We start from the raw sequence: 57,671 nt of genomic DNA on the forward strand, positions 1-57,671 counted from the left end.
ATGGACTCATGTCCATTTACATATCGTTCAACCGCTTGAATTCTTTGTTTAACTGTTAATTTTGCCATAAAAAAACCCCCGTAAAAATTAGATTAGTGTCTAACTTTTACGGGGCAGTTCACATCCCCCTTATTAATCTATAGATTATAGCAAGCGAATGATGATTCATTCATTTAAAGAGCGAATTAGAAAATCTTTTCATATTAATAAAATACGCTAAAAGAATCCGCTATCCTTCTTGTATGTGTATAGCATAGCGGAAGTAATGCGGATTCTTTATATGTTAGTAAAGAGAGTATTTTATTTTGAAGAGTCTTTATAGACGTTAGATAAAGAATAAGCTTCTTATATGTTTTCTCCAGTTTCTATATCATAATGTGCTATCCAGTCGCTGTAGCTGCCAACATATAAGCGAATCTTTTCGTAGCCAGCCTCCTCAAGAACTGCATATAACGGAGAAGCAGTTACACCTGAGCCGCAGTATACTACTATTTCTTCGTCCTTGCTTACTTTCTTTAACAATTGTTCATTTGGGTGCAATGAAGTTCCCTTAACTAATTGCTCCCAATCAAAGTTTTTTGCTGTTGGAATATGCCCTGCAATATGATCAATCGTCTCATTTTCCCCTCGATATCTTTCGGCAGCGCGTGCATCTAATAATGTTGCTTTTTCTTTGTTATCAACAATATTTTTCACATCTGAACGTGAAGCATAAATAGATTCATTCCAAGTAATTGTAATTTTTGACGGAGCAAAAGTCGGCATTTTATTTGTAACAGCAAATCCAGCTTGTTTTAGTGCATCATATCCGCCATTGACAATAAATACGTTTGGAAAGCTCGCATATTTTAGCATCCACCACGCACGAGCAGCAAAAGGCGCAGCACCTTGGTCGTAAATATATATTGTATCTTCCAATTTCAAGCCAGATTGTTCAAACAAAAGTTGTAATTGCTCTTTTAAAGGTATTGGATGACGTCCCTCGATTCTTGATAAATCCGATAAATCACGCTCCAAATCCCAATAAATTGCCCCTTGAATATGCTCTTTATCATATTCAAGCTGTCCCCATTTTTTATCTTTTAGATTGAACCGCGCATCAATAAATCTTCCATCTTTTACTTCCTTTGCATCAACAAAAACTTTAGCCATTTTTTATACCTCCGTTTTTTGCAAATCTGAATAGATTGATTTCCAAGTTGCCAATCGATCCTCTTCTTGAAGTAAAAGTCTTTCTGTTTCAATCTGATTCATTGCTTGCTTGAATAAATGTTCATTAAGATTATTCGCTTCATTTTGAATAAAGTTAATCGACCATTTTACCAGTTCTTCTTTTTGTGCATCAACATAGCTTTGTGCATCAGGCTTTGTTAGTTCTTCAAGTGCACTTTTTAGTTGTTCCTTTTCATTTTTTTCGAAAAATGCTTTCGCGTTTTTAAAATAGGACTTCACTGAAGCATATTTAGTAAATTCTTCAAACGGACCTGAGAAGTCTAGTAAATTTGGCTCATCAGGCTCGTAAGCAAGGAATGAAAAGCTCGCGTTTAATTCTTTTAATGAGCGCACCTCATCTTTAAAACGTTCAACCATTTTCTTTTGTACAAATTGTGTTAATCGGAAGTTAGTTACACGAAGCTCTTGTGCAAAATCAAACTTCAGTGCATCTAATGTCTCCTTTAATGCTTGCTCAAGTGCTGTTTGAGCCGGCATTGACGCAAAAGTTGAAGGATTGTAGCCTTCTCTAAAGAAATCAGGATAGCGGTAATATACACGCTGCATCACATAGTAAAGTAATTCATCTAATTCTTGTTTAACGTCACTTTCAAGAATACTTGTTGAAGCAGTCGTATATTTGCTTTGTATATGCTCCTCTAATTTTTTAAGTTCTGCTAGACGTTCATCTTTACGCTTTAAGTTATCTTCTGTTTGGGTAATTAAATCAGAGAAGCGTTGATGTGTTTTCTCTACTTCCTCATGAAGAGCTTGGATTGCTATTGACGTTAGTTCTTCATTTAAGAAGCAATGGAACGCCTCTTCAAAATCATGCATTCCTGATTGATAATCTTTAATTTCCTCTTTTTCACGCAAAGCAAGTAGACTTGAAACACCATATAATTTTGGGAAGCGAATGCCGAAACGTTGTAATTCATTCCGAACATAGTTTTTCACTTCTTCTTCTTCATCTGATGTTGCAGCAAGGTCAATTGCATTTACAATAAAGAACATTTTATCCAGCTCAAATGCGTCCTTCACACGACCAAGTTGAATTAAAAATTCACGATCTGCTTTTGCGAAGGCATGATTATAGTACGTAATAAATAAAATTGCATCAGCATTGCGAATATAGTCAAATGCAACACCCGTATGGCGGGCATTGATTGAATCTGCTCCCGGTGTATCAACTAGTGTGACACCCATCCTTGTTAAAGAGCAGTCATAGTAAAAGTCAATATTATCTACAAAGCACGAACGACTTTCTTCTGCAACAAAACGCTCAAATTCAGTACGACTAACGCGTATTGTTTGACCAAGTTGAGATTCATAAGTTTTAAATCCCTGTGAAAATGCACGAATAAATGACTTATGAACATTTAATCTCTCATCCATTAATTTAACCTGTAATCCTTCTTCCGCTCTTTCATATGCCTCAGATAGAGAATTAACTGTAATGCCAATAGCACTATATGAACCTTGGATATCCTCCAATAGCTGTTGTGCTGTTTTTAATTGAACATCTGCTGTTTCATGAGGATGTTCCTCACTCACTGGTCGAATTTTATTAATCGCTGCAGTTGTCGGATTTGGTGAAACCGGTAAAACTTTCGATCCCATTAATGCATTAGAAAAACTTGATTTCCCTGCACTAAATGCTCCAAATAAAGCAATAGTAAAATCTTTTTGTTTGAGTCGTTCTACTTTTTTAATTAAAAAGCTTGCAACTTCTTCAAATCCATCAATTTTCTTAACGGCATTTGCAGTTCTTATTGCCGAATGAATAACATCTTCGCCCTTTACGTTGATGCTCAATGATTCTTTCTCAGTCTCAATGAAGTCTTCGTATTTCGTTTCTTGTTTAACAATCATAGATGGATTAAAAGGACGAATTTCCTTTAGAGATTGTTCAAAGTTATCTACCCATAGATTTTGCTGAGTTTTTGCTTCATTACGAGTTTCCTTCGATGTAAACGCCATTTCCCTTTCAGAAAAATGTTTGCTTTCATCCAATTTAATAATTGATTGGATTGCTCTTACCTTTGTTGAAATGCGGTTTAATTTTTCTGTTACTGGTGCTGATAACTGGCTAGCAGCACTATTTAACACTTCAATTTGCTGATCTTTCCACTCATCTGTAGCTTCAATAAAGAAGCGTTTTGTCGCTTCAGCAACTCGATTTGCAAAGTTGAGAACAGCATCACCTGTTATAACAGCATCGGCTTTTACTTGATCTTCAATTAATGAGAATGGAGCATCGAATGGCATCTCGTCAATTTGTGCAGCACGCTCATCTGTTAATGCACCAACATCTCTTAAAGATTGCTTCATTAAGTTTTTCATATGACCAATAATTTGAGATTGTAAAATCGTTTTATATTGCTCATTTACTTCTTCTTTGCGCAGATTTTTTTCTTCTTCTGTTTTCTTTTTAGCAGTGAAAAGTCCACCTACTTTAAAGCCTTGCTGTTTACTTTCAAGATAGGAACGCAATTTTTCACGGAAATCAGCTGGAATAAGTGCAGCATTGTCCAATAAATTTTTACGTTTGTCTTTATAAGTTTCAATCCAATTTTCAACTGAAAATAAATCTGTTTGAAGCTTAAGCTTTTCATATTGCTCAAGAATATCCTCATGATTTTCCCATTCTTCAGCAGTTAAAACATCTTCAAATTCGACAAATGCATCTTGCTTCTCTTGCTCTAAATAATCTAAATGCTCACTTTGAAGTTTTTTCAATGTACTTTCAGCAGTAGCAATCAGTTGCTCTTCCCAATCGTTCATGGAATCCATAACGATTTTTTTAACCGTTGAAAAATCATTATTCGGATGATCAAAGGCTCTTAAGGAAGTAAAGAAAATTCCTTTTGGTTCAACTCCCCATGCTGCAAATGATTGATGAACCGATTGTTTAAACTCCTCAAAGGATAGCTCTTGATCGTTATGCTTATCGATTTGGTTGACAATTAAGTAAACATTCGGGTTATATTTCATTAATTGTTTTGTAAATTGAAAGTTTAATTCAGATTGGACATGATTGTAATCCATCGTATAAAAAACAATGTCTGCCAAATGTAGAGCAGATTCTGTTGACATTGCATGTGCGTCATCCGTTGAATCTACCCCTGGAGTATCCATTACAGTAACCCCTTTAGGAAGTGATGAAGCTTTGTGGCCTATCTCAATTTGAGAAACGAGCTGTCCATTTTTGCTAAGTTCCTTTACCGTTTTAAAATCATATCCTGCTTCAAATTTGACAGGTTTATCATCGTGCATATAAACGATGGCATAATCCTCTTCAGATTTATGAACCTTTACAATGTTTGCACTTGTTGGAATTGGGCTGGCTGCAAGAATGTCCTCTCCCGACAAAGCATTAATCATACTCGATTTCCCTGCTGAAAAATGTCCGGCAAAACCGATCACATATTCCTTTTGCAGCAGTTTACGAGCAAATAAATTAAGCTTTTCCATTCTTTCTGTATCATCATTTTTTTTATAAATTATGTATTGAACAGCAGATTGCTGTAATAGTTGCTGTAGTTTTTCATCAAAAGAATTCATTTAAATAAATACTCCTCTGCCTCATTTTTGTCACAATTATATATTCTATACTACCATGAATTATCAACAAAATCGGCTAAAAAATGTGAAATTTAGAGGATTTTTTTCATTTATTAATATTTGGAAAAAGTTTTATGAAAAAGAAGTTCCTAAAAGGGTGGTCAAATAAATTGAGGAATGGCTTATGAAAGAGGTTATGATTTTATTGTTTTCTTAAAAACATAAGTGCCTATACCAACATAAATAAGTAAAGCTGCAACAACAAATAAGTAAACCATTTAGTTCACTCTCCTTTTTTTTTAATGAGAATCGTTTTCATTTTACTTTATTATATTAAAAAATTCAGAATGTAGTCAATTCAAATTAAATTTTTTTAATGTCTATTATGCTAATTTAATGGTAAGATGGAAAAAAGTCGAAAAAGGGTGTATGCTATTGAATAATTCCAAACATATACAAACTATTTTAAATAGTTCCATTCATTCTTTAAAAACTATACTTCCTATGGAGTTGAATATACAATCACCTTCTATGCTTTCTGAACCATACATACAAAAAGAGATAGGCGTTTTAATCGGCTTGTTCGGAGATATTAAAGGAAGGGTTATTATTGATAGTACATCTTCAACATTTAGTTCCATTGGAGAAAAAATGTTTGGCATGCCACTTGAAGGTGAAATGTTGGAATCATTTACAGGTGAGTTGGGAAATATGTTTGCAGGTAATTTATGTACACATGTTGGCGAACAATCTTTTAATGTCGATATTACTCCACCGACAGTTCTAGTTGGGAATACGAAGCTGCTTGGATTTGAAAAAGCTTTTAAACTACCGACATTAATTGATGGCATTGGCCTGCTTACAATATTATTTACTATAGATGAAGACGAATAAATTAATAATATGTTCATTTCTACATAGGGCTTATCAGAAATTTCACATCTGATTAGCCCTCTTTCATTTATCAAATATATGTTTTAATTACATTCCTCCTGCGGTACTTCATATCCTTTACGCAAGGTTTCGACTCAAAAATACCTTTGAGTCGAAACCTTTTTGTTGTTTGAATAGGGATGAATACCTTTCACATTAATTTCACATTTGAATTGTCGAACTGTGATTTTTATCACATCTTGTAGTCACTATTTCTTATATGATGGGTTCGTAAATTAATATTTGTATCTCTAGGAGGGAGAGACATGTCAAACCAAAAAAAATCTGACGACAATTTAAAAGGTACTCTTTACGCAACCTTTGGAATTGGCATCGTCATTATCGTCGTTTGGGCACTATGCTTCAATTTATTTATTGATCGTTTTTAAAAAGTATTTCAAGGAGGGGATCTCTATATGCACATACACAAGTATGAGAAATGGTGGCTTGTATTTGGAACTGGCACACTGATCGTATTTCTTCTTATTATTGGTGTCAGCGCCTTTCATGCAGGTACGCATCCAAATAATTCAAAATGGACAATTAACTATGAAAAAGTTAATGAAATTGCTCCATTTGATAACCCAGGTGTTCACAAAGTTGAGGGTAAAGACTGGGATTACGAAGTAGTATTAGTTGCTTCTGCATTCAGCTATAATCCTATGGAAATTGAAATACCCGTTGGATCAACAGTAAGATTCATTGCTACAACTACGGACGTTGTGCACGGTTTTGAGGTTGCAGGAACTAATATAAATATGATGTTGGAACCTGGCTATGTTTCAGAAAAAATTACAACCGTCGATAAAGTTGGCGAATATACAGTCGTTTGTAATGAATATTGCGGTACTGGTCATGCAATGATGTATTCTACATTAAAGGTGGTGGACTCTGATGACAACAGCAGTCACTAGTAAAGAAACAGTAAACAAAATAAATAGCTCGAATATATCTTTTACTAAAAATAATCTTTCAAAAGTTGATAAAAAAGATGCGAAACTTTCATTAGCACATATTTATGTAGCATTTACAGCCTTATTACTTGGAGGCTTAGCAGGTTTACTTCAAGTATTTGTTCGCTCAGGACAATTTAAACTTCCTTTCGGCATCGGTTATTATCAAGTTTTAACAGTCCATGGCGTGTTATTAGGTCTTATACTAACTACTTTCTTTATTATGGGTTTCCAATTTGCAGCAATTAGCCGTACAGCTGGTGCATTTTCCAACACTCAACGTAAATTAGGCTGGATTGGTTTCTGGTTGATGACCATTGGTACAATATCTGCTGCTGTAATGGTTCTGTTGAATGAAGCATCTGTACTTTATACTTTCTATGCCCCACTCCAAGCACACTGGATTTTCTATTTAGGTTTAACTTTAGTTGTTGTTGGTTCTTGGCTAGAATGTTTAGCACAAGCAATGCGCTATGCACAATGGCGTAGAGAAAATAAAGGTCAAACTTCACCATTATTAACATTTATGGTTGTTGTAAACAATTTAATGTGGTTTGTAGCAACTTTAGGTGTTGCAGCAGAGGTTTTATTCCAACTACTGCCGTGGTCTCTAGGATTCGTAGAACGTATTGATGTATTATTATCACGCACTTTATTCTGGTATTTTGGTCACGCACTTGTATACTTCTGGCTATTGCCTGCATATATGATTTGGTACGTTGTAATCCCTAAAGTTATTGGCGGTAAAATCTTTTCTGATGCACTGTCACGTCTATCATTTATGTTATTCTTAATTTTATCAGTTCCAGTCGGTATTCACCATCAGTTTACTGAACCTGGTATTGATGGCTTCTGGAAATTCTTGCAAACTGTTTTAACATTCTTTGTTGTTGTTCCATCATTAATGACTGCATTTTCAATGTTTGCCACATTTGAGTTGCGCGGTCGTGAACTTGGCGGAAAAGGTGTGCTCGGCTGGTTTAAAAATTTACCTTGGAAAGATAGCCGCTTCCTAGTTCCTTTCATCGGTATGGTTGCATTCATCCCAGGTGGCGCTGGCGGTATCGTCAACGCATCTTATCAAATGAATGAATTAATTCATAATACAATTTGGGTTACTGGTCATTTCCACTTAACCGTTGCGACAGCTGTCGTATTAACTTACTTTGGAGCAGCATACTGGTTAATTCCACATTTAACTGGACGCAAGCTAACAAACAAATTGAACAACTATGCAAATGTTACAGGAATAATGTGGGCTATAGGCATGTTTATTATGTCTGGCGCAATGCACATCGCTGGTTTACTAGGTGCACCTCGTCGTTCTGAATTTTCAACTTATGGAGGATCTGAACAAGCAACTGAATGGATCTCCTACCAAATTGCTCAAGCAGTTGGCGGTACCATTCTTTTCATTGCAATTCTGCTAATTATCGGCGTTGTTGTAAATTTACTTTGGTTTGCACCAAAAGGCGAAGAAGAATTCCCTGTTGGTGAAGTAGCAGAAGGTGCTGGAAAAACTCCAGCTATTCTTGAAAACTTCAAGGTTTGGGGTGTAATTTTAGTAGCATTGATTTTAATTGCTTACACTATTCCAATTATAGATATCATTCGCAATTCCCCACTTGGCTCAGTAGGCTATAAATTCTGGTGACAAGAAAAGCACAGCACGTTTGCTAAACGGAGAAAAATTAATTTAGAACCCTTCCTTCTTGGAGGGGTTTTTACAATTACCACATATAAACAATTTTAAAATATTCAAATTTATGATTCAATCAGTTTAATCTCCTTAAAACATTCTTTTTAAATACCTCTTTGGATTGATAGTTAATCCTATCATAATAGAAGTATAGGATTTGTTTATAAGATAAAAAAGCAAAAGGTCGTCTGTATTTGACCTTTTGCTCTTAAGTTATTTAGGTTGTACTGGTAGAATATCGATAAACTCTGGAATGAGTTTACTTTCTTCTTCGTTTAAAAGTATATGAATATCACCATAGTCATTTGATGTACGAATTAGACGTCCTATTCCTTGCTGTAATCGAAGTTGCATAAATGGTAGTTCTACTTCTTCGAATGGATTTTCAGCAAAAGCTCGTTTTGCATCAAATAAAGGATCGTGTGGTGGGAATGGCAAGTCAAAAATAATTACACGGGTTAATGCTTCTTCCGGTAAATCTAACCCCTCCCACAAGTGATATGAACAAAGAGTTTTTATTGTACCATCCTGGAAGTCACGAATAATTGCTGATAACTCGCGATCCCCTTCAAAAGCGACTGTTAAACGAGCCACCATGGATAAGCTCGATTTAAACGAAAGCATCGCCTGTTTAGATTTAAATAAAATTAAAGTCTTCTGATCGTCTTTTAGCAGCTGCTCTACTTTCGCCACTTTTTGTTTTTGTTCTGATTCATGCAAGTAAATTTTCATTACCTCTTCATAATCAAATGGTGAAGGAACGCTAAAAGACTGATATTTTTTTATACCTAGACTATAAGCAATATAAGAAAAGTCTTTGTTAACAGATAATGTTGCTGATGAGAACACAATTGGAATTTTCTTTGAGAATAATTTTTCCTCAAGCACATCTGTAATTAACCTTGGCATAATTACTAAAGTTTCTTCCCCATCTGTTTCTTCCAGCCAATCTACTGCATCACCTTGAGCAATAAAAATTCGAATAGCAGCTTCATATTGTTCTAAAAATTCTTCAGCCATGTTTAATTCATATTCAGGAATCATATACAACTCAGACTCAAATACAAATTCCTCTAATAATTGCTCCACATCGGCAATTAACTGCTTGCCTAATGATAATAATCGTTGTGATTTTTGAATGGTTTTGCGATCCTCTTCAGAAGGAACAACATCATCACGAAGCTGGTCAAAAAATAATTCATGATCATCTTGTAACTTTTCCATCGCGTATAATGTTCTCTCACGAACACCATCAACCATAAGACGTTCTAATAGATTAACAATCGTATAACTTTGTACCTTTACAGTCATCGCTTTTTGTGCTGCATATTCTAAAAGATGTCCCTCATCTAAAACAATCATTGATACTTCGGGTAATAACGGCAATTGACCTTCTCGTTCACGAGACTCCTTCGTTGACAAATGTTCCATTAAAAAGTCTTGAGAACAAATAATTAAATCCGAAGATTGTCTATAATGTGCACGGTGCAACGTTAATCCACAACGATTACGCATTTCACAAACAGAACATTGCATAATGGCATTATAATTAACTTTTTGCCAATCTTCATCACTTACAGTTGGGTAATCGCTTCTTACCCCAAAGGGTTCTACTGTAATCATTGAGCCTTGACTATAAACGCCGTCTGGAATAGACATTGCTATATCATCAATCCATTCCTCCGTTACTACCTTTTCAGTCTCTTCAAATCGCTTTAAGCATAAATACTGATTACGCGATTTTGCTAAACGAACATCAATCGTTAAACCAAGGTGCTCAGTTAGTTTGTAAATATCCCCGCCTTCTTTTACAAGCTGGTCGATAAGCGTCTCATCAGCACATGCAATTAACGCTGGTCTTCCAGTATAGCGGGCATATGATATTGCAGGTAATAAATAGGCAATAGTTTTACCTGTTCCAACACCTGCTTCAGCAAATAAAACATTTTTCTCTTTTAATGCCTGCTCGATTTGATACGCCATGAAAATTTGTTCGTCGCGGCATTCGAATCCTTTTTCAGGCAATTCATCATATAAAACATCGCCCAACCAATCTCCTAGTGATTCAAAAAAAGAGCGATCTTTAGATAATTCAAATGGTAAAGACTGTCTCATTATTTTTAACTCCTTCAACTCACATGTCTATTTTATAGACATTCGAAACGGAAGGATCATCTCATCCTTCCGTTAAAAGTATTGTATTCAGTTTGTATCCGTTTCTTTCTTGTTACGATTTTTGACCCCAAAATTGATAAAGGTCAGTACGAATAAATCCATTAAACAATTTCCGTTTTTTCGTTGCTTTCTTTCCGTAAAGTGCTTCTAGGTTTTCCATCGAAGAAAGCAAATATACAGACCAAGTCGGATATTGATTCATGACTGTACCTAATTCACGAATTACTTGTTCAATTATTTCTTTTTCACCGATACGTTCTCCATATGGTGGATTTGAAATAATGACACCATCTGTTAGCTTCGTCGTAAAGTCAGTAGCTTGCATTTGTTTAAATGTAATTAAATCTGCAAATCCTGCTTCCAACGCATTGTCTTGGGCAATGGTTATCATACGATGATCGATATCTGAACCGATTATTTCAAGAGGTTGATCGTAATTAGCTAGATCATCAGCTTCATTCCGAGCTTCATCCCATATAGTTGAAGACATCCAATTCCATTGTTCCGAAATGAAATCCCTATTATATCCCGGTGCTATATTTTGTCCAATCATAGCAGCTTCCAATGGTATTGTACCAGACCCGCAGAATAAGTCGATGAACGGTCTACCTGGACTCCATTTGGAAATTTTGACCAAGGCCGCTGCAAGTGTTTCCTTCAAAGGAGCTTCTCCTTGTAATTGTCTATAGCCGCGTTTATGTAGGCCCGCTCCAGATGTATCTATAGTTAATGTAGCAACATCCTTCAAAATCGAAATTTCGATTTTAAATGTTGCACCAGATTCATCTAAAAAACCTAGACGTTTATAATGTAATTTCATACGCTCTACTATCGCCTTTTTCACGATTGCCTGACAATCCGGAACACTAAATAATTTTGATTTCACAGATTTTCCCGATACAGGAAATGCAGCATCTACAGGTAAATATTTCTCCCACTCAATTGCTTTCGTACTCTCAAATAGTTGATCAAATGTATGTGCAGGAAATTCTGCTACGACAATTTTTACTCGATCTGCAACACGCAACCATAGATTACATCTTGCAATCGCAATCTCATCCCCTTCAAAATATACTTTTCCATTTTCTACTCGAGTTTCATACCCTAAATCTTGTACTTCCTGTGCAACAATTGATTCAAGACCCATTGCAGCAGTTGCTACTAGTTGGAATTTTGTCATTACTCAATTTCTCCTTGATGTTCATATTCCCATAGTTGTAAAAATTCAATTAAGCCATCCATAGATACCGGCTTACTATAATAATACCCTTGAATATAATCACAACCCATTTCCCGTAAAATATTTAGCTGTTGTACACTTTCAACACCTTCAGCTATTACTTGCATGTTTAAACGATGTGCCATTTGAATAATCGCATCAACAACAGCTTGTTTATCATCTAAAGAAACGATATGTTGTATAAAGCTGCGATCTATTTTTAAATAATCAAGTGGAAAACGCACTAAATAACTTAAAGAAGAGTAGCCAGTTCCGAAATCATCAATGGATAGTTTAAATCCTAATTGCTTCAGTCGAACAAGCTTTCGAATCGTATCTGAATCATTATTCATTACTGTTCTTTCAGTAACTTCGATTTCAAAATTTTGTGCTGAAGTATTATTTTTCTCTAATATTTTTTGAATCGATTCTAAAAAATTTTGTTGTTGAAAGTGTATACTTGATACATTAAAAGCAATCGATATTTTTGAATATCCTGCTAATCTTAGTTTTGCCAGATCTTCACAAGCTTTCTCCAAAACAATCTCACTAATCGGTATAATAAGCCCAGTTTCCTCTGCATACGGGATAAATTCAGCTGGGGAAACGGACCCTAATTTTTCACTTTCCCAACGAACTAGAGCTTCTAATCCAACAATTTTATTTAACTGCGTACTTACTTTCGGCTGAAAATTTAATGTGAAATCACGGTTTTCAATTGCTTTTCTTAGTTCTGAATCTAGTACGATGACACGCTTTGAATCTATATTCAAATCTTCAAAATAAAATGAGAAGCCATTGCGTCCATTTTGTTTTGAGAAGTACATCGCTTTATCGGCTCGATTAACAAGATCTTCTGTTGTATCCCCATCATGAGGATAAATGCTTATTCCTATACTTGTTGAAACAAAGATTTCTTGATTATTGATGAAAACAGGCTTTTCAATTTCACGAATGACTTGTTCTGCGAATTTTGCAGCTTCTCTTGGATGGCGAATATTTGTTAACGTAATAACAAACTCATCACCACCATATCTAGCAAGTAAATCTTTTGAATTTAATAATCTTTTTATACGTTGTGCAATTTCAACTAACAGCAAATCTCCTGTTGTATGACCTAATGTATCGTTTACTTGTTTAAATCGATCCAAGTCTAAAAAAAATACTGCATGTTGAACCTTATTTGATATAATCTCGGAAGACTCGAGAAGAGAATTCATTTTCTTCAGGTATGCAAATCGATTATTTACTTCTGTTAACGAATCAGTTAATGCACGTTTTTCTAATTCACTTTCTACAATCTTTCTTTCAGATAAGTCAGTAAAAATACCACAATAGTTGGTAACGATGCCATGTTCATCTTTTATACTCATAATCGTTAGCCACTCAGGATAAATATCACCGTTTTTCCGACGGTTCCATATTTCACCTTGCCAGACACCATGATTTTGGATGCTTTTCCACATTTCATTATAAAAAGCTCGTTCATGAACGCCTGATTGCAAAATTGTAGGGTTTTTGCCAACTACCTCTTTACTTTTGTAGCCAGTAACTTTTTCAAATGCGGGATTTACGACTAAAATTTTCTTATTTACATCTGTTACCATAATTCCTTCAGATACATTTTCAAAAATTTTCATCACAACATGATTCGGATAATAACTATTCTCACTAGTTATATCTTGGTATACTTCCCTCATTTTTACTCTCCCTATCGCTAAAAGAAAGGCTCTCCAAATTGATGGAGAGCCTATCAAGATAAGCATAACGCTCTTATTGTTTATACTTACTTAAATGCCCATTCATTTCCATGGACATTATTATAGAACATTTTTTTACTTATTTTTTAAATAGAAGTTTAAGTTATTATATATCATAGAAATTCATAAGCCATGTTTTGTTCCCGAGTACTCAAACGGTTAAAAACCTCGTACAAAGCGGGTAGTAATCATCTATCTACGAAAGAAATCTTTCGTCCCTCCATCCGTTCATTTCCTTCAGGAGAGTGCCCCTACCATAATTTGGGTTTCTCACTCGTGGGGTTTACCTCGTTCCACCTTCACTGTTTCCAATGAAGCTACGTCACTGTGGCACTTTCAGGAAGTGTCAACCATATCAAAAGACTTAGGTTTTCCTTCCGCCGTCAAGGCGAGCCTTGCCTTACCTTATTTTTTCAGTAAGCACGAACACTACGGTCATCTCAGAGCCGTGTGAGCATGGACTTTCCTCTACAACTTCGTAATGAGTTGCAGCGATTACTCGAATTTGACTATGATAAAAGTATTATACTAAAAAACATTGATAAATTCAATAACCTTTAGAATTTTATTCGTATAGTTTACTTCCAAATACATGTTTTTCTAAGTTTGAAAGTCGTTTTAATATATCAAAATTAGTGTTTCCTGCTGACTGTTGTACTTGTGGTCGTCTAACAGTTGTATTTTCTAATTCTTCTTTTAAACGTTTATTTTCAGCACGCAATTCTTCAATAGTTTTTTCAAATGCGTCATAATCTTCCATAATTTGATCTAAAAACTGATCTACTTGGTCAATACTATAACCTTTTACTGATTTCTTAAATTCTTTCTCCAAAATAATTTTTGAATTTAATTTAATTTCCATTCACATCGCCCTTCCATCCGATACGTACATATTTCGATTATACCATATGAATGATTCAAAAGGGATTGAAAGCAACTTATTTTATAGATAATAGCGACATAATTTTGCAAAATATGATTTTTTTAATCATGATTCTAATACAATGTCAAAAATTGCGCTTCCCCGGGAAATTATTTTTATAATTTTCAATTAATTACTATTTATTTCCCTAGTTTTTTTTCAATCCTTGTATATCTTTTTTTCCACTCTTCTAGCTTTTTAACTTGCTGATCCTTTTTGAACAACGTACTTGAACTAGTAATTCGCAAACCTTCTTCGGCGTAAAATAACGCCTGTTTAAACTCTTTAAAGTGATGTTCATGTAAAATTGCTAACTGTTCAAGTACTTTTAGCTTTTCTCGAGACTTTAAAACCTTTAATGCCTTTTCAAAAGAATGCCTAGCCTCTTCATATCGTCTATTTCTTTTATGCTGAAAAGCTAGAAAATAATATGCAAGTCCTGCTTCTTCATCATCGAATTCATTCGTAACATTAACTAAAATTTGTTTACTTTGCTGCTGTTGTTTCAAGTCTCCATACCATTTCCCTATGTTTGTATAGGTTGTAGCAGCTTCTTTCAAATCATTTTCAAGTAGTAGATTTGTAGAATGAATATAGAGAGTTACTAGTGACAATAAGTCCCATTCATTATGATAAAGTACTTTCATTAGATTAGTCGCATCTCCACTTTTAACCGCATCTGCATAAATGATTGGTGCTAAAAAACCTGGAATATCTCCCTTTCGTTTAAATCCAAGTTTCTCTTCTTCTACTTGTGTTAATTTCATTCTTTCCAAATTATTTTTCCATATTCGTTTTGAACTGTGTAATAAATCAATTTGTTTTTGAACACGGAGTTTCGGTAAGAATTGTTGATTTAATGTCCATCTAGTTTCTAATTGAGGCCAATCGAAACTTTTGCCATTATATGAGACAACGGTTTTTGAGTGCTGCCAAAATTTTGATTCAAACAAGAGGGCAGCCTCATTAGATGGGTCTGCTAATACATATTGATTTAAAATAAAACTTTTATCCGTAGGTTCTAATAGTCCTAATAAAAATATGTTAGTCCCGACACCTTTTAATCCTGTCGTTTCTGTATCAAAGAACAGTACTTCTTCATCTATATCAATTAAATACGGATGCTCTGCACCTGTTGATTGCCATTTTTCAAGCGCCTTATAAAATAAGCCCAATTCATAATGGCCGTGCTTATATTGCAGAGGGTATTCAACCTGGCGTTTAAATAAAACACCAAAGTCATTTTCAACAACTGCTAAACCAGCCTCTTGCCATTTTGCAATATAGACTGGCTTATCTGGCTTTTGAAAGACAGGCTTTTCCTTAACATCTGTTTTCTTTTTCCCAAGCATTTGTTTCAGCTGCATTACTTTATTTTCATACGACATGACATCACTCTATTTCACTAAGTAAAATTGATAATACTTTTAATACTTTATTTTTACTTTCATTGAGACTATCCTGCGCGCCAATACAAGATGGACATCCTGTTTGGCAAGGGCAATTTCGTACATGCTTTATCGTCTGTTCAAGAATTGGAACCAGAATGTCATACACTCTTTCACTTAAGCCAATTCCACCTGGATAGCTGTCATAAACAAATAATGTTGGTTTCTCATTATGAACAGATTTTACTTGTGGTACTACTGTTAAATCATTGCGGTCACATTGTAAATATAGTGGAATAAATGAACTAATTGCATAGGCAGCCCCTGTTAACGCATCTGTTAACATTTCCTCTGACCAGTTTTCAGGCAAATCAAACGACATCCATGTGGCATTCGTATGCATTTCTAATGGTGGAATATGAATCTTGCCTGAGCCGATATTTTCATGTGTTTGGAATCTTATTTTTTTAAATATTGTTGGTATTGCAAGTAAGCTTATATCTCCATAGCTAACAGTTGCCGTTTTGTATTTTGCACTTTTATCTTCATTTAGTACTTTTAATTCAACCGCTAAGTTTGCATCTGTAAAATAATCTACATCTACTTCTCTTACATATGCCTTTTTTTCTTCCCAATCAAGCTTTTCTACTTGGAATTGGGTTCCTTGATGAAGGTAAATTGCTTCTTCATGGAGCAGCGTCATGGCACTATAAGTATCCATTTCCCCAATCACTTTCGTTCCTGCTGGAATTGATTGGTCAATAATGACGACATTTTCTTGCGAAGCAGAGCGCAAACTAATTTCATGTGCTGGGAAACGCTCGCTCATCCAATACCATTGTGAGCTCGTCTTAACTAAGACTCCCTCATCTTGTAAGAACTCCAGTAATTGCTGTACTTCAAATTCCCCATAGCCATCAGTCATCGAAAATGGCAATTCAAATGCAGCACATTTTAAATGGTCCATTAAAATAAGTATGTTTTCAGGATTAATTAACGCCTCTTCCGGTGAACTTCCCAATAAATAATTTGGATTTTGTACAACGTATTGATCCAACGCTGTTGAATTTGCGACATAAATGATTAACGCAGAATCTTGTCTTCTACCCGCTCGTCCTGCTTGCTGCCAAGCGCTTGCAATATTCCCTGGATATCCTGTCATAATACATGCCTGTAATTGGCCAATATCAACGCCTAACTCTAAAGCATTTGTACTGACAACTACTTGTATTGTGCCATTTCTTAATCCCTTTTCAATTGCCCGTCGTTCTGTTGGCAAATAGCCCCCCCGGTATCCGCGAATGGATTCATCCTTAATTTTATTCTTTGTAAGACTTTTTAAATATGTGACAAGCATTTCTACTCGTACACGTGATTTCGCAAAAACAATGGATTGAATACCAGCTTCATATAATCTGGTTGCTAAATCACGAACTTCTAAAATACTGCTCCGTCTTACTCCAAATGTTGGATGGATAATTGGTGGGTTATAGAATAGAAACGTTTTCTTGCCTACTGGGGCTCCTGAGTTAGCTATTAACTCATGCTTCGAATTCGTTAATTTTTCTGCTAGCTCTTTAGGGTTTTTAATTGTTGCAGATGTGCAAATAAAAATAGGGTCACTCCCATAAAAAGCGCAAATACGTTTCAGTCTTCGAATAACATGTGCTACGTGACTTCCAAATACACCTTTATATGTATGCAATTCATCAATCACAATATATTTTAGATTTTCAAAAAGAGATACCCATTTTGTGTGATGCGGTAATATACCAGAATGAAGCATATCAGGATTTGTCATTACAATATGCCCTGCTTTTCGAATTTTTTGCCGAATAGCAGGTGCAGTATCTCCATCATATGTGTAGCTTAAAATTTCTTCGCCCATCAGCTCGATTAATTCATTTAAGTCGGCTTTTTGATCCTGTGCCAAAGCTTTTGTTGGGAATAAATAAATAGCTCTGCTTGATGGGTCTTCTAAAATTTTTTGCAATACAGGTAAATGATAGCAAAGTGATTTCCCTGACGCCGTTGGGGTTACAGCAGTGAATGATTTCCCTTCCTGTGCAAAATCAAAAGCTTCGCGCTGATGAGTATACAGCTGCCCTATTCCTCGAGCTTCCAATGCCTTCTGAATGGAAGGATGAAGACTTTGTGGAAAAGGTGAATAATGAGCAGGCTTCGCTTCTAGTGTTTGCCAATGGATAATGTTTTGTTTTAGTTCTTCATCATATTGCCATTCTTGCAACAATTCATCAATCGTACGTTTTTTACTTAACACCATTATCACTCTCCTCCAAGTATCGCAAAAAAGTAGATAAGGTATAATGTACAGATTGTACAGACTGTATGAACCTTTTTTTGCTAGTTTCCTTATAAAAGGATTGTACAACAAATTGGTTCATCGCATCGACAGCATTATTAATTTGGATTTCATGCATATATTTTGGTCTATTTTGTTGTATCCAAGAAAGAGCATTTTGCTGCCATTCTATTAATAAAGATTGTATATAATCAGCATGAGGCTTTACTTCGTCAAAAAAGTGAGGTGTTGCGTCAAGTTCACGCTGTCTGTAAAAGCGACTAATTGACGCATCACACTCTTCTATTAAATGTTTAGTTTGTTCGATTAGTTGCATTTTTTGTTCCTCTTAATATTTTTAATCTACTTTTAGTGTACCAAAAACTAATCTAATTCACTAGTAATAGGCGAACAAGCATTCTTTACATGAACTTGCTTTTCTGCTAAGCTTACTTTTTGATAAGTTGTTCCTAATTGAGAGAAAAATAGGTCATTCATCATGGCGCGTTCATTCTCGATTTTAGCTGTTATCATACTATCAACACAGTCAATTTGCGAAATGAGCATTTGAATTTTGTTCATTGTCATTCCTCCTTTTGACTGTATAATTCATTTGAAAATGTCAAATCCCTTTTCGCATGTCAAAACTAGACAATGGTTGATAAAACAAGAAAATTTTCGCTATATTTTTATGTTAAACTTAACTTTGGAATTGGGTATTATTTTAAGAAAAGCGCAAGCGCCCGCTTAACCCGCGTCGACATGACTCACATCCTGTGAACCCCAAGTGTTGGGCCGACCAAAAACGCCACATTGTGTGGCTTTGTCGGCACTTGCACATCCATATGCGGCGGAAGGCCAGAATCGTTAAGCTTTTTCAGCTTTCAACCGAGAGGCTAGCTGGCTTGCGCTAGGTATTGATTAAAAAAGTTTTAATACTTTCTGATTAAGAAAGAAAGGGTGTTTCTGTTGATTCATTATCCTAATGGTAAACCGTATAGGCCAAAGTCAAACGAAATACCAAAAATAAAACATACAGGCATTAAAAGAGAAAAGGATGTTTCGTTTAGTAACCGGGGAAAAACACTTGAAGATGAAATAAATGAAACGAATAGTTACTATTTAAATCATCAAATTGCTATAATTCATAAGAAACCTGTTCCGGTACAAATCGTCAAAGTTGAATATCCATCCCGCAGCGCCGCGGTTATACGAGAAGCATACTTCCGCACTCCATCAACTACTGACTATAACGGTGTATGGAATGGATATTATATAGATTTTGAAGCAAAAGAAACCGAAAGCAAAACTTCTTTTCCTTTAAAAAATGTGCACCAACATCAGGTAACCCATATGGAAATGGTTACGAATCAAAAAGGAATAGCATTTACTATTGTACGATTCTCTTCATTAGATCGATATTTTGTCGTCCCTTTTTCAGTACTGCAAGAAGCGTGGACAGTTATGGAGAATGGAGGAAGAAAATCCATTCCACTAACAATTTTTGAAAGCAAAGCATATGAAATTCAGCCAGGATATAATCCACGAATTGATTATTTATCAGCAATAGAAAAAATTATCGTAAATGAGGAAGAAAGATAGTTTGTTAAAGTGAGGAGATTAATTTGACAGAGAAAAGACGTACACGTGAAGAATTAAAACGTCAACGTGAACAACAGAAGAAGTCCCAAAAAAAGCCTATCATGGCATGGATAAAAAGAATTGTAATTGCAGTTTTAATAATAGGAGTAGTTGGTTTAGTTGGAGGGGCTGGACTTTTTGCATATTATGCTAGTTCGGCACCCGAGCTTGATGAGGAATCATTAAAGGATCCAATTTCTTCAGAGTTTTATGATATGAATGGCGAACTTTTCGCTACAGTCGGTGCAGAAGACCGAACGTATGTTGAATTTGATGATATACCAGACGAAATGGTAGACGCAATTCTTGCAACTGAGGATGTTCGATTTTTCGATCACTTCGGAATCGATATTTGGCGACTAGGTAGTGCGGTAATTGCCAATGTCCGACATGGCTTTGGTTCCCAAGGTGCTAGTACGATTACACAGCAAGTAGTTAAAAACTCATTTTTGAGTAATGATAAAAAATTAAAACGTAAAGCCCAAGAAGCATGGTTAGCCATCCAGTTGGAAAAGCATTATGAAAAAGAAGAAATTTTTGAAATGTACTTTAATAAAGTGTTAATGTCAGGTACTATTTATGGTTTCGGTACAGCGTCAAAAGCTTTCTTTGGCAAAGAATTAAATGAATTAGAGTTGGATGAAATGGCATTGCTGGCTGGTATTCCACAAAGTCCAAATAACTACAATCCTTACCGTAATCCGGAAAGAGCTCAAAAACGTCGAGATTTAGTTTTAGACCTAATGGTTCAACATGGAAAAATTACTGAGGAAGAAGCAGCAGCAGCAAAAGCAATAGACGTTACATCTCGCTTACTTCCAGATGAGGAACGTCAATCAGTTGGTGGGACAAAATATAATGCATTCCTAGATGTTGTAATCAGTGAGCTTGAAAAAAATGGTGACGGAGAAGCTCTTGCTGAAGGTATTAAAGTTTATACTACATTAGACCCTAATGCTCAAACAATTGTTGAAGATACGATGAATAACTCTGCAAACTTCCCTACAGAGTCAATTCAGTCTGGTGTTTCAGTTATCGATACAAAAACAGGTGAAATTAGAGCAATTGGCGGTGGACGCAACTATGGTGCAGAACGAGGATTTAACTATGCATATGATTTAACAACTCGTTCTCCAGGTTCAACAATTAAACCGCTTTTAGATTATGGTCCAGCCATTGAAAACTTAAAATGGTCTACAGGTCAAACTACTGTTGATGAAAGAATGACCTATACTGGATCAGATAAAGTTATTACAAACTGGGATAATAAATATTTTGGCACTATTACTATTCGAGAAGCACTTTACGCATCTCGAAACGTACCAGCAGTAAAAACTTTACAAGAGGTTGGAACAGATAAAGCAAAAGAGTTTATTTCAAAATTAGGAATTAATGCAGAAAATATATATGAATCTGATGCAATTGGTGGAGGTAGTATTACATTAACACCGATTCAAATGTCCGCATCCTTTGCGGCTTTTGGTAATAATGGTATTTATAATGAACCAACAGCTATTAAACACATTGAATATCGTGATGGTTCTAAGAAAACTTATAAAACAGATCCAGTTGTTGCCATGGAAGAATATACTGCATATATGGTGACGGATATGTTACGTGATGTTTTAAGCAACAAACCAGGTGCTTCTGGTTCTGCGGCAAATGTATCTGGATTAGATATCGCTGGTAAAACTGGTACAACGAACTATGATGCAAAAGAATTTGATCAATATGATTTACCAAGCAGCAGTGTTCCTGACTCATGGTTTGCGGGATATACAACGAATTACTCCATTGCTATTTGGAGTGGGTATTCAAAACGTTCGGAGCCAATTACAACATGGGATGAACGCCGATTACCGCAAAATTTATTTAGAACAATTCTATCTCAAATTTCAACAAATGTTGAAACGGCTAATTTTACAAAACCAAATTCAGTTGTTGAAGCAACAATAGAGGTTGGAACAAATCCACTTAAGCTTGCAAGTGAGTTTACACCAAATGAATTGCGTCGAACAGAATTGTTCGTAAGAGGAACTGAACCTACTCAAGTTTCAAATGAATATGAACAAATTGAACTAGACGCACCAACTAATCTACAAGCACCTTACAACAAAGAAAGTAACTCAATTGATTTAACTTGGGAGTTTAATCAAGATCTGAAAGATACTAAGGTTTCATTTGAAGTGGCAATGACTGTTGATAACGGAGAACCGATTGTAATAGCAACAACTGAAAATAAACAAACATCCGTTCCAAACATTGAACCTGGTCGAAATTACACATTCTCAGTAACAGCTGTAGCAGAAGATGTTCGAAGTGAACCAGCAACGGTTTCAATATTTATTGAAAATACGGTTGATGAGCCTGAGATTGAAATGCCAGACGGAGAATTCGGAGAAGACTTTGATATTGGCAATGAAGGCAATGGCAATAATGGGAATGGTAATGGAAACTGGAATAACGGTAACGGTAACGGAAATGGTAATGGTAATGGTAATGGCAACGGAAATGGTAATGGAAATAATAATGGCGATGAAGACTGGTTTAATCCTGAAGATGGTGGTGGAGAGATAGAATACCCTACCGATCCAAATTATCAGTCATCAACAAATGAATGGTAAAATAGTGGGAATTCAAAAAAAACACAATTCAGATTCAGTTCTGAATTGTGTTTTTTATTATAATGATTTATTTGACCTTTATACATTCTAATATTAAATAAGCCATCTCATAAGGGAGATGGCTTATTTTAGTTCGATTTAATTCTTAAACGGGCAAGACGCTTTTTCAGTTCTTTAAACAATTCATCTAATTGCCGATAGCATGCATATTGCCCTGGTCTTGCTTTAATAAATAACAATCTTTCCATGCCATTGATCGGCATTACTTCATATTGTCCGGCTACATTGATTGTTGGTTCTTCAATTTCTGAACAGTCAATAATACATTGCTCGAATAAAGCAATCCCCTTTTCCATTAGTTTTTTCGCATCGTCATTTCGTTGATCATGTGCATGGTGAATTTGTTCGCTTAAATGATTCCATTTTTCAAAATAAGGCTCAACTTTTTCTTTTTGAATCGCTTCATTTCTCGCTTTGATCAATTTTCACCAACCCCTTTTTCATGCGCTTTTGCCCTTCTCTACAATCATCTAGCAAAGGACATACATGACATTGAGGATTTTGTGCTTTGCAATGATAACGTCCGAAAAAGATTAATTGATGATGCGTTTTTGACCATTTCTCTTTCGGTGTTTTTTTCATCACTGTTTCTTCTACTTCTAATACAGAATCTTTTAAACGGCATAAACCAAGTCTTTTTGTAACTCGTTCAACATGTGTATCAACAGCTAATGCAGGTATATTAAACGCTACAGATAAAACTACATTAGCAGTTTTGCGCCCTACTCCTGGAAGTGTAACTAACTGCTCACGACTTTGTGGAATTTCACCATGAAAATCTTTGATTAATATTTCACATAAAGCCTGAATGTTTTTTGCCTTATTTCGGTACAAACCTATTGAACGTATATCATTCTGTAATTCTTCTAAAGAGACGGCTAAATAATCCTCTGGTGTTTTATATTTTTGAAATAAATTTTTTGTTACTTTGTTTACAAGTGCATCTGTACATTGTGCTGACAATAGTGTTGCGATTGTTAATTCAAACGGGTTGTCATGGACGAGCTCACAATGTGCATTAGGAAACATCCTATCCATTTCTTCTAAGCAATGTTCCCATTGTTTTTTCGTAAGCACAGCAAAACCCCCTATTCCCTTTCTTCTAGCCAATTATAAAATGAAACTTTATGTGTATTTTCTGTTGCTGGTTTTGTTTTAGGCTGTACAGTAGTCGTTTTATTGTAAAATTGCTCTGTATGCTTCTCAACTTGTTTAATTGATGTAATGTTTTTCTTTTTCCACTCAAACAAAATGCGGTCAATGTAACGGAAGGAGAGTTTACTTGCTAAAACGGCTTCTTTTAGTGCTGCTTTAATAATAGATGGTGAATGACGATCAGCATCCAACCACATTGAAATCGTTTCAATTTCCATTGGAGACAACAGCCGGCCAAATTCCTGTTCAAATATTTTAAAAATTTCACCTTCCTCATTTTTTTGAGCTTGAATTTCTTCATTGATCGTAGAACTTTCAATGAAATCCATTATTCTTTCCCAAAGAGGATAAATAGAGTATTTTTCATATAGCTTGCCATGTATATCGACACCTTGAGTAATTTCTAAAAATCCTTTTTGCATAAGACGTTGTAGCTTTAATGTTATATCGTTCTCGTTAAAGTGTAGTCTCTGCGCGAGATCATTTGGGGTTGGAAAGTCGTTTCTTTCTGATTGAAAAGCTAACAGATGTAACAAAAGAAGCGCTTCATCATCTTGTATATTTAACTTTTTATAATGCTGAAAAAAAAGCTGAGGAATTGCAACATTCCCCTGCTCTATCCATAAATGGAGTCGCTTATTTTTTTCATTCAATGCTAAGACTCCCTTCTTTTTTAAACTAGTCTTGATGTAAGTAAAGCTTCTTAGCTAGAATACCCTTTACTCTAAAGGAAAACGTCCGCTGTTAACGGACGCTTTTTCGTTATGAAAGCGCAGCGACAAATATCAAGGCGCTTCCGCTTATTATTATTATGGATAAAGTCTATTAAGAAGTCTAGGGAATGGAATACATTCACGAACGTGCTCTGCTCCACTAATCCATGCAACAGTACGTTCCAATCCTAAACCGAATCCAGAGTGAGGAACAGATCCCTGCTTGCGTAAATCTAAATACCAAGCATACGCATCCTCATCTAGTTTATGTTCTTCTAATCGTTGTTTTAATAAATCAAAATCGTGAATTCGCTCAGAGCCGCCAATAATTTCACCATAACCTTCTGGCGCAATTAAATCTGCACATAAAACGACATCCTCACGCTCTGGATGCGGTTGCATATAAAATGGCTTAATTCCAACTGGGTAGCACGTAATAAATACAGGTTTATCAAAGCTTTCAGCTATAGCAGTTTCATGCGGCGCGCCAAAATCGTCGCCCCACTGGATGTCAGTAAATCCTTTTTCGTGTAGGAACTTAATCGCATCATCATATGAAATACGTGGGAATGGCGCTTTAATATTCTCTAATTTTGAAGTATCGCGGCCAAGACGCTCTAATTCGATTTTGCAATTTTTTAGTACAGATTGAACAATAAAGGAAACATATTGTTCTTGTACTTCTAAATTCTCTTCGAACTCAACAAAGGCCATTTCTGGCTCAATCATCCAAAACTCAATTAAGTGGCGTCGAGTTTTTGATTTTTCTGCACGGAATGTTGGACCAAAAGAAAATACTTTTCCTAAAGCCATAGCCGCGGCTTCCATATAAAGTTGACCTGATTGTGAAAGGTACGCATCCTCGTCAAAATATTTTGTATGGAATAGCTCTGAAGTTCCTTCTGGAGCAGAACCTGTCAAAATAGGCGGATCAATTTTAACAAAACCGTTATTGTTGAAAAATTCGTATGTTGCGCGAATGATTTCATTTCGAATTTTCATAATTGCGTGCTGTTTACGGGAACGCAGCCAAAGGTGACGGTTGTCCATTAAGAACTCTACACCGTGTTCTTTAGGCGTAATTGGGTAATCCACTGCTTCATGAATTACTTCGATATTTGTAACAGCAAGTTCACAGCCAAAGCTTGAACGTGTGTCCTCTTTAACAACACCTGTAATGTACATCGAAGTTTCTTGAGTTAAACCTTTTGCTGTTGCAAATAATTCTTCCCCAACTTCTTCTTTAACAATTACCCCCTGTACAAAGCCAGAGCCATCTCGTAATTGTAAAAAAGCAATTTTTCCACTTGAACGTTTGTTTGATAACCAAACACCTAATTTTACAGTTTCGCCAATATGATTTGGCATTTCTTGAATCATTATTTTTTTCATATTGTTCCTCCAACAAAGAACTAATTATAGTAGATTGTAAACAAGCTAAATTTAGCTTGTTTACAATCTATTTGTATTTAACAAAAAATTAGTCTTGCCATTTTGATTTCACATAATTGTCCATTCGTCTCACTGCTTCTTCAAGTAATTCTAAAGATGTCGCATAGCTTAGACGAATTGTTGATGGTACACCAAAGCCTGATCCAGGTACTACCGCAACATTTGCTTCAGTTAATAAAGCACTAACAAAATCATCTACAGAATCAAAGCCTGTTTTTAAAGCAGCCTCTGATACATCAGGAAGCAGATAAAATGCACCTTGTGGTTTTAATACTTTAAATCCAGGAATCGCACTTAATTTTGGATAGATTACCTCTAAACGAGATTCAAAAGCACGTCTCATCTCTTCAACAGAATCCTGTGGTCCATTATATGCTTCAATTGTTGCATATTGAGAAGTAGTTGTTGGGTTTGAAGTTGAGTGAGAGGCTAAATCCGTCATAGACTTAATAATTTCAGCATTACCTGCTGCATATCCGATACGCCATCCTGTCATAGAGTGAGATTTAGCTACACCATTTACAACAATTGTTTGCGTCTTTACTTCATCAGAAAGCTGTGCAATGGAGAAATGTTCTAGTCCATTGTATAAAAGCTTTTCATAAATTTCATCTGATACGATTAGAATATCTTTTTCAACTGCAACTGATGCCAGTTCTGTCAGTTCTTCACGAGAATAAACCATACCGGAAGGATTGCTTGGTGAATTGATAATGACAGCTTTTGTTTTATCCGTAATCGCATTGCGTAATTGTTCTGCTGTAATTTTGTAATTCTGTTCACTTGTACTTTCAACGAAAACGGGTATACCGCCTGCTAATTTTACCTGTTCAGGATAAGAAACCCAATAAGGGGCTGGAATAATTACTTCATCACCCTCGTTTAAAATAACTTGGAACAGCGTGTAAAGAACATGCTTTGCTCCTATCCCAACAATAATCTCATTTGGTTTATATGATAAATGATTATCGCGTGATAATTTGTCGATTATAGCTTGCTTTAATGCCGGAAGACCTCCAGCAGGTGTATATTTTGTAAAGCCTTTCGCCATTGATTGTGCTGCAGCATCAAGGATATTTTGTGGTGTATTAAAGTCAGGTTCACCTGCACCTAATCCGATAACATCAATACCTTGTGCCTTTAATTCTTTTGCTTTTGCAGTAATAGCTAGTGTTGAAGATGGTGTTAAAGTTTTTACACGATTTGCCAATAAATCTCTCATCAAAATCTACTCCTCTACAAGTTCAAAATGCGTTTCCACCATTGTCCATCCTCAAACAAAATATAGACATAATTTAATTTTTCGGATCCATTTTTATACGTAATTTCCCAAACTGGACCTACATCCTCAAAGCCTAATTTTGTATGAAGAATTTCTTTTACTTCCTCTTCATTATTCAAAACCGATAAAGCTTGTTCCTCCGTAATGCCGTTCTGCATAAATACTTCCTCAATTAAGTTTTCTTCTAAACTCGTTGGAACAAAAACTGCTTTTTCTTTACCATTTTCGTCTACCCCGAAAACAGTAACATACGGCTTATTACCATTATAAACATAGCTTTCCGATACCTCAGCAAGCGAACCTGATGATATTGCAAGTTCTTCTGCTTGCTTCTCGATTTTATTAAATGGAGCATCGGCTTTCCAAATTACGAGAACTGAAATAACAAGTGACAAAGATAGAATAAATACGGAAATGAAAATTATCCAGTTTTTCATTGAATCACCTTTATATAAATAACTTGATTATATTTCATTTTTGTCTACCTGCTTTCTTTCCTCATCTTTGATATTATACCAATGTTCTATCTCTAAAACCATATCTTGAAGGGGTAGTTTATGCACAGAAATGTTAGGTAATGCACGTAAAAATTCTACTCCATACGATTTCGTTTCAATTCGGCGATCAAGTACAATAAAAACTCCTTTGTCTTGGGAGGATCGAATGAGTCGTCCAAAGCCTTGTTTAAAGCGTAATATTGCCTCTGGTAATGAAAGTTCTGTAAATGCATTTCGACCTTGCTGCTGCAATATTTGCGATTTTGCTTTAAAAGTTGGTTCTTCGGGAGCAGAAAATGGCAGGCGTACAACAATAACTGAGGACAACCCCTCCCCTGGAACATCTACCCCCTCCCAAAAACTATTTGTCCCAAATAACACAGAATGACTAAACTTTTGGAAAGATTTTAATAAACGCATGCGGCTACCGCTCGTAACCCCTTGTGCAAACAGCATATAATCATGAAGAAGCTCGCTTTCTTGTATAAGTTCCACCGTTTTTCTTAACATATCTTGTGAAGTAAATAAAACAAAACAGCGACCCTCAGTTGTGCGTACGATTCTTGTAATAGCCAATGCCACGGATTCTATATAATTAGTCTGTGATACTGTTTGAATGTCTGGCATATCATTTACGATAAAAGCTCGAGCACCTTTATAGTAATGGGCAGGAGCCTGAAGCTTAAGCAATGGCACTTCATTATGAATACCTAACTGATTTGCAATAAAGCGATCATTATTTGGCACTGTTAATGTTCCAGACGTCCAAATAATGGCGTTATTTTTTCTAATCGGATCAAATAGTTGCCGAATAGTTGCTGCTAAATTAATTGGTTTTTTCAAAACACGGATACTACCTGGGACATTTCGACGATCTAACTCAATCCAAGTTGAATAGTCTTCATTTGCTTTTAGGAAAATTTCTTCCCACTCTGCTAGTTTCACTTTAAATTCTCGAACCCAGTATTCCCATTGCTCTAAAATCAATTGATGCTCTGGAGCTATTTGCTCGATATCTTTTTTGAAAATGACAGCAGCTTGTTCAGCTAAATCAATCCAACTTTGCATCACATCTGATACATTTCTTAATAATTCTTTATTTAGCGATAGTTCTGATAAAAAGGCTGTTTGCTTTGTGTCACCCATTGTATTGCGAGGGATTTCTTTAATGGAAACCAAAATTTCCTGCATTGATTTATCAAACAATTCACCCATACGAATAAAATTCTTTTCTAGTTGATGAAAAAATGATAATGGGACGCGCTGCTTCTTTAAAGCAATTTTTTGAAATACTGATAATAATTGATTGTCAGTAGACAGTCCAATTTGACCGAATAAATACTTCCAATTTGTAAAAGAAAATATCGATTCATCTCTGTTTACAGCTGCCTGAATAAATTGATGTGCTTCATCAATTACCCAGCCATCAATATGATGAAAGATTGGCTCGTGTCGCACAAGATCGGCTATTAGCATCGAATGGTTTGTCACGATGATATCGGCGTCTTTACTTTCATCAATTGCTCTCTCATAATAATCAAATCGGTTTTTCTTTTGATGTTGAGTATCTGAGCTTTTTCGAATTTTATCGATAAATAATTGTCCGCCGCCAGAAACATTTAATTCAGACAAATCACCTGTTTCTGTTTTCGTCAACCATACTAATACTTGTAAAATCGTTAAAGTCTCATCATAGGAAGAATCTTTTGATCTCATTAATTGCTCAAAGACACCGACATCTATATAATTTTTCTTCCCTTTTAGACGCGTTACGTTAATTTGGGTGCCTAAAATTTTTTCCGCCTTCGGAATCTCACTTGATAAAAGCTGCTCAAGCAAATGGGATGTATACGTACTAATACATACTTTTCCTTTATTTTGTTTTGCATAAATAATAGTTGGTATTAGGTAACCTATTGTTTTTCCAATACCCGTTGACGCTTCAATCAAAACTTCAGATTTGTTATTTAAATTTCTCCATATTGCATCCATCATTTGAAATTGTTCTGGACGTTCTTCAAAATTTGGAACCTTTTTATTTAATAAAGAAATTTTTTCATCAGTTGTAGTTGGATAGTTTAATTCCTTTTGTTCAATTTTTTTATGAGTGGATTGTTTTCTTAACGCTATTTTTTTGTAATAAATGATATTTGAATCATCCTGAACTTGATTTCTTCGCAATTGCAATGCTTCAAAAAATAATTGCGATAAATTTGTTTTTAGCTGAAATGATTTTTTATGCAGCTGCTCCAACGTTGAAAGCGGTAATGTTAACAATTCCTCCCAACATCTTTTTAGAAGAAATGCACAAGCTTTTGCATCATCATCTGCACGGTGCGCATTTTCTAATGGAATATTTAAATCTGCTGCCAAGTCCCCAAGTTTATAACTTAATGAATTGGGAAATAAAATTTTTACCAGCTCCACCGTATCAATCTTTTTGCCATTCCATTTCGGCATGCCGGCACGTTTGAATTCAGCTTGCAAAAACGATAAATCGAAATCTGTATTATGTGCTACAAAAATCGCATCTTGCAACAATTCATATATATAGTCAGCATGTGCTTCAAAAGGCAATGCATCTTTTACGTCTGCATCAGTAATATTTGTTAAATCTTGAATAAATAAAGGAATTGGTTTTCCTGGATGAATGAAAGATGTAAAAGTCTTCTCTATACACCAATCTTTCATAATTACAATTGCTATTTGAATCATTCGATCGCCAGTAGCTTGCGAATGACCCGTCGTTTCAATATCAACAATGGCATATTTTTGACTTTCCATCTTTTTTCTCAACTCACAATTTAAATAATTATAATGGAATTTTATCATATTCAAATGTAGCGGTCATGCTTTACCTAGGCTTTATAATTGATAATTTATTTAGCAATTAAATACAATTCAATTACTTCTTGTTTGTTTTTCACTAATCAGAAAAAATGCCACTATAATTTTATTTAAATTGACACGGGAATGTAAATTAAATATATGTGTTTTAATTCTGTCAAAAACGCTGCAATACAAAAATACGAAAATTAAAAACTCACTGAATTTATGCATAAAAATATAAAGCATGTATCAAATGATTGCCATGTAATCATTGATACACGCTATTTTTTTTAAGTTATATCAGATTTTTCAGAAAACTAACCACTTATTCATCCCACTTTATAAATATTTCTAAACCTACAGAGATAAGAACACCCATTATAAAACCATTAGATAGTAATGGCTGAAAATATACAGGAAATATTTTAAAAAGGTCAACGTCTAAATTCATAATACAAACACCTATCAATACCGGTGCGGCTAGGCGATGTATTGTAACCGAATTAAAAATGTAGCCATTTAAACTTTTTAAAGATGTTCCAAATAATTGTAGGTAAGCCACGAATAACACTGCATTACCTACTGTAACGGGCAAAGTAGCTAATAGTGATCCTAAAAAAGGGATAATCCCCAAAACTGCCATTAGTCCGCCACCTATAATAAACGGTTTTCGATCAAAAATTCGAGTACTTTCCAAAAATCCAATTGAAGAAGCAAATGGTGCATAAGAGACAAGTCCTAATACGGCGGCAACAATTGAGTAGCTGCCTGTAAGTAAATAAGATCTATCCAAGGAACTTTGAGAAATCTTTTCTTCAAGAAGATTTGACGCAGCTTGAACAGAAGCAATCGTATTACTTAAATTAATAATACTTGCTAAAAATGTAATCGCAATAATCCCAATATTTAAATTAGGTGTACCTAACGGAAATAACGTTAAACTTAAAGAACCTTGAGTAGATATTGCTTGTTCTGTAGGAAATAGGAGTAAATATAAAATCCAACCGACAACCATTCCTATTAATATAGCAAAATTACTAATAAGATTTTTCCCTTTAATCTTAATAAAACTTACTAAAAGTACAATACCAACAGAAAATAAACTTATCGGTATATCAAGTTCACCCTCTGGAGAAACCTTTAGCATCCCGGTAAAAAATATAATTATAAGTTGAAATGTTAATAAAAATAAATATACAGTCATGACCATTGGAGTGAAAATCTTTTGTATGTAGCTTACAAGCTTAAAAGCACCTAAAATTAATACAACTGCCCCTGCTAACAACATTCCTGTTGCGATACCACCACCAATAGCTGGAAGACTCATGCCCATTGCTGAAGCCGACAAACAAAGGTTTAACACCAATCCCCACATAACCCCTGAATGCCCTTCCATTAATGGATAACGGTGTCCAATATATCCTTGTAGCATACAAGCTATTCCAGTAAAGATTAAAGAACTTCTAAGGATAGTTGCAATCTCGCTTTGTGGTAAATCAAAAGCAGTCCCAACTGAAATAGGCACAACTATCGTATTGGCAAAAATAAAAAATAACCACTGCAACGAAGCAAAGGCTGTTGTTAAATAAGATAACTGATTCAAAAGACTCCACCAGCCTTTCGCATTAATTTACAAAAATACTGGATAGATCCTTTACTAATAAAATGAATTTGATTGTTCAAAGTATATCCCCCCATCTATACTTTAATTTACCGGTTGAAAGATTTGCCCCTTACAAACTCCCACCGATACATAATAAAAAACATGGTTTCCATATTATTGGAAACCATATCCATATGGTAAAACAAATTACTAAATATTTCTATATATAATTATAAGTTATTCCTACCTAATATTTAGACTTAAGATTTACGAACGATAGCTCATTTAAAGCTTAAAAACCTCAAAAAAGGCACTTTATTAAAGTAACCTTATTCGAGGTTTAGTTCAGAAATTATGTAAAGAGAATATTTATCAATAAAATAAAAAGAGCAGGGGCTCATCTCCCTGCTCGCTACATAAGCATTCCGACAAATCCGTGTCGTAATGAATGCTTTGTTTGTAAAGTATATACTTTACTTGGTTTGGCACCAAAGAACATTATAACTAATTTATGAAGAAAAAGCAATAATAATTTTTATTTCACCGTTGCTTCTGGCTCGTAATGAATCATTTCTTTAATCGTATTACGCTCCCCCATTATTGCTACTGTCGGTTGATGATTTGCTGCTTCCTCATTCGTGACGTAGACATAGGAAATAATTATTACGATATCACCTTTTTGAACAAGTCTCGCAGCAGCACCATTTACACAAATAACACCACTTCCTCGTTCTCCTGCTATAATATATGTTTCAAATCTTGCACCATTATTGTTATTTACAACATGAACCTTTTCATTTGGCAGCATTCCTACAGCATCAAGAATATCTTCATCAATTGTAATGGATCCTACATAATTTAAGTCTGCCTGCGTTACTTGTGCACGGTGTATTTTACTATTCATCATCATTCTAAACATTATGCTTCCCCTTTTAATGAAAAAATAATATTATCTATTAATCTTGTTTTTCCGATATAGACTGCTGCCGCAATTAGATATTGTTTTGTTTTATCAGTAACAGGTTTTAAATCTGGATAAGCTAAAATTTGCAAATAATCGATTTTACCGGATGTATATTTTTCAATATGCTTCGTTGCAGAATCAATTGCTACCTCACTATTTTGATTTGCTTCAAATTGTTCCTTGGCAATGAGCAATGCCTCATAAATGGCTGGTGCTTCTTTGCGCTCGACCTCAGTTAAATAAACATTTCGTGAGGATTTTGCCAACCCATCTTCTTCACGTACAATTGGAACCGTACGAATTTCTAATGGGAAATTGTAATCTCTAACAAGTGTTTGTATAATAGCAACTTGTTGTGCATCCTTTTGACCAAAATATGCTCTAGTCGGTTCTACTATATGAAATAATTTTGATACTACCTGAAGAACCCCATCAAAATGTCCCGGTCTTGAGGCGCCGCATAAAATCTCCGCCTGTCTTCCCGCACGAATTTTAATGCCTCCATCTGTCGGATACATTTCCTCAATGTCCGGCGCAAAAATAATGTCTACCCCCGCTGATTCAGCAAGTTTTTTGTCACGTTCTAAATCTCGTGGATAAGATTCAAAATCTTCATTTGGTCCAAACTGTGTTGGATTGACAAAAATACTCATCACTACAACATCATTTTCAAGCCGCGCATTACTGGCTAATGTTAAATGTCCTTCATGCAAGTAGCCCATTGTTGGAACAAGCCCAATTGTTTTCCCTTCTGATTTTTCTTTTTTTATAATTAATTTTAGTTGCTCTATCGTTGTAATGACTTTCAATATTTAACGCCCCCGTAAATTTGCGCTAATGCTTCTTCCTTCATCGTGAAGCTATGTGCAATAGTTGGGAACTCTTTTTTTCTTACTGCATCTGTATATGCTTTTATGCCGCGCTCGACCTCATCACCTACAAATGCAAAGCCTTCTACAAATTTTGGGATATGATGTTTCCCAAAATGAAGTAAATCGTGGAAAACAAGCACTTGCCCATCTGCATGAGGGCCTGCTCCAATTCCTATTGTTGGTATTGTTAATTCCTTTGAAATTGCTTCCGTTAACTGGTATGGGATACATTCCAGAACGACTGCACAAGCTCCTGCAGCTTCACAAGCTTTTGCATCTTGTATTATTTTCGTTGCTTGTTCTGCCGTCTTTCCTTGTACTTTGTAGCCCCCTAGGACACCAGCTGACTGTGGCTGCAAACCTAAATGTGCCACTACTGGAATTCCTGCGCTCGTTAACTTTTTTATCGCTACGCAGACTTTACCAGCACCTTCAAGTTTTAAAGCATTTGCACCTGTTTCCTGCATTAATCTTACTGCGGTATTTAATGTGCTATTTACATCTCCGTGATAAGAACCAAACGGCATATCGACTACTACAAATGTATCCTTTGCTCCCCGCCGAACCGCTTTTGAATGGTGAATCATATCTTCAACAGTCACTGGCATTGTTGAATCATAGCCGAGAACAACCATTCCTAAAGAGTCGCCGACTAAAATCATATCGACACCCGACTCTTCTGAAAATTTAGCGGCTGGGTAATCATATGCTGTAATCATGACGATTTTTTCCCCTTGCGCCTTCATTTTCAAAAAATCACTTGTACTTTTCATCTGTTTTTCCTCCTTTTAGAAAGAAGAAAACAAAGATTAATTACGCATTAGTGAAATTTCCCGCATTTTGCTTCCAACTTCCTAAATTGGAATTTCAATAATTAGAAAAACTAAATTTTTGCCTAATAGCTAAAATCCTTGTTTTTCTTATGCGAATACCCAAAAAACTATCCTTTTCTATTCGCAAATAAAAATACCCTTCTGCTCAAAATGGACAGAAGGGTAGCGTCATACGAAAAATTACAAATTTAACGCGTGTTGTTTTCTTCCGTCCCTGTCTTTGTTTGATCAAGGCAGATCTTTTTAGTAGTTTGTAAGGTTTTTCGGTACAGTTCAATGAAATCAATTACGTCTTGGCAAACCAGCGTCCGGATTTAGGACTCGTGTTTACACGAGACAACTCCTTTACGAAATCGCATGACTCGCCGGAGGCATTATCTTCATTCAGTTGGGGTTTAGACCCCCACTGAATGAAGATTGTTGATACTGTCCTTACCGCTACTATAACAAGTTTTGAAGAAAACGTATAGTAATTTTTAGACTAATATTCTTTTTTATATTATGGCATTAACACGGTAGTAATTTTTATACTTAAAGACAAAAGTTAGGTACAAGAACCTACCGATTAAAGATCATTTTATTTCAATATCAGCAGAGTAGACATTTTTTATTTCTCCATTTGCCAACTTGATTTCCAGAACCCCAGAATCCGTTATCCCAATGGCTTTACCTTCAATCACTTCACGTAAAGTAGTTGCTTTTATTTGCTTTCCAATTGTACCAGAGGCCTCTTCCCATAAAGTTTTTATTGGGGCAAACCCTTCATGAATATATTGATCAGAATAACGTTCCAAATTATTTAATATTGCAGCAACTAGCTGAGCACGATCAATTGACAGCCCTTCCTCAATTGAAACAGATGTGGCAATAGTTTGCAGTTCTTCTGGAAACTCAGCAAGCTGCTGGTTAACATTAATGCCAATTCCGATGAGCAATGCTTGAACACGATCCATTTCTGCAATCATTTCAGTCAAAATCCCTGTACATTTTCGACCTTTAATTAAAATATCATTTGGCCACTTAATATATGGAGTGAAATTTGTATACAATGATTTCATAGCATTTACAATTGCAACAGCAGCTACTAAAGTAAATTGTGGTGCCTGATGCGGCAATACATCGGGTTTGATGATTACCGTCATCCAAATACCTTTACCTTCCGTTGATTCCCAAGGACGAGCCATTCTGCCTTTGCCAGCAGTTTGAGTTTCAGCAATAACAATTGTTCCATCAACAGCACCTTGCCGTGCTAATTCATGTGCAATCGTTTGAGTGGAAGTACATTCCTCTAAATAGTGAATCGATTGGCCAAAGCGTTTAGTGGCAAGAAATGAAGTAATTCTAGCAGGATCCACTTTATCAGGCTTCGCTGTTAATATATAACCCTTTTTCTTTATTGTATCAAATGTATAGCCTTCCTCTTGCAAGGTTTGCAGATGCTTCCATATAGCTGTTCGGGATATTCCTAATTGTTCTGCTAAATATTGGCCAGAAAGCGGCTCTCCATTAGCAAAAAGGAAACGTTTCAGTATTTCATCCTTCATTGATAAAGTCATTTAAAAACCATTCCTTCAACATTACTTCTTCATTTTTTACTGCTCCACTTAACACAGCCATCGTTGCAGCATCTAAAGCTACTTTAATCCATGGCCCACTTTTTTTGGACGACCAATTCATTAAATGGTTGCCATTAATCGCCAGCTGATCGATTGATTGGATTGGCAAACGTGCTTTTGTTTGTGCAATATGTTCTTTTTCAAAAGGTACATTGTGCTTTTGCCAAATTGCAAAGTCATAAGCTGTCTCTAGTACAAACAAATCATATGAAAAATAATCCATAACTGTCCATTTTTTAAGGAAACTATTATATGCATTTAATACATTTCGGACAAACGTTTTTTCCTTTTTCGATAATCGGTAAAAATCGAATATCGTTTGAATGTCAGTTCGATTAATTAAGCATAAATATGCCCAACCAACTTCAGACTTAGTAGTTTGAAAGTCCTTCCAATTGCTTAAAGTATTCTTAAAGTTGCCATACAAATATTTTGCCAACTGACTTTCGATTAAGGTTTTAATTCCGACAAAGGAATTTTCACTTTTCCATATTTTTGACAATTCCATTGAAATTCGTTCTCTCGCAATAAACTCGATTAAATCACTGTCTTTTTGTATGGCCTTCATCGTATTTTCTTCAATGGAAAAGCCTAGCTGTGCACTAAAGCGAATTGCCCTTAACATACGTAAGGCATCTTCTCGAAAGCGCACATTGGGGTCACCAACTGCACGAATGACACGTTTTTTTATATCATCTATACCGCCAAATAAGTCAATAATGGTCCCATCTTTGGAAACTGCCATTGCATTGATGGTAAAGTCTCGACGTTGTAAATCTTGTTCAAGGCTTCGAACAAATGTAACTTCTTCTGGTCTACGATAGTCAATGTATGTACCCTCTGTGCGAAATGTTGTTACTTCGATTGGCTGACCTTCATCTAGAACTAAAATTGTACCATGTTCGATACCTACATCAACTGTTGATGAGAAAATTTGTTTTATATCAGTAGGTAATGCACTTGTTGCTACATCGACATCATTGACTTTTTTGTTTAATAGATGGTCCCTTACTGCACCGCCCACAATGTAAGCCTCAAAACCCGCTTTTTCAATTTTATCAATTACGCGCAGTGCAACGTGCCATTCCTGACTTTTTATCATACTCGCAGTGCCACCAATCGTTCATATAGTTGTTCATAATGGTCAATAATCGGTTTTGTTAGAAATTTTGTTTGAACTGTATTAATCGCAGCTTGTCGGAAACGCATTAGTTTTTCTTCATCTGTTAATAAATCAAGAGCATAGATGGCTGCTTGATCAACATCTCCAAGTTCTGCTACATAACCGTTGACGCCATGCTCTATTACTTCCGGTATTCCTCCAATATTCGTACCGATTCCAGGTACACCACAAGCCATCGCTTCCAGCAGCACTAATCCAAACGACTCTTTTTCAGAAAGTAATAATTTCAAATCACTTATACTGAAAAGCTCTGCAACATTCTCCTGTTTTCCTAAAAATAGCACATCATTTTTTACAGAAGACAATTTTACTTGTTCCATAATACGATGCTTTTCTGGACCATCACCTACAAGCAATAATTTCGCAGGCATGTTATCCCGTATTTTCATAAAGACACTTAAAATATCAGGCAAATTTTTAATTTTACGGAAGTTTGAAACATGAATCAGTACTCGTTCGTCTTCTTTAATGCCAAATTGTTCTTTTAAATTTACTACTTCAATAGGTTTAAAAACAGATTCATCAACAAAGTTATAAACCGTTTCTATTTTTTTCGTCGTACCAATTAAGTCATAAGTTTGCTGCTTTAAAGAATTTGATACAGCGGTCACAATATCTGATTTCTCAATGCCATATTTAATGGCCTGAGCAAGTGTTGAATCTTGCCCTAAAACGGAAATATCTGTTCCATGTAAAGTTGTTACTATCCCTATATTTTCTCCGCACATTTCACGGGCAAGCACCGCACATACTGCATGTGGTATTGCGTAGTGAACATGTAGTACATCTAATTTTTCATCTTTAATCACATCCGCCATTTTACTTGCTAGTGCAATGTCATATGGCGGGTATTGAAATACTGAATAATTATTTACTTCTACCTCGTGGAAAAATACGTTCGGATAAATTTTTTTCAGTCGAAATGGTACGCTTGAGGTAATGAAATGAATTTCGTGACCTCTTTCTGCTAGCATTTTTCCTAGCTCAGTAGCAATAACCCCGGATCCTCCAACTGTTGGATAACATGTAATACCAATTTTTAACTTTCTCATCCGACGTTCATCCTCTCTTTACATTATATTTAATTACCTAAATCTTTTATTGATTGCCAATAAAATGAAAGAAGAATTAAATATGTGTAATTCATTTTGCTTTATTTTGTTCTTTGCCAAAACGAAAAGAAGCATCCGCCAGAAGTTCTCGTTATTCAGCTTAAATAAATTTTTAACTTGTTTGCGTTACTTTCTTCTTTCCTGAATTAGTCTCCAATCGACAAAACCTTCTTGTAATCCTTTAAGTAGGATTTCAGCAGTTCCCATATTGGTTGCTAAAGGAATATGATAAACATCGCATAAACGAACAAGAGCCGTTACATCTGGTTCATGAGGCTGTGCTGTCAATGGATCACGGAAGAAAAATACCATATCCATATCATTATTCGCAATCATGGAGCCAATTTGCTGATCTCCACCAAGTGGACCAGAACGGAATCTTGTCACCTCTAACCCGACTTCATCTTGAATACGCTGTCCAGTTGTACCTGTTGCAAATAGCTTATGTTGTCGTAATATCTCTTTATATGCGATTGCAAACTCAACTAGACTATCTTTTTTTCGATCATGAGCAATTAAGGCTATTTTCATTTTAAATCTCCATTCTTAAAGGATGTTTTCTAGTCCATAAACAAGTTCTTCCAATGTCATAACAGTTTCTACACAGAACATTACGCCACCCATGAATGATTCACGATTATAAGAATCGTGGCGAATTGTCAGCATTTGCCCGTCGCCGCCAAATAGTACTTCCTGATGTGCAACTAACCCAGGCAAACGTACAGAATGAATACGCATTCCTTCGAAGTCTGCTCCTCTTGCACCAACCATTGTTTCTTCTTCGAATTCATGCCCTTGTTTTCTCTCTTCTCGAACTTCTGCAATCATTTGCGCCGTTTTCTTAGCAGTACCAGATGGAGCGTCTAGCTTGCGGTCATGATGCAATTCGATAATTTCGATATTCGGCATATATTTTGCAGCTTCTTTTGCAAATTTCATCATTAAAATTGCACCGATGGCAAAGTTTGGAGCAATAATACAACCAATTTTATTTTCCTTGGCAAGGACTGTTAATTCTTCTAATTGTTCATCCGTAAAACCAGTAGTACCAACAACTGTACGAACATTATGTAACATTGCAACTTTTGTATGCTCATAAACTGACTGAGGATTTGTTAAATCAATTAATACATCTGGATTCGTTTCTGTTATTAATTGCGTAAGATCTGTAAAAATTGGAACATCTAAGTTAGGAGGAAACATTTCCAGCTCCGCTAAACTTTCTCCAACATGCTTATAATCTAAAGCAGCTACAAGTTCCATTCCATCGCGATTACAAACTGTTTTTACTGCTTCTGATCCCATCTTGCCTCTTGCACCTGCTATAGCTACTCGGATTGTCATTCTAGTTCGTCCTTTCTTGTCCAACGATCTTTATCTCTCGTTTCAAATTTATTGATTACCTTTAATAGGGCTTCGTCTAATCGGATATTTTGTGCATTTGCAAAACATACTAATACAAAGAATAGATCTCCTAACTCTTCTTCAATACTATTTTTCGATTCAGTAGCTTTTTTCTTTTTTTGACCATATACATCCTGTACTTCACGCGATAATTCCCCTAGCTCTTCTGTCATTCTTGCCAGCAATTCAAATGGAGGAAAATATCCTTCTTTAAATTGGCCAATATAATTATCTACTTTTTTCTGTAATAGTTGCAATGAAATATCATTCGACATCATACCACGCTCCTACCATCATCGTAAATAATTTGACCTATAGTTGTCAAAAGATGAAAAATGCAACATAATAAATCGTACAGTACAATGGTAGAAAAGAAAATATTTTTTCACTAGAGATTGGAGGCATCTTTTTGTTTGGACTAAAAATCCGTAATATTCTTGGTATATTACTTGGCGCTGCAATCTATAGTTTCGGTTTTGTACATTTTAATATGCAAAATGAACTTGGTGAGGGCGGATTTAGTGGTATTACCCTAATTTTATATTTTACACTTCATTGGGATCCAGCTCTAATGAATTTAATTCTTAATATCCCTATGTTTATAATAGGCTGGCGACAATTTAGTCGTAAAGAATTTATATATACGATTATTGGCACTGTAGCTGTTTCAGTTTTTCTAAGAGTCTTTCAGCATTATGAAGTTGCACTTAACTTGCAAAATGATTTACTACTAGCATCTTTGTTTGCAGGGGTTTTTGTTGGTGTCGGACTAGGTATTATATTCCGTTGCGGTGGAACTACGGGTGGTGTTGATATTATTGCTCGTGTTGCACACAAGTACCTCGGCTGGAGCATGGGGCGAACTATGTTTATGTTTGATGCCTTTGTCATTACCGTATCATGGATTACTTTCTTAGACGCACGTTCAATGATGTACACACTAGTAGCAGTATATTTAGGAGCAAGAGTAATTGATATGGTTCAAGAGGGGGCTTATTCTGCAAAAGCTGCACTGATTATTTCAAATAAACCAGAAGAAATTGCCAATTATATTTCTGAAAAAATGGAGAGAGGCATTACAGTTTTTCACGGCTATGGGCATTATACGAAACAATCGAAAGATGTTTTATACTGTATCGTTGCTCGTAATGAAGTTGTTCGTTTGAAGTCCATCATCCGTTCAATTGATCCAAATGCATTTGTTTCAATTGTTGATGTAAATGATGTAACGGGTGAAGGATTTAGAATTGATGAATAAATTAAGAAGGGATCGTTCAAAAAGCCTTTTGTTCTTGATGTGGCAAAGCTAATTTGATAATTAACATCAGCACCTCCCACTCTCGAGGGAGTGCATTGTTTTATTACCGTAGAAGCTGTACATTTAAGCACCGATAGACTAAAGAAGCAGAGGCAAAGTGTTAAATGCTTTGCCTCTTCATTTTTTAGTCTTCATCTGCTTTTGTCAGCACTTCGTTGACATAACGAGCAACTGCCTCGATTTCTTCTTCTGATAAAATCGTTCCAAATGCCGGCATCGTTGTATCACCATTTTTAACTTGCTCTACTACATTATTATAGTTTTCAGAAAACACACTTTGTTGTAAATTAGGTCCATTATGACCGTTTGCCCCCATATTTCCATGGCAGGATAAACAATTGCTTTCATAAACTGATATTCCTAGTTCATACGGATCTGAAGTACTGCCGGTAGTATCTTTTTGCTCAGATTCCACTTGTTTACCCTTACTGTCTTGAGAAGCATCAATTGGCGTTCCATTCCACGTTCCGTTTAGTTTAAAAGTATATACTTTGTCTCCATGGGCAGAACCTGCTAGAGAATTACCTGCAGCAAAAATTGAAAGGTATTGTTCACCGTCAATTTCGTAAGTAACAGATGGGGCGTTTCCACCGGCATCCATTTTATAATTCCATACTTCATCACCCGTTTTAGCATTGAATGCGATAAGTCTACCATCATTGTGACCTACAAAGATTAAATCTCCTGCTGTTGCAAGAACACCTGAATATGCATTATCCTCCCATTTTACTTGCCAAGCAATTCTATTCGTTTTTACATCCATTGCTGTAATTGTTCCACGTCTTGGTGCACCACTCACTGGTACGAAAATACTTCCATGCCATTCTCCACCCTCTTCATATGCCTGTTCGTCCTGTCTAGTTAATGCACTGTAGGAATCTGTACCTAATACATAAAAGTATTCAGTTTCAGGTGAATAAGCGGAAGGCGGCCAGTTTGCACCACCAAATGCTGATGGTTTTAAAGTAACCGGTTCATCCCAAAATGGAGTAAAAATTGAACCAGTCTTCCCTTCAAAATTTTCTCCTAAATCACGTTCAATATCTTCTGCCGTAACCTCCTGCGGCACAAATGAATCTCCTACAGGGAATGGTTGTGTTGGAGAAGTTTTTTGTTCCGCAAGCTGAGGAACAGGCTTTTCTTCAATGCCAATTAAAGGCTCTCCATTTGTTCGATCCAAGAAATAAATCCATCCGGTTTTTCCTGCTTCCCCAAGAGCTTTTCTCGTTTCCCCATTAATTTCAACATCAAACAAAATGACAGGATTAGTCGGATCCAAATCCCATATATCATGATGTACTTGTTGGAAATGCCAAATATACTCGCCCGTTTCTGCATTAAGAGCTATTATGGAGTTTGCATATAAATTGTCACCCTCGCGTTTACTTCCATCTAAATCTGGTGCAGTATTTCCTGTTACAAAGTAAATGTATCCAAGCTCAGGATCAACTGCCGGCGTATTCCATATTGGAGCACCCCCATGCAGCCAGTTTTTGTCCTCATCATCTGGCCAAGTATCCCCGTTTTCTTCATACGGTGAAGGAATGGAATACCATCTCCATACTTCATGACCGTAATCTGCATCATAGGCCATAATTCGACCTCGGATTCCATATTCCCCTCCAGCAACTCCTGTATACACTTTACCGTTATAATATAATGGAGCACTTGTAATTGTATAGCCTTCTTCCCAATCAGCAACCTCAGTTTCCCACAACACTTCCCCAGTTTTTTGATCTAATGCTACTAATCTAGCATCAAGAAGCCCTGCAAAAACTTTACCATCTGCAACTGCTACCCCTCTTGTAGTCCATCCACAACAAACTGTATCAAGTTTTTGTTCAATTTCTGGTCGGTATTCCCAAATTTTTTGACCTGTTTTTGCATCTAAAGCTAATACATCGTTTTCTCCAGTAGCAATATACATAACTCCGTCAACAACAATCGGTGTTGCTTCACCAGAAAACTTCATGTCTAAACTAGCTCCTAAGCTTGTTACCCATTGAGGTTTCAAATTTTTTATTGTATCGATGTTTATTTGTTCGAGTTCTGAAAAGCGACGATTAAAATAATCTCCACCATGGGTAACCCATTCGTCTTTTGCATAACTTACATCAATATTTGGCTGTGCAGGATTAATACCATTCGTTACATTTTCTTCATTAGTTGAATTGAGCGAAAATCGCTCAGTGCCTTCTTCTATTTGATCTAGGGTAATGAAATGTTTCGTTAATGCCCCTGCATAAAAAGCAATGCCGAGTAGAATAATTAATACGATGAAACCAAACACTAGCACCTTTGAAGAGCTACTTTTCATTGTCTCACCCCTTTAATTTATTTATGTTAAGCACTTTCTTAAGCGCTTTCATAATGAAACTTTATTTCTACATCATATTACCGACATATAAAATGTAGTATTTTTTACAGATAAAATTTTCACAGAATTTACATATTTTTTTACAAAAATAAAAAGCCAATCATTTCGATTGGTTTCTACCTGTTTTCATATATAATTGTCATTAAATTCGGTGCAGAAATAATGATGATCTTCACAGTTTTGATGAAGGAGTAAACTGTTTGACTAGTTGCTTCTAATTATTTTTAAAATGAAAAAGTGTAGATAAGTCGTTTTTGACTTGTCTACACTCTAAAACCAATCCTATTAATTGTTTCTTTCAAACACAAGCTAAAATTTGCTAAGGCTTGCCTCCAAATTATTCAATTAAACTGATTAATATCTATTCAATATTATTTCAATTAATCATCAGATCTCATATTTGTATAAATTAGGATTAATCGAACCAACTCAAGAACTGCAACTGCTGCTGCTGCAACATATGTCATTGCTGCTGCACTTAAAACCTTTCTTGCACTACGTTCTTCATTATTTGAAATAATCCCTAATGAAACAACCTCATTCATTGCCCGTCTTGATGCATCAAACTCAACTGGCAATGTCACAATTTGGAATAATACTCCTGCAGCAAGTAAAACAATACCAAGCAACAACATATTTGTACTAGAAGCAAAGATACCAATCATTACAAAAATCCAAGATGCATTAGATGAAATATTTGCAACAGGTACTAATTTTGAACGCAATGTTAAAAATGAATAAGCTTCTTTATGTTGAATTGCATGTCCGACTTCGTGTGCTGCAACTGCTGTACCAGCAATTGTATTATTATAATAATTATCCTCAGATAAAGCGACCGTTTTTGTAGCTGGATTATAATGGTCAGATAATACTCCTTGTGTTGGTACTACTCGTACATCCGATAATCCATGTTGATCTAATATCAAGCGTGCAACCTGGGCACCTGTCATACCTTTTGATGCTGAGACTTGTGAGAACTTTCGATAAGTACTTTTCACCTTAAATTGTGCATAAATCGGTAAAATTAAAATAATCAGAAAGTAAATAATATACATGCTAAGTGACAATTACTCTCTTCCTCTCTTTTAATTACTATACTAGTAATTTTAATGTTTTATTGAAGTTTCTGCAAATATTCACGCTTATTATAAACTAGAAATGCAATAAAAATGCATACAATTGATAACCAAAATGTAAAATATCCAATATGGTCAGCATATTGTTGTAAACTTCTATAAATAGGCATTTGACCATAAACATAATCAATAATGTCATTATGCAATGTCCAAATAGCAGCTATGGCTATATGAATTGGTTTAAATCGATATTTGCTCATGTAAAGGATCCCTTCCACTGCCATAAGGAAATGAGAGCAAACTAACATCCAGCCATCTGGACCGATCGATCCATTTTCGACTAAAGTTAATAAATTCATAACTACAGCCCATAATCCATATTTTACAAGCGTAATTAAAGCTAAAGCTTCAATCAATTTGAAATGCTTTCCTAATAACCACCCTACAATTGCTAAACAGAAAAATAAACTTGCAGTAGGGCTGTCCGGAACAAAAATCAGAAACTGTGGTTCAGTGATGGATAATTGACTCGAATACCAATAGTAGCCAAAAATTGTTCCAAAAAAGTTAATGATTAAAAGTAATGTTAAAAATAATCGGCTAGTTAAAATATACCAAGCCTGTGTGAACAATATCCTCATACCTTTTCCCCTTTATATAGCATACCAAATAATAATTTATGTATTCTTTATTAAGTAAGAGCATATGTAATAAGAAAAAAATAGTAAATCTAAGAACTGAAAGCAAATCCTTTACTCTTGTGACTAAATATCCTATACTAAGAACATTATTTTCAATTTTAACTATGTAGAAAAATTATCTTTAGGTGCCGTAGGATTACTAGAAAAACTATACAGCAAAAATATTAAAAGAGAAGAGAGTCAGTTTCCCGACTCTCTATAGAAAATACGTATTATTCTTCAGCTTTTAAACTAGCAATAAACTCAGCTAAAACTTGAAGTTCTTCATCAGTACCTGCAAATTGGCCACCTGGCATTGCACCACGACCATTTTTAATTACTTCTGCAACCTCTTCAGCTGTTAATTCGTTACCTAATAAAGGTGGTGCAGCTGAACCACCAGCCATATCTGTTCCGTGACATGCGATACAAGATTTACCTTGTTCACCAGTGAAGATTAAATAACCTTCAGCGTTTTCATCAAACTCAATATCAGCAACTGGTTCTTTAATTTCACCTTGTTTTGCAGCAGCTTCCCAGTCATGGTTTACAACAGATTCCCAAGTTAAATAAACCATTGAAGCAAGTGCCAATAACATAAACGCTGTTGGTAGTGGACGTTTAGAAGGACGACGTTCTGGTCCTTTGTCTAAGAATGGCATTAATGCTAATGCACCAATTGTTAAACCAGGAATAATAATTGCACCAATAACATTGTATGGACCTGATGCATAAGTGTATTTTAATAATTGGTACAAGAATAGGAAGTACCAGTCTGGTAATGGAATATATGAAGCATTTGTTGGATCTGCCGGACCTTCAAGTGGTGAAGGGTGAGCGACAGTTAATAGTAAATATCCAATTAAGAAAACAGCACCAACCATCCATTCTTTTAATAAGAAATCAGGCCAGAAAGCTTCTGTTTTACCTGGATACTCGGAATAATCTTTAGGCATATTCACCATACGATCATTAGCTTTAACGCGTGAATCGCCTACGAATTTCATCCCTTTTCCGCGATGCATAGTGTCCCCTCCTTTAGAAAAATCATAAAAAGTACGCGCTAAATCATAGCGGTCCTGAAATACCTTGACGACGAATCATTATAAAGTGCGCTGCTAGCAATGCAAATAATGCTGCAGGTAAGAAGAATACATGAATTGCAAAGAAACGTGTCAACGTTTGAGCCCCTAAAATTGCAGAATCCCCAGCGAGTAAAACCTTAATAAGGTCACCGATAAATGGAACAGAGGCTGCAATTTCAATACCTACTTTTGTAGCAAATAATGCTTTCATGTCCCAAGGAAGTAAATATCCTGTGAAACCTAAACCTAACATTACGCAAAAGATTCCAACACCTACAATCCAGTTTAACTCACGAGGCTTTTTATAAGAACCTGTGAAGAACACACGAAGTGTATGTAAGAACATCATTACGATTACTAATGAAGCCCCCCAATGGTGCATACCGCGAACGATTTCACCGAAAGCTACTTCGTTTTGTAAATAATAAACTGATTTCCAAGCATTCACTACGTCTGGCACATAATACATTGTTAAGAACATACCGGATAAAATCTGAATTACTGTAATGAAGAATGTTAGACCGCCGAAACAGTATACGAATGCTGAAAAATGATGTGCAGGGTTAACGTGCTCTGGCACTTCGTGGTCGGCAATATCACGCCAAATCGGAGTGATATCTAATCGCTCATCGACCCAATCATAAATTTTATTTAGCACTATTGTCTACCCCCTAACTAATTAAACTAAAGTATTTGGCATTTTTTTCCCAAGCAATAAAAATCCATCTTTTTCTGATACTTCATACTCGTCCAATGGACCTGTAGGTGGTGTTCCTGGAACGTTTTTACCTGTTTTCTCATAACGTCCACCATGGCAAGCACAGAAGAATTGATCTGGGTGAGCTGAATCCCCTGCCCAGTTTACAGTACAACCTAAATGTTTACATACTGGTGAAAGAGCTACGATAGTATCTCCACTTTTATACACCCATGCTGCTTCAGTTACATCAGATTTGTACCAAGCATCTACTTGTTCGAATGTAAAATCAACTTTAATAGGCTCTTCCGTAATATCTGCAATTTTTTGGCTAGTCTGTACAAAATCTCCAGCAGCTTTTGTTTGTAATGCTGGATCGATTGCAAAGCGAATCATTGGCATTAACATACCAGCAGCCATAAATCCACCAACACCTGTTAAAGTGTAGTTTAGAAATTGACGTCTTGAAACTCGATTATTACTCATCCTTTTCCCCCCTCTAACTAAAAGGTCAGTCCAACGGACATACTTTTACTAATAGTAATACTAGGACATTTCTATGATATATCAATAAAATAGGTTGGTCAATATTGCATTCAGATGAATCGACAAGTTTGTGAACATTTCATGAAACAATTTCTATACTTGTGTCCATTTGGAAGAAAGTATAGGAATTACTAGTTTCAATTGATCTTCAAGCACCTTTTTTTTCACTTCTCTATCCATTGATTCTAATGGAATTGACGGCAACCAAATAACATCAATTTCATCGCCCAAGCTTGTCCAAAAATGATCGCAAGTTATAAATAAAACATGCTTAAATCCTACCTTTTGTAATTCCTCTTTAAGCAATGAAACCGATAATCCACCCCTGGTCCCCTCAGTATAGGAAAAAGGAGGCATTAGCATTAACCTCCCTTTAAATTGTTGTTCGATAAAAGAAGTAAGAGACATTAGAAACTCTGTTGATGAACTGCTTTGTACAATGCCTGCTTCACTGAGGTTAATCGAAAGTAATGGAACAATTGCTGTATCGATATATTCCTTTTGTGATTGAAATTGTTGAACATCCTTAGCATTAAAAAACATTAATTCTCCTCCATATATATCAATATTTACTATTGCCAAAAAACAATAAAATTTAACATGTTAAATTTACACTCATATGTATATATTACCAACTTCAAAATGGTAATGGCTATTTTATAAAATATACAAAATTATCCGAATAAATGAATCTCATTCAGTCGCTAGTTTCGACCGAATGAGATTTTTTAAATATTTTTTGATGTCTGTTTTAATGCTTGCAGCAAGTTGGATAGCTTATAAAATCTCTCTTTATCCCCTTTATCTAATGCATCATCAATTTCCTTTAGAAGCTTTTCTTCTTGAAACGCTAGCATACTGTTATTTAACATTTCTTCTGCAATAAGCCGATCCTTTTCACTAATATGAAGATATTTAGGCATATAAGGATTTTCCTCTAATACAGCTAAATATTGTTGACTCGGTGGTATATTTGGAAAATTTAATTGAATATACATACTATCATTTGGGTGTAGTCTTAAATCATGAAAGGATTTTTCCGCATCACTCGTCATAATATTTTCTTTGTAAAAACGAAAGGGTACACCGTTGGAATCGACGGATGACATAACGATTGCCCGTGGACAATAATGTGCTTCTTCAACGAAGTGAATATTTTCAAGTAAATTATCATTACTTAATAAATAATTCAAAATCCAAACGCACTCTCTTCTTTTCAATTGGAAATTTTTAAGGAACCACCGAACAAACGTTTTTTTATCAATAATCGGAACGGAAGAAGTCATTAGCTATCCCTCCTTTTGTCTAGCTATGGTGATACACCCTCAAAGTCGGTTCAATCCACAGTCAAAAAATAAGATTGCGTTTCCTTGACTGCGGAACGAAAGCAGCTTGCCTGAGGCAACAAGCACCTCCGTTTTTTTCTTATTCAAGAGTATAAAGCAAATCTAACCACTGTTGCTCTGTAGGCTGCAGTTCGATTAATCGGTTTACAATCGTTCTTGCTTCATTTCGTTTACCATCTTCTATTAAGAAGTAACAATATTTTCCTAAAAACGACGGATCATCTTTAAAATCATTATATGCTAGCTTATAAATTTCGTATGCGCGTTCATACTGCTCATCTTTCGAATATGCCTCTGCAACGAATGGATATAGCGCGCTCCAATCAAAATCATCCCTTTTTAAATTTTCATATAAATCTATAATATCCTCATATCGCTCTTCATTTGCATAAATTGACATTAAAATTAAAATTGCTTCCATATATTCTGTATCTAATGCAATTGCTTGCTGTAAATAGTCCACCGCTTCTTGAGGAAGACTATTTTTTAATGCCATCTTGCCTGCGAATAAGTAAAAGGATTTATCATATTCATCCCGTCTTAACCCTTCTTTAATAACGCTGTATGCCTTTTTATTGTCTTCAATCATGGCATAGCTTTCGGCCAATAATAAATATGCACTAAAATAATCCGGATCAAGTTCTTTTAAATCTTCTAGTTGTTTAATTGCTAGCTCATACTTTTCTGACTGAAATGCTGCATAACCGGAACCAAAAAGTAAATCAGGTGTAACGCTCTCCTCAAGAGCTTCCATATAATAATCAAGTGCAGTTTCATACCCTCCACCTGAACGGTAAACTTCAGCAAGTCGCTCTGCTAAAACTACTCCCGCAATCGTTTTGTTTTTTTCATGTAATTCCTCGTAAATGCGTACAGCCTCTGTGAAACGACCCGTTTCAAATAAAAGCTCTGCTTTTGCAAATTGTAATAATGATTCATTTGGTAGCAGTTGTAATGCTTCATTAATACGCTGCTCTGCAACTTCGTACAAGCCTTGCATTTGATAATAATCTGCTAATAAAAGAAGACTCTGCGGATATTCGGGCGATTCTGAATCAATCCCCATCAGCAATGCAAGTGCCTCATCTTCATCGCCTAGTTCAATTAAGACTGATGCTCGGTCAATTGACAACTGTGCTTCATCAGGAAAGAGGAATTGTAAATGTTCATAAACGCGGTTTGCTTCATTTAAAAAACCAAATTGCATAAATAAATCCGCAATTTCATATTGAACTTCGGGTTGTTCGTTTAATAGAAAGGATTCTAAAAAATTATTAATTTGCTGCAAGTCTCCATTTTGTATAGCTTGTATCATTTCATTTGTCGTATTTGTCAAATTGCTCACCTTTTTATTCAGAGTCATTACTATGCTACATGACTTAACTAACAAAAAACAAGGAAAAGGAACTGTTTTATTCAAATTAGAAGAGAGTTAATTACAGTAACAATCAGAAAAAATTTTTTCATCATTTATAGATAACCATTAAAAATAAATGTAAAGCAAACTTGATATACTGTAAAATCAATTTTACTATAAGTAAAGAATAGTTAACCTACAATAGGTGGTGTAATTTAATTTTGGATGTAAAAAATATTGTTTTATCAAATCGACTTCATGTTTTAAGGGCAGAACATAAAATGACCCAAAAGGATTTAGCTGAAAAAGTTGGTGTTAGTCGGCAAACTATTATTTCTATTGAAAAAGGAAATTATACTCCTTCACTTTTGCTAGCCTATCAAATTGCAAAAACTTTTGGTAAAACGATTGAAGAAGTATTTACTTTTGAGGAATAAAAATATAGGAGGAAGTAAGATGATAAATAGAAACAGAACATTTGGGTATGTAGTAATTTTAGTAGTAGGTGGATTGTTGTTTGTTCCTTCAATAATATTAGAAAAAATCGATTCTTTTTGGGGAGGATTAGGTGCCGCATTAGGAATTCTTGCGATCGTACGTTTGCTGCAAGTAGCTCGTATAAACAAAAATAAGAATTATGCTAAAAAATGGAGCACTAATAATAATGACGAAAGAATTATCCATATTTCAACTGAAGCCCGCTCGAGAACTTTCTATTTTACTGTAATTATTGAAGGAATACTAATCGTATTATTCACTGCACTAAATATGATGGAACTTGTTAAGGTTTTAATTTGTTTAATTACGGGACAGTTAATGATTTATTGCTTCATGTTCTATGCTCTTAGAAGTAAATATTAATCTCTCAATACTACTGTAACATTAAAATGGTCATTTAAAACTTTTGGCTAATTATTATATGCATGTAAGATGGCTCTAGTTTCCTACTTGAGCTGAAGCCATCTTTTTTAAACTCCAGTTTCAACACCGTTTCAAAAATACCTTCATTCATTTTGATTTAAATTTCCTCCTTTCTTTTTAAGGAATTTGGTTTTGTGAAAATAAAAAAGACCCCAAACAGATTCACTATTTGAAGTATCTATTTGGGATGCTTTTTCTGCACTTTTGATATTTTTCTTAATAAAATAATGGTTAACTATAGACGATTTGAATTTATTTTATCAAAAGCTCCTCCACATGTTCAAAAAAAGTTGGATATGAAACTGCAATACATTCTGCATCATCAATTTCAATAGGTGAAGAAGAGATTAAAGCAGCGATGGCAGACATCATACCGATCCGATGATCTCCGTATGTTTTTAAATTAGCTCCACGTAAATTTGTCGGACCCTGAATAATCATACCATCATTAGTTGCTTCAATATTCGCACCTAGCTTTTTCAATTCAGTTACAACTGCAGTAATACGGTCAGTTTCCTTTACTTTTAGTTCTTCTGCATTACGAATGACAGTCGTCCCTTCTGCTTGAGTGGCTAAAAGTGCAATAATCGGAATTTCATCAATTAGTCGAGGGATAATATCCCCTTCTATTGTAATTGCCTGAAGCTGAGATGACTTAATTGAAATTGTTGCAGTTGGCTCTGATGCATTTTCGTCTTCAACTTGAACAGACATGTCTGCTCCCATTTTTTCAAGAACTTCAATTATTCCAGCTCGTGTAGGATTTACTCCAACATTTTTCATTTCGATACTACTATTCGGAACGATTGCACCTGCAACTAAAAAGAATGCAGCTGATGAAATATCACCTGGAACATCAACATGGGTCGCTTTAAGTTGTTGCCCGCCCTTAAATGATACAACTCCATCTTGAACGTCAATAATTGCTCCAAATTGCCTTAACATACGTTCTGTATGATCTCGAGATACCTCTTGTTCCCTAACAATTGTTGTCCCTTCTGCTCGAAGACCTGCAAGTAAAATTGCTGATTTTACTTGAGCACTTGCAACAGGCATCGTATAATCAATCGCAGTTAATTGGGTGCCTTGAATTGCTAACGGGGTAAACTGTCCATTGTCACGACCAGAAATTTTAGCTCCCATTAATCGGAGTGGATCTGCTACTCGACGCATTGGACGTCTTCCTATCGACGCATCGCCTGTCATTACGGTATGTAATTTTGTACCTGATAAAATACCGAGCATTAACCTTGTTGTAGTACCTGAATTTCCTGTATAAAGGACCTCTTTAGGCTCTTCCCAAGAATCCATTCCAGCACTATTAATTGTTACGTTTGTTCCGTCCACTTCAATTTCTACTCCAAGTTTACGAAAACAGTCGATTGTACTTAAACAATCATCTCCTAGGAGAAAACCACTTACTGTCGTTTTTCCCTTCGCTATCGAACCGAACATTACTGAGCGATGTGAAATGGATTTATCGCCTGGAACAGTAATCGTTCCTTGCAGGCTAACATTTTTATAATCTAATTTTTTTGCAGAAGACATTTGGCAAGTTCTCCTTTCAAAAAGCAAAACCCTTTTGAAATATTTATGAGATATACATTTCAAAATTTGTACGCTTGCTAATACAATTTTTAGCTTTTTCACGATCATCGGCATTTTGGAAGCTTATCACTAATATACCGAAAACATCTTCTCGCGCCTCGACAACGCGAATATTTGTAATACTAATTTTTTCTTCAGCTAAATATCTAGTTATTTGAGAGATTACACCAGGATAATCTGGAATATCTACATATAAATCGTAAGTAGTATAGAATGCCCCCGTTGTAATTGGCAGTTCATCACGAACTTGTTTTGCAACCGCAAAATATTGCTCTATAGACTCTTCATCATTATTTAATAATAGAGTCTTTACACGATTCATTTCATTGAGCCAGGAATCTAATTGTCCAATCAATTCTTGACGATTTTGCTGGACAATATCCTTCCACATAATCGGGTTAGAGGAAGCAATTCGTGTAATATCGCGGAAACCACCTGCAGCAAGCAATCTTGTCATCGGATGTTGCTTCTGCTCAATATCTAGTTGATGTACGAGTGATGCTGCAACAATATGAGGGAAGTGGCTGACAACAGCCGTCATATGATCATGTTCAATTGCATCAACCTTCACAACTTTTGCTAGCGTAAATTTTAATAGTTGTTCAAGTTCGTTTACTTTTTGTTCATCTTCATCTTTCAATGGCGTCAACATATAATAAGCATTTTCAAATAAATGAGGTTTAGCTGCACGAACCCCACTTTTATGAGAGCCTGCCATTGGATGACCGCCAATAAACGAAATACCATACTCTCGAAGTTCAACAGCCTTTTCCATGATCAACCCTTTTGTGCTTCCTGTATCTGTCACAATAACATCCTTTTTTAAAGGCCATTGCTTTAATCGCTCCAACCATTCAAGGGTTGCATTTACGGGAGTACCAAATATAATGACATCGGCTATGCTTGCTGTTTTAATGACATCATCAACAATTTCATCAACAATATTCAATGATTCAGCAAGTTCTCTCGTTTTTTCAAATATATCGTAGCCGAATACTTTCGTATTAGGGGCTTTTTGACAAGAAAGTGCGATTGAGCCCCCGATTAAACCAAGTCCAATGACAAAGACGTTCCGTGTCATGCAAATACTCCTTGCTCAGTTAACACTTCTTCTAGTAATGCTAAGAACTTGCTATTTTGTTCTTCTGTGCCGATTGTTACACGGATGAATCCAGGAGAACTTAATGCATTACCACTTCGAATAATAAAGCCGCGTTTCAACATTTCTTGGAAAACAACATCACTATCAGCTTTTACCTCAAATAATATAAAGTTTGTTTGTGAAGGATAGTATTTTAAGCCGTGTTTCTCACAAAACTCAACATATTGTTTTCTACCAATTTCATTTTTCTCTTTACATTCTTTTATAAATTGTTGATCTTGAAGAGCAATGATTGCAACCTTATGGCTTAATACCGTGTTATTAAATGGCGGACGAACTGGATCAAGCTTCGCAATTACTTCTTCTTGCGCCACTGCATAGCCAACTCGGAATGAAGCTAAACCGTATGCTTTTGAAAACGTACGCATAATAATAACATTTGAATATTCATTTATATAATGTAGCGTATCTTTGTATTCCGGTGCATCGATATATTCAAAATAAGCTTCATCTAGTACAACTAGCACTTCAGAAGGCACTTTCTTTAAGAAATTTTGAAGCTCATCATCGCTAACAATAGTTCCTGTTGGATTATTTGGATTACATACCCATACAACAGATGTATTTTCATCGATAGCCTCCAACAATGCATCTAAGTCGTGTTTCCCATCAGTTAAAGGTACTTTGCGCACTTCAGCACCTTCGATTTCAGCATTATGGCTATATTGTGAGAAAGAAGGGTCCGCCATAACAGTATTTACTCCAGGATATAGCAATGCACGAGTAACAATCGCGATTAAATCGTCGGATCCATTACCGAATAGTAATTGCGACTCCTTAACCCCAAGATGGTTAGCTACTGCAGTACGAAGAGATTGCGCATACCCGTCAGGATAAATAGCGTGATTTGTAGAATCAGATTGTAAGAACTCTTTTACTTTTGGTGAGTAACCATATGGATTTTCATTTGATGCAAGTTTTATAACTTCATCTAATCCAAACTCCTTTTTTACTTCTTCGATTGGTTTCCCTGGTTGGTATGCTTTCATTCCATTAATTTGTTGTTTCCATTTCACGTTCAACATCTCCTCTTAAACCGGTAATCTATTATTTTATTAGGTCAGGGCGCAAGCTTACTGCGTTGTTTAAATAAACATGATGTATATCCTTCTGATGAACATCTGTGTTGACATGCATTAATACACGAATACAAAGCGGCAATGCTCCTGGTACATTCATTTCATGCATACACATTGTCGGTACATACTGCCAGCCTTCAAGCGAACGCACCGCTTTAGCTGGAAAAGCAGAAGTAATATCTGGAGTAGTAGAAATCAATACGGAAATGATATTATCTGGCAAGATATTATTTGCTTTCGCTATTTCCTGTACTAATTTAGCAGTTTCTTCTAAGACAAGTTCAGATTGATCTAGTTCGATTGTTGTTGCTCCTCTTACGCCACGAATCATTTGCATACCTCCATAAGTAGTGATCGATATTCGATATCTACTTCTCTACATTCTGATAGTTCTATTGGCTGAACAAATGGTTCTCCAATTTTATTTAATAAAACAAATTTTAACTCGCCATACTCAGCTTTTTTATCTTTCAATAAAAACTGCTGTAATGTTTCAAATGAATACTTTAAAACTTCATGAAATGGATATCCATTTTTATATGCAAAAGATAAGAAAGCTCTTGTAAATTCACGGCTTATTTGACCATATCGTTCGCTTAAAAGTAAAGCGTAGACCATCCCAATCATGACTGCTTCACCGTGTGCTAGGCCACCATAGCCAGCAGCTGCTTCTAGTGCATGACCATATGTATGGCCAAAATTCAAATATTTTCTAACAGATTGTTCAGTTTCGTCTTGTGCAACAATATTAGCTTTCACTTCAATTCCTGCTTTTAAATGAAGAGCAAGCTGCCCACTTTCGATATTTGTGATTGATGGACTTGCCATCAATTGCATTAGCCAATTTTCATTTGAAATGAGCGCATGTTTTATTACTTCAGCCATACCAGAACGTACTTCACGTTTGCTAAGAGATTGTAAAAACATTGTATCGTAAATCACAGCTTCTGGTTGATAAAATGCACCTACTAAATTTTTTCCTAGCGGGTGATTAATAGCTGTTTTTCCTCCAACTGCTGAATCATGAGCTAAAATAGTTGTAGGAATTTGAATAAATGGGATGCCACGCATGAAGGTAGCTGCTGCAAATCCAGTTAAGTCTCCGACTGCACCGCCTCCGAAAGCAAATAAAAATGACTTGCGTGTACAATCTTTTTCGATTAAAAATGTATGTGCATTTTGATAATTTTCAAAGCTCTTACACGCTTCACCACTAGGCATGATAAAAACTTCAAATGAATAAGGGAAATGCTTTTTAAAATAATCACCTTGTGCATTCCATACATTTTCATCTGTAAAAACTATTAATTTATCTGCTTTTTTTAGCATCGCATCAAAAGAATCGAATGCTGTATGGAGTATATTGCTACCAATAATCACTTCATAACGATGAGACGCCGTATTTACTGGTATTCTCATTTTAATACTCCTTTGCGTATTTGCGCATTTCATCTATTTGGGCTTTTAGCTGCGGCAGTTGGTCGCTATGGTATTGGTCTATAATTGCACTTGCAATTTCCCAAGCAATTACGTTTTCAGCTACTATAGATGCAGCAGGTACTGCGCAGCTGTCAGAGCGTTCAACACTTGCTTTAAACGGCTCCTTCGTTTCAATATCCACACTTTGTAATGGTTTGTAAAGGGTAGGAATTGGTTTCATTACCCCACGTACAACGATTGGCATTCCTGTTGACATTCCACCTTCTAATCCCCCTAGGCGGTTTGTAGCACGAGTATAGCCATTTTCTTTATCCCATAATATTTCATCATGTACTTCCGAGCCTTTTCGACGAGCCATTTCAAAGCCGATTCCAAACTCCACACCTTTAAATGCATTAATTGATAGCATCGCTTGAGCGAGTCGTCCGTCAAGTTTTCTATCATAATGAACGTAAGAACCGATACCCGCTGGAAGCCCTTCAACAATTACTTCTACAACGCCACCTATTGAATCGCCAGCTTTTTTTGCTTCATCAATTGCCTGCACCATCTTTTCAGAAGCGGACTCGTCAACACAATAGCAAGGATCCTGTTCAACTATTGCTCTAATTTCATCTATTGATTTTCCCTCAATTTTTGATGTATCAGCTTTGATTCCGTAAATTTCAGTAACGTGCGAAACAATAGTGATGCCTAGTTCATTTAATAAAGCTTTTGCAACAGAACCTACTGCAACTCGAACAGTCGTTTCACGTGCACTTGAACGTTCTAAAACATTACGCAAATCTCGATGGCCGTATTTCATTCCGCCGACTAAGTCTGCATGACCGGGTCTAGGTCTAGAAATTTGGCGTTTAATTTCATTTGGATCCACGTCTTCTGGCAATGGATCTGCACCCATTATTTTTGTCCAATGCTTCCAATCGTCATTTTTTACGACTAATGCTACAGGGGAACCTAACGTTTTTCCGTGACGCACACCACCAACAATCTCGACAGTGTCAGTTTCAAT

General features: G+C 35.6%; 51 protein-coding genes and 1 other RNA gene (1 of these 52 running past the window's edge). 9 read left to right on the top strand and 43 right to left on the bottom strand.

All coding sequences use genetic code 11. The annotated features are described in order from the left end of the window. Positions 1–345: 345 nt before the first annotated feature. Positions 346–1,152 (bottom strand): sulfurtransferase, encoded by an 807-nt coding sequence (locus EKG35_RS09145; protein WP_126294143.1) that lies wholly within the window; start codon positions 1,150–1,152, stop codon positions 346–348. A 3-nt stretch (positions 1,153–1,155) separates the two neighbouring features. Then, positions 1,156–4,776: a dynamin family protein gene (locus EKG35_RS09150; RefSeq protein WP_126294144.1), complete on the bottom strand. Its 3,621-nt coding sequence runs from the start codon at positions 4,774–4,776 to the stop codon at positions 1,156–1,158. 435 nt (positions 4,777–5,211) lie between these two features. Here EKG35_RS09150 and EKG35_RS09155 point away from each other — a divergent pair, with 435 nt between their 5' ends. The 4 genes from EKG35_RS09155 to EKG35_RS09165 all read left to right on the top strand — a co-directional run bounded on the left by EKG35_RS09155 (position 5,212) and on the right by EKG35_RS09165 (position 8,316). Further along, on the top strand, positions 5,212–5,670 hold the full coding sequence (locus EKG35_RS09155) for a chemotaxis protein CheX (RefSeq protein WP_126294145.1): 459 nt from the start codon (positions 5,212–5,214) through the stop codon (positions 5,668–5,670). Positions 5,671–5,975: 305 nt separating this feature from the next. Further along, the gene (locus EKG35_RS21415) at positions 5,976–6,098 is read left to right on the top strand and encodes a hypothetical protein (RefSeq protein WP_281274602.1); all 123 of its coding nucleotides are present in this window, start codon (positions 5,976–5,978) and stop codon (positions 6,096–6,098) included. A 27-nt stretch (positions 6,099–6,125) separates the two neighbouring features. Next, positions 6,126–6,623: a cytochrome c oxidase subunit II gene (locus EKG35_RS09160; protein ID WP_126294146.1), complete on the top strand. Its 498-nt coding sequence runs from the start codon at positions 6,126–6,128 to the stop codon at positions 6,621–6,623. Continuing rightward, positions 6,604–8,316, top strand: a complete 1,713-nt coding sequence (locus EKG35_RS09165; protein WP_185807692.1) for a b(o/a)3-type cytochrome-c oxidase subunit 1 — start codon at positions 6,604–6,606, stop codon at positions 8,314–8,316. Before EKG35_RS09160 ends, EKG35_RS09165 begins: the two co-directional genes overlap by 20 nt. A 258-nt stretch (positions 8,317–8,574) precedes the next feature. Here EKG35_RS09165 and EKG35_RS09170 read toward each other — a convergent pair whose 3' ends face one another. From EKG35_RS09170 to EKG35_RS09210, 9 genes are all read right to left on the bottom strand, one after another. Beyond that, on the bottom strand, positions 8,575–10,476 hold the full coding sequence (locus EKG35_RS09170; protein WP_126294147.1) for an ATP-dependent DNA helicase: 1,902 nt from the start codon (positions 10,474–10,476) through the stop codon (positions 8,575–8,577). 112 nt (positions 10,477–10,588) lie between these two features. Then, entirely contained in the window at positions 10,589–11,716 is a 1,128-nt protein-coding gene (locus tag EKG35_RS09175; RefSeq protein WP_126294148.1) for a THUMP domain-containing class I SAM-dependent RNA methyltransferase, read from the bottom strand. Continuing rightward, entirely contained in the window at positions 11,716–13,455 is a 1,740-nt protein-coding gene (locus tag EKG35_RS09180) for a sensor domain-containing protein (protein WP_126294149.1), read from the bottom strand. Before EKG35_RS09180 ends, EKG35_RS09175 begins: the two co-directional genes overlap by 1 nt. A gap of 182 nt (positions 13,456–13,637) precedes the next feature. Continuing rightward, positions 13,638–14,022: RNase P RNA component class B (gene rnpB / locus EKG35_RS09185), an RNA gene on the bottom strand. Positions 14,023–14,080: 58 nt separating this feature from the next. Next, positions 14,081–14,377, bottom strand: coding sequence for a cell division regulator GpsB (gpsB, locus tag EKG35_RS09190; RefSeq protein WP_126294150.1), 297 nt, complete (start codon positions 14,375–14,377; stop codon positions 14,081–14,083). Positions 14,378–14,577: 200 nt separating this feature from the next. Then, on the bottom strand, positions 14,578–15,825 hold the full coding sequence (locus EKG35_RS09195) for a ribonuclease H-like domain-containing protein (protein ID WP_126294151.1): 1,248 nt from the start codon (positions 15,823–15,825) through the stop codon (positions 14,578–14,580). A 4-nt stretch (positions 15,826–15,829) separates the two neighbouring features. Next, positions 15,830–18,106, bottom strand: a complete 2,277-nt coding sequence (locus EKG35_RS09200) for a DEAD/DEAH box helicase (protein ID WP_126294202.1) — start codon at positions 18,104–18,106, stop codon at positions 15,830–15,832. Further along, the gene (locus EKG35_RS09205) at positions 18,096–18,464 is read right to left on the bottom strand and encodes a YppE family protein (protein ID WP_126294152.1); all 369 of its coding nucleotides are present in this window, start codon (positions 18,462–18,464) and stop codon (positions 18,096–18,098) included. Before EKG35_RS09205 ends, EKG35_RS09200 begins: the two co-directional genes overlap by 11 nt. Positions 18,465–18,511: 47 nt before the next feature. Continuing rightward, positions 18,512–18,709: an endonuclease gene (locus EKG35_RS09210; RefSeq protein ID WP_126294153.1), complete on the bottom strand. Its 198-nt coding sequence runs from the start codon at positions 18,707–18,709 to the stop codon at positions 18,512–18,514. Between the two features lie 384 nt (positions 18,710–19,093). Between EKG35_RS09210 and recU the strand changes: the two genes are divergently transcribed. After that, positions 19,094–19,729 (top strand): Holliday junction resolvase RecU, encoded by a 636-nt coding sequence (gene recU, locus EKG35_RS09215; RefSeq protein ID WP_126294203.1) that lies wholly within the window; start codon positions 19,094–19,096, stop codon positions 19,727–19,729. A 23-nt stretch (positions 19,730–19,752) separates the two neighbouring features. Further along, a complete protein-coding gene (locus EKG35_RS09220; RefSeq protein ID WP_126294154.1) occupies positions 19,753–22,392 on the top strand; it encodes a penicillin-binding protein 1A in 2,640 nt (879 codons plus the stop codon). Positions 22,393–22,520: 128 nt separating this feature from the next. Here EKG35_RS09220 and EKG35_RS09225 read toward each other — a convergent pair whose 3' ends face one another. The 17 genes from EKG35_RS09225 to EKG35_RS09305 all read right to left on the bottom strand — a co-directional run bounded on the left by EKG35_RS09225 (position 22,521) and on the right by EKG35_RS09305 (position 40,242). Beyond that, positions 22,521–22,874 carry a YpoC family protein gene (locus EKG35_RS09225; RefSeq protein ID WP_126294155.1) on the bottom strand — a complete coding sequence of 118 codons (354 nt, stop codon included), beginning with the start codon at positions 22,872–22,874 and terminating at the stop codon, positions 22,521–22,523. Then, entirely contained in the window at positions 22,855–23,529 is a 675-nt protein-coding gene (gene nth / locus EKG35_RS09230; RefSeq protein WP_126294156.1) for an endonuclease III, read from the bottom strand. Before nth ends, EKG35_RS09225 begins: the two co-directional genes overlap by 20 nt. 11 nt (positions 23,530–23,540) lie before the next feature. Further along, the gene (locus EKG35_RS09235; RefSeq protein ID WP_126294157.1) at positions 23,541–24,260 is read right to left on the bottom strand and encodes a DnaD domain-containing protein; all 720 of its coding nucleotides are present in this window, start codon (positions 24,258–24,260) and stop codon (positions 23,541–23,543) included. 156 nt (positions 24,261–24,416) lie between these two features. Continuing rightward, positions 24,417–25,712: an asparagine--tRNA ligase gene (gene asnS / locus EKG35_RS09240; RefSeq protein ID WP_126294158.1), complete on the bottom strand. Its 1,296-nt coding sequence runs from the start codon at positions 25,710–25,712 to the stop codon at positions 24,417–24,419. Positions 25,713–25,800: 88 nt separating this feature from the next. Then, positions 25,801–26,994, bottom strand: a complete 1,194-nt coding sequence (locus tag EKG35_RS09245) for a pyridoxal phosphate-dependent aminotransferase (RefSeq protein WP_126294159.1) — start codon at positions 26,992–26,994, stop codon at positions 25,801–25,803. A gap of 14 nt (positions 26,995–27,008) precedes the next feature. Continuing rightward, positions 27,009–27,491 carry a cell wall elongation regulator TseB-like domain-containing protein gene (locus tag EKG35_RS09250; RefSeq protein WP_126294160.1) on the bottom strand — a complete coding sequence of 161 codons (483 nt, stop codon included), beginning with the start codon at positions 27,489–27,491 and terminating at the stop codon, positions 27,009–27,011. Between the two features lie 27 nt (positions 27,492–27,518). After that, positions 27,519–30,335, bottom strand: coding sequence for an ATP-dependent DNA helicase DinG (gene dinG, locus EKG35_RS09255; protein ID WP_126294161.1), 2,817 nt, complete (start codon positions 30,333–30,335; stop codon positions 27,519–27,521). Between the two features lie 370 nt (positions 30,336–30,705). Further along, the gene (locus EKG35_RS09260) at positions 30,706–31,983 is read right to left on the bottom strand and encodes a uracil/xanthine transporter (protein ID WP_126294162.1); all 1,278 of its coding nucleotides are present in this window, start codon (positions 31,981–31,983) and stop codon (positions 30,706–30,708) included. A 535-nt stretch (positions 31,984–32,518) separates the two neighbouring features. Continuing rightward, positions 32,519–32,902, bottom strand: coding sequence for an aspartate 1-decarboxylase (gene panD / locus EKG35_RS09265; protein WP_126294163.1), 384 nt, complete (start codon positions 32,900–32,902; stop codon positions 32,519–32,521). Then, the gene (panC, locus tag EKG35_RS09270; protein ID WP_126294164.1) at positions 32,902–33,756 is read right to left on the bottom strand and encodes a pantoate--beta-alanine ligase; all 855 of its coding nucleotides are present in this window, start codon (positions 33,754–33,756) and stop codon (positions 32,902–32,904) included. Before panC ends, panD begins: the two co-directional genes overlap by 1 nt. After that, the gene (gene panB, locus EKG35_RS09275; RefSeq protein ID WP_126294165.1) at positions 33,753–34,592 is read right to left on the bottom strand and encodes a 3-methyl-2-oxobutanoate hydroxymethyltransferase; all 840 of its coding nucleotides are present in this window, start codon (positions 34,590–34,592) and stop codon (positions 33,753–33,755) included. Before panB ends, panC begins: the two co-directional genes overlap by 4 nt. Positions 34,593–35,224: 632 nt before the next feature. Then, positions 35,225–36,208, bottom strand: coding sequence for a biotin--[acetyl-CoA-carboxylase] ligase (locus tag EKG35_RS09280; protein ID WP_126294166.1), 984 nt, complete (start codon positions 36,206–36,208; stop codon positions 35,225–35,227). Beyond that, positions 36,186–37,370, bottom strand: coding sequence for a CCA tRNA nucleotidyltransferase (locus EKG35_RS09285; RefSeq protein WP_126294167.1), 1,185 nt, complete (start codon positions 37,368–37,370; stop codon positions 36,186–36,188). The genes EKG35_RS09280 and EKG35_RS09285 overlap by 23 nt, the downstream gene beginning before the upstream one ends. Then, positions 37,367–38,503: an N-acetyl-alpha-D-glucosaminyl L-malate synthase BshA gene (gene bshA, locus EKG35_RS09290; protein WP_126294168.1), complete on the bottom strand. Its 1,137-nt coding sequence runs from the start codon at positions 38,501–38,503 to the stop codon at positions 37,367–37,369. The genes EKG35_RS09285 and bshA overlap by 4 nt, the downstream gene beginning before the upstream one ends. 186 nt (positions 38,504–38,689) lie before the next feature. Further along, complete coding sequence (mgsA, locus tag EKG35_RS09295) at positions 38,690–39,094, bottom strand: methylglyoxal synthase (RefSeq protein ID WP_126294169.1); 405 nt, start codon at positions 39,092–39,094, stop codon at positions 38,690–38,692. A 15-nt stretch (positions 39,095–39,109) separates the two neighbouring features. Beyond that, positions 39,110–39,907, bottom strand: coding sequence for a 4-hydroxy-tetrahydrodipicolinate reductase (gene dapB / locus EKG35_RS09300; protein WP_126294170.1), 798 nt, complete (start codon positions 39,905–39,907; stop codon positions 39,110–39,112). Next, entirely contained in the window at positions 39,904–40,242 is a 339-nt protein-coding gene (locus EKG35_RS09305) for a nucleotide pyrophosphohydrolase (RefSeq protein ID WP_126294171.1), read from the bottom strand. Before EKG35_RS09305 ends, dapB begins: the two co-directional genes overlap by 4 nt. A 134-nt stretch (positions 40,243–40,376) precedes the next feature. Here EKG35_RS09305 and EKG35_RS09310 point away from each other — a divergent pair, with 134 nt between their 5' ends. Next, positions 40,377–41,225: a YitT family protein gene (locus tag EKG35_RS09310; protein WP_126294172.1), complete on the top strand. Its 849-nt coding sequence runs from the start codon at positions 40,377–40,379 to the stop codon at positions 41,223–41,225. A 184-nt stretch (positions 41,226–41,409) separates the two neighbouring features. Here the strand turns inward: EKG35_RS09310 and EKG35_RS09315 are convergent, their stop codons facing one another. From EKG35_RS09315 to EKG35_RS09355, 9 genes are all read right to left on the bottom strand, one after another. After that, complete coding sequence (locus tag EKG35_RS09315) at positions 41,410–43,602, bottom strand: outer membrane protein assembly factor BamB family protein (protein WP_126294173.1); 2,193 nt, start codon at positions 43,600–43,602, stop codon at positions 41,410–41,412. 440 nt (positions 43,603–44,042) lie between these two features. Next, entirely contained in the window at positions 44,043–44,717 is a 675-nt protein-coding gene (locus EKG35_RS09320; RefSeq protein ID WP_126294174.1) for a zinc metallopeptidase, read from the bottom strand. Between the two features lie 59 nt (positions 44,718–44,776). Continuing rightward, positions 44,777–45,379 carry a lipoprotein heptaprenylglyceryl N-acetyltransferase LhaT gene (gene lhaT, locus EKG35_RS09325; protein WP_126294175.1) on the bottom strand — a complete coding sequence of 201 codons (603 nt, stop codon included), beginning with the start codon at positions 45,377–45,379 and terminating at the stop codon, positions 44,777–44,779. A 272-nt stretch (positions 45,380–45,651) separates the two neighbouring features. Further along, positions 45,652–46,443 (bottom strand): menaquinol-cytochrome c reductase cytochrome b/c subunit, encoded by a 792-nt coding sequence (locus EKG35_RS09330; protein WP_126294176.1) that lies wholly within the window; start codon positions 46,441–46,443, stop codon positions 45,652–45,654. A 43-nt stretch (positions 46,444–46,486) separates the two neighbouring features. Continuing rightward, the gene (qcrB, locus tag EKG35_RS09335) at positions 46,487–47,161 is read right to left on the bottom strand and encodes a menaquinol-cytochrome c reductase cytochrome b subunit (RefSeq protein ID WP_126294177.1); all 675 of its coding nucleotides are present in this window, start codon (positions 47,159–47,161) and stop codon (positions 46,487–46,489) included. Positions 47,162–47,182: 21 nt separating this feature from the next. After that, on the bottom strand, positions 47,183–47,686 hold the full coding sequence (locus EKG35_RS09340) for a QcrA and Rieske domain-containing protein (protein ID WP_126294178.1): 504 nt from the start codon (positions 47,684–47,686) through the stop codon (positions 47,183–47,185). 153 nt (positions 47,687–47,839) lie between these two features. Then, positions 47,840–48,289, bottom strand: coding sequence for a YpiF family protein (locus EKG35_RS09345; RefSeq protein ID WP_126294179.1), 450 nt, complete (start codon positions 48,287–48,289; stop codon positions 47,840–47,842). Between the two features lie 185 nt (positions 48,290–48,474). Then, positions 48,475–49,032, bottom strand: a complete 558-nt coding sequence (locus EKG35_RS09350) for a ReoY family proteolytic degradation factor (RefSeq protein ID WP_126294180.1) — start codon at positions 49,030–49,032, stop codon at positions 48,475–48,477. A 139-nt stretch (positions 49,033–49,171) separates the two neighbouring features. Continuing rightward, positions 49,172–50,455: a tetratricopeptide repeat protein gene (locus EKG35_RS09355; protein WP_185807693.1), complete on the bottom strand. Its 1,284-nt coding sequence runs from the start codon at positions 50,453–50,455 to the stop codon at positions 49,172–49,174. A gap of 215 nt (positions 50,456–50,670) precedes the next feature. Here EKG35_RS09355 and EKG35_RS09360 point away from each other — a divergent pair, with 215 nt between their 5' ends. Both EKG35_RS09360 and EKG35_RS09365 read left to right on the top strand, forming a co-directional pair. Next, the gene (locus EKG35_RS09360; RefSeq protein ID WP_281274604.1) at positions 50,671–50,886 is read left to right on the top strand and encodes a helix-turn-helix transcriptional regulator; all 216 of its coding nucleotides are present in this window, start codon (positions 50,671–50,673) and stop codon (positions 50,884–50,886) included. 19 nt (positions 50,887–50,905) lie between these two features. Beyond that, positions 50,906–51,310, top strand: a complete 405-nt coding sequence (locus EKG35_RS09365) for a hypothetical protein (RefSeq protein ID WP_126294181.1) — start codon at positions 50,906–50,908, stop codon at positions 51,308–51,310. A gap of 312 nt (positions 51,311–51,622) precedes the next feature. On the opposite strand, the gene aroA is transcribed toward EKG35_RS09365, so the two are convergent. The 6 genes in view from aroA to aroC are tightly spaced (at most 43 nt apart) and all read right to left on the bottom strand, a layout consistent with a single transcriptional unit that may run on beyond the window. Further along, positions 51,623–52,918 (bottom strand): 3-phosphoshikimate 1-carboxyvinyltransferase, encoded by a 1,296-nt coding sequence (aroA, locus tag EKG35_RS09370; protein ID WP_126294182.1) that lies wholly within the window; start codon positions 52,916–52,918, stop codon positions 51,623–51,625. A gap of 43 nt (positions 52,919–52,961) precedes the next feature. Continuing rightward, entirely contained in the window at positions 52,962–54,059 is a 1,098-nt protein-coding gene (locus EKG35_RS09375) for a prephenate dehydrogenase (protein ID WP_126294183.1), read from the bottom strand. Beyond that, positions 54,056–55,156, bottom strand: coding sequence for a histidinol-phosphate transaminase (hisC, locus tag EKG35_RS09380; protein WP_126294184.1), 1,101 nt, complete (start codon positions 55,154–55,156; stop codon positions 54,056–54,058). Before hisC ends, EKG35_RS09375 begins: the two co-directional genes overlap by 4 nt. Positions 55,157–55,187: 31 nt before the next feature. Further along, entirely contained in the window at positions 55,188–55,550 is a 363-nt protein-coding gene (aroH, locus tag EKG35_RS09385; protein WP_126294185.1) for a chorismate mutase, read from the bottom strand. Continuing rightward, positions 55,547–56,638, bottom strand: a complete 1,092-nt coding sequence (gene aroB, locus EKG35_RS09390) for a 3-dehydroquinate synthase (RefSeq protein ID WP_126294186.1) — start codon at positions 56,636–56,638, stop codon at positions 55,547–55,549. The genes aroH and aroB overlap by 4 nt, the downstream gene beginning before the upstream one ends. Before the next feature lies 1 nt (position 56,639). Continuing rightward, on the bottom strand, positions 56,640–57,671 hold the 3' portion of the coding sequence (gene aroC, locus EKG35_RS09395; RefSeq protein ID WP_126294187.1) for a chorismate synthase. 150 nt of this gene lie beyond the right edge of the window; only the last 1,032 of its 1,182 coding nucleotides appear in the window; its start codon lies off the right edge, out of view — the gene reads right to left on this strand; the stop codon is at positions 56,640–56,642.

Origin of the sequence: Lysinibacillus telephonicus, from assembly GCF_003966145.1 — a bacterium.
Taxonomy (GTDB): domain Bacteria; phylum Bacillota; class Bacilli; order Bacillales_A; family Planococcaceae; genus Ureibacillus; species Ureibacillus telephonicus.

What these genes read in the sequence shown, in the direction of transcription:
- EKG35_RS09305 (WP_126294171.1), bottom strand. Translation starts at nt 40,242, where the DNA reads ATGTCGAATGATATTTCATTGCAACTATTACAGAAAAAAGTAGATAAT.
- EKG35_RS09170 (WP_126294147.1), bottom strand. Translation starts at nt 10,476, where the DNA reads ATGAGACAGTCTTTACCATTTGAATTATCTAAAGATCGCTCTTTTTTT.
- EKG35_RS09160 (WP_126294146.1), top strand. Translation starts at nt 6,126, where the DNA reads ATGCACATACACAAGTATGAGAAATGGTGGCTTGTATTTGGAACTGGC.
- panB (WP_126294165.1), bottom strand. Translation starts at nt 34,592, where the DNA reads ATGAAAAGTACAAGTGATTTTTTGAAAATGAAGGCGCAAGGGGAAAAA.
- EKG35_RS09150 (WP_126294144.1), bottom strand. Translation starts at nt 4,776, where the DNA reads ATGAATTCTTTTGATGAAAAACTACAGCAACTATTACAGCAATCTGCT.
- EKG35_RS09320 (WP_126294174.1), bottom strand. Translation starts at nt 44,717, where the DNA reads ATGTATATTATTTACTTTCTGATTATTTTAATTTTACCGATTTATGCA.
- EKG35_RS21415 (WP_281274602.1), top strand. Translation starts at nt 5,976, where the DNA reads ATGTCAAACCAAAAAAAATCTGACGACAATTTAAAAGGTACTCTTTAC.
- EKG35_RS09315 (WP_126294173.1), bottom strand. Translation starts at nt 43,602, where the DNA reads ATGAAAAGTAGCTCTTCAAAGGTGCTAGTGTTTGGTTTCATCGTATTA.
- EKG35_RS09250 (WP_126294160.1), bottom strand. Translation starts at nt 27,491, where the DNA reads ATGAAAAACTGGATAATTTTCATTTCCGTATTTATTCTATCTTTGTCA.
- mgsA (WP_126294169.1), bottom strand. Translation starts at nt 39,094, where the DNA reads ATGAAAATAGCCTTAATTGCTCATGATCGAAAAAAAGATAGTCTAGTT.
- EKG35_RS09330 (WP_126294176.1), bottom strand. Translation starts at nt 46,443, where the DNA reads ATGCATCGCGGAAAAGGGATGAAATTCGTAGGCGATTCACGCGTTAAA.
- EKG35_RS09145 (WP_126294143.1), bottom strand. Translation starts at nt 1,152, where the DNA reads ATGGCTAAAGTTTTTGTTGATGCAAAGGAAGTAAAAGATGGAAGATTT.
- panD (WP_126294163.1), bottom strand. Translation starts at nt 32,902, where the DNA reads ATGTTTAGAATGATGATGAATAGTAAAATACACCGTGCACAAGTAACG.
- EKG35_RS09285 (WP_126294167.1), bottom strand. Translation starts at nt 37,370, where the DNA reads ATGATAAAAAGTCAGGAATGGCACGTTGCACTGCGCGTAATTGATAAA.
- EKG35_RS09365 (WP_126294181.1), top strand. Translation starts at nt 50,906, where the DNA reads ATGATAAATAGAAACAGAACATTTGGGTATGTAGTAATTTTAGTAGTA.
- lhaT (WP_126294175.1), bottom strand. Translation starts at nt 45,379, where the DNA reads ATGAGGATATTGTTCACACAGGCTTGGTATATTTTAACTAGCCGATTA.
- aroB (WP_126294186.1), bottom strand. Translation starts at nt 56,638, where the DNA reads ATGAGAATACCAGTAAATACGGCGTCTCATCGTTATGAAGTGATTATT.
- EKG35_RS09195 (WP_126294151.1), bottom strand. Translation starts at nt 15,825, where the DNA reads ATGTCGTATGAAAATAAAGTAATGCAGCTGAAACAAATGCTTGGGAAA.
- dinG (WP_126294161.1), bottom strand. Translation starts at nt 30,335, where the DNA reads ATGGAAAGTCAAAAATATGCCATTGTTGATATTGAAACGACGGGTCAT.
- EKG35_RS09375 (WP_126294183.1), bottom strand. Translation starts at nt 54,059, where the DNA reads ATGACACGGAACGTCTTTGTCATTGGACTTGGTTTAATCGGGGGCTCA.
- EKG35_RS09165 (WP_185807692.1), top strand. Translation starts at nt 6,604, where the DNA reads ATGACAACAGCAGTCACTAGTAAAGAAACAGTAAACAAAATAAATAGC.
- EKG35_RS09280 (WP_126294166.1), bottom strand. Translation starts at nt 36,208, where the DNA reads ATGACTTTATCAATGAAGGATGAAATACTGAAACGTTTCCTTTTTGCT.
- EKG35_RS09245 (WP_126294159.1), bottom strand. Translation starts at nt 26,994, where the DNA reads ATGAGAGATTTATTGGCAAATCGTGTAAAAACTTTAACACCATCTTCA.
- EKG35_RS09180 (WP_126294149.1), bottom strand. Translation starts at nt 13,455, where the DNA reads ATGAGGGAAGTATACCAAGATATAACTAGTGAGAATAGTTATTATCCG.
- gpsB (WP_126294150.1), bottom strand. Translation starts at nt 14,377, where the DNA reads ATGGAAATTAAATTAAATTCAAAAATTATTTTGGAGAAAGAATTTAAG.
- asnS (WP_126294158.1), bottom strand. Translation starts at nt 25,712, where the DNA reads ATGAAAAAAATAATGATTCAAGAAATGCCAAATCATATTGGCGAAACT.
- EKG35_RS09355 (WP_185807693.1), bottom strand. Translation starts at nt 50,455, where the DNA reads ATGACTCTGAATAAAAAGGTGAGCAATTTGACAAATACGACAAATGAA.
- EKG35_RS09210 (WP_126294153.1), bottom strand. Translation starts at nt 18,709, where the DNA reads ATGAACAAAATTCAAATGCTCATTTCGCAAATTGACTGTGTTGATAGT.
- aroH (WP_126294185.1), bottom strand. Translation starts at nt 55,550, where the DNA reads ATGATTCGTGGCGTAAGAGGAGCAACAACAATCGAACTAGATCAATCT.
- EKG35_RS09340 (WP_126294178.1), bottom strand. Translation starts at nt 47,686, where the DNA reads ATGAGTAATAATCGAGTTTCAAGACGTCAATTTCTAAACTACACTTTA.
- EKG35_RS09345 (WP_126294179.1), bottom strand. Translation starts at nt 48,289, where the DNA reads ATGTTTTTTAATGCTAAGGATGTTCAACAATTTCAATCACAAAAGGAA.
- EKG35_RS09175 (WP_126294148.1), bottom strand. Translation starts at nt 11,716, where the DNA reads ATGACAAAATTCCAACTAGTAGCAACTGCTGCAATGGGTCTTGAATCA.
- bshA (WP_126294168.1), bottom strand. Translation starts at nt 38,503, where the DNA reads ATGAGAAAGTTAAAAATTGGTATTACATGTTATCCAACAGTTGGAGGA.
- dapB (WP_126294170.1), bottom strand. Translation starts at nt 39,907, where the DNA reads ATGACAATCCGAGTAGCTATAGCAGGTGCAAGAGGCAAGATGGGATCA.
- aroA (WP_126294182.1), bottom strand. Translation starts at nt 52,918, where the DNA reads ATGTCTTCTGCAAAAAAATTAGATTATAAAAATGTTAGCCTGCAAGGA.
- EKG35_RS09205 (WP_126294152.1), bottom strand. Translation starts at nt 18,464, where the DNA reads ATGCAACTAATCGAACAAACTAAACATTTAATAGAAGAGTGTGATGCG.
- EKG35_RS09350 (WP_126294180.1), bottom strand. Translation starts at nt 49,032, where the DNA reads ATGACTTCTTCCGTTCCGATTATTGATAAAAAAACGTTTGTTCGGTGG.